This is a genomic window from Synechococcus sp. CCAP 1479/9 (genome assembly GCF_019038535.1).
Classification (GTDB): Bacteria; Cyanobacteriota; Cyanobacteriia; order PCC-6307; family Cyanobiaceae; genus Cyanobium.
This window is the reverse complement of record NZ_JAFKRK010000024.1, coordinates 1-55,071: the sequence shown is the minus strand read 5'-3', so window position 1 is coordinate 55,071 and position 55,071 is coordinate 1. Positions and strand designations below refer to the sequence as shown.

Here is a 55,071-nt window from a genome sequence, read left to right as displayed (position 1 = left end):
CTCCGGCACCGGCGACTCGGCGCCGATCATCTCGGCGAGCTTGGCGGGCTTGCCCCGGGCCACGGGAATCAGCTTGGCCAACCGGTCGGCTTCGCCGTAGGGGATGTCGAGCACCCGGGCCACGTCCTTGAGCACCGCCTTGGAGGTCATCCGGTTGAAGGTGATGATCTGGGCGACCTTGTCCTCGCCGTAGCGCTGCGTCACGTACTCGATCACCTCACCGCGGCGCTCGATGCAGAAGTCGGTGTCGATGTCAGGCATCGACTTGCGTTCCGGGTTGAGGAAGCGCTCGAACAGCAGGCCGTGCTCCACCGGATCGATGTTGGTGATGCCGAGGGAATAGGCCACCAGAGAACCGGCGGCCGAACCCCGGCCCGGCCCCACGGGGATGCCGCTCTCGCGGGCGAAGCGGATGTAGTCCCAGACCACCAGGAAGTAGGTGGGGAAGCCCATCTGCTCCATCACCTGCAGCTCAAACGCCAGCCGCTCCCCGTAGGCCGGGTCGATGGCGGCATCGGCAGCGATCCCCAGCCGGTCCCGCAGGCCCTGGTGGGCCACCTCGCTGAGGTAGCTGACGGCGGTGTGGCCCTCGGGGATCGGGAAGCGGGGCATCTGGTAGCGCCCCAGGATGTCGTAGTCCTCCACCTTCTCGGCCACCCGGGCGGTGGTGGCGATGGCCGCGGCGATCACCTCCGGCTCGAGGTGGTCGCCGAAGAGCCGGGCCATCTCCGCCTCGCTCTTGATGTATTCGGTGCCCGTGTAGCGCAGGCGCTTCTCATCACTGATCAGCTTGCCGGTGAGCACGCACAGCAGGGCGTCGTGGGCCTCGACGTCGTTGCTGGTGAGGTAGTGGGCGTCGTTGGTGGCGATCAGGGGGATGCCCAGCTCGGCGCTGATCCGGGCCATCTCGACGTTGACGATGCGGTCCTCTAAGCCGCCATGGTCCTGGATCTCCAGGTAGAAGTCGTCACCGAACACCTCCCGGTACCAGCTGGCCACCTCGCGGGCCACCTCCGGGCGACCGCGCAGGATCGCCTGGGGAATCTCACCGCCCAGGCAGGCGGTGGCCACCATCAGCCCTTCGCTGTACTGCCGCAGCAGGGCTTTGTCGATGCAGGCCCGCGAGAAGATCCCCCGGCCACGCATGCCCCGCAGGTGGCTGATGCTGGTGAGCTTCACCAGGTTGCGATAGCCGACGGCATTCTTGGCCAGCACCACCAGGTGGTAGCGACGCTCCTTCTTCAGCTGCGGATCCTCGATCGAGCCGTTGATGACGTACATCTCGTTGCCGATGATCGGCTTGATGCCCGCCTTGGTGCAGAGCTTCAGCAGCTCGATGGCGCCGTACATCACCCCGTGGTCGGTGAGGGCCAGGGCCGGCATGCCCAGCTCCACGGCCCGCTGCACCATCGCCGGCAGCTGGGAGGCCCCGTCCAGCAGGCTGTAGTCGCTGTGGTTGTGGAGCGGGACGAAGGCCATGGCGTCGGACGGCAGCGCCACCACATGTTGCGCCCACCCTACTGGTGACACCACCAGTAGGGTGGGCCTGACTATCTGGCCGCCTGGAGACTCGGGCAGGGCGCGGCCCACAGGCTCTGCAGCTTGAGGGCCTGGTCGGTGTCGCCCTTGGCACTGAGCTGGTTCACCGTCAACTGGATTCTTTCGCAGTCGACCTGCTTCTCAAGCCTGGCGCGCTGGGTCCGTAGGTCCTGTAACTCCCGCTCCGCCTGCTGGCGCCTGGCCTGCTGCTGGCCATCGGCCGCCAGGAGCCGGCTTGCCCCGGCGTCCATCTCCCTGAGCTCCAGCTGCAGGGCAGCCTCCCGCTGGGAGGCGGAGTCCAGTTCGTTCTTGAGGGCCAGTTCGCCCTGCATCCGCTCCATGGATTGCCGGTTGGCCTGATCCTGGGCGGCCTGGGCCCGGGCCTCGGCCTCAAGTCGCTGCTGGTGCTGGTTGTTGAGGAAGGCGCCACCGGCGACCACCACCACAACCGCAGAAACGACAGCGAGCCAGGTCCTGTTCTGACGACGGGAGAGGTTGTCCATACCCATCTCTAGACAGGCAGCCAGTCACCGTTGGCCGATCGCTGCGGCGGATCCGTGGCCGATGGGATGCAGCCGCCTGCATGGAGTCGCCTGCATGGAGCCGCAGCCAACCATCCCTGGCCTCGGCTGCCTAGGGAGGTGGCCAGAGGCACGTGCCGGCATCCAGGACATCGGAATCATCCACGAACCTGACGATGCTTCCATCGGCGCGGATGTACTGGAAATCATCGATCAAGGACCCCTCGTTTGTGTACACATAGCGTCCCGCCGATTCAGGGGCTGTCGCTTCGATCCACTGCGTCTCGAACTCCGATGGCCTTCCCCCTTCAACCCGCCTCAGCTCCGTCACTTTCAACAGTTTCAGGGGGATGGGACCACGACTCCCCTGGTATAGGGCGTAGGCGCTGGAATCACTGTTGGATCGAAGGCCGAACTGAAGTCTCTGAAGAGGCTCCACGCCGATCGATCTCAGGCAGCGGACATTGTCCTGACCGGCCCGGACGGGAAGGGAGGTGGCGATCAGGAACAGCAGGACGGCCAGGCAGCGCTTCCTCTGGATCTCGATGGGGGCTCGCACGATCAATCAGCCTCTTTCGATCGGTTTGGAGACGTGCTGGTGGGCAACCTTCCATTGCCCATCACCCTTGCGCAGGCAGAACGTGATGCGGACGGTATCGCTGAACGTCTGTCCGTCCGGGAGTGTTCCCCCGCACTGGACCAGGCCGAAGGCATAACCCACATCAGCTCCCGCCTCGACAGCGAGATCCTGCAGCGCGAACAGCACGGCGCCCCGGGCGTCCGGCTGCCAGGACTCCCAGCTGTCCCGATACTGCGCCGCCGTGGTGTAGCGCAGCGGCGAGAGGACATCGAAGATCACCAGATCCTCCAGATGGTGGGCGAGAACGTCGTCGTGCCGGCCGTCCCGGGTGGCCTCGGCCCATTGATCCAGCACGTTCCGGATCGCCGCCTCTTCCGCATGCATGGCCGGCGCCTCCGGGAGGGTGGGATTCTGGCTCCTGCTCAGGCCACCAGGGCCGCCGCGGGCCGGGCGTCCATCACCCGGGCCGCCTGCTCGTACTGGTGGGCGACACGCAGCAGCTTGGGCTCCTCCAGCACGCCGGTGATCAGCTGCAGGCCGATCGGCAGGCCCTGGGCGTCGAAGCCGCAGGGCACGCTGATGGCCGGCAGGCCCGCCAGGTTGGCGGGGATGGTGAGCAGGTCGGCCAGGTACATGGCCAGGGGATCGCCGGCGTGGGCGCCGCTGGGGAAGGCGGTGGTGGGCGAGGTGGGGGTCAGCAGCACGTCGACGGTCTCGAAGGCGCGGTCGAAATCGCGGCGGATGAGGGTGCGCACCTGCTGGGCCTTGCGGTAGTAGGCATCCACGTAGCCGGCGGAGAGGGCATAGGTGCCGATCAGGATGCGCCGCTGCACCTCCTCGCCGAAGCCCTCGGCCCGGCTGCGGGCCGTCATTGCCGCCAGGCCATCGCTGCCCGGCTCGCCGGGGGCGGCCCGGAAGCCGTACTTGACGCCGTCGTAGCGGGCCAGGTTGGCGGAGGCCTCCGAGGGGGCGATCACGTAGTAGGTGGCGATGCCGTCGTTGAAACGGGGGCAGCTCACGTCCACCAGCTCACAGCCCAGGGCCTCCAGCTGGGCGGCGGCCGCCAGCACCGAGGCCTTCACCGCGGGGTCCAGCCCCTCCTGGTCGAAACACTCGCGGATCAGCCCCACCCGCAGCCCGGCGATGGGGGTCTCCAGCTCGGCGGAGTAATCGGGCACCGGCGCCCGCAGGCAGGTGGCATCGCGGGGGTCCTCCCCGGCGATCACCTGCAGCAGTTCGGCGGCATCGGCCACGCTGCTGCTGAACGGGCCCACCTGGTCGAGGGAGGAGGCGAAGGCCACCAGTCCCCAGCGGCTCACCCGGCCGTAGGTGGGCTTGAGGCCCACCACCCCGCAGAAGCTGGCGGGCTGGCGGATCGAGCCACCGGTGTCGGAGCCCAGCGAACCGATGCATTCACCGGCGGCCACGGCGGCCGCACTGCCGCCGGAGCTGCCGCCGGGCACCCGATCCGGATTCCAGGGGTTGCGGCTGGCGCCGAAGGCCGAGGTCTCGGTGGAGCTGCCCATGGCGAACTCGTCGAGGTTGGTCTTGCCCAGCAGCACCGCGCCGGCCCGCCAGAGCCGCTCGGTCACCGTGGATTCGTAGGGGGGCACGAAGTTCTCCAGCATGCGGCTGGAGCAGGTCGTGCGGATGCCCTTGGTGCAGAGGTTGTCCTTGATGGCCAGGGGAATGCCGGCCAGGGGGGGCAGGGTCTCACCAGCTGCCCGGGCCGCGTCGATGCGATCGGCATCGGCCCGCGCCCGCTCGGCGGTGACCTCCAGAAAGGCATGCACGGTGGGATCCACCGCCGTGATGCGCGCCAGGTGGCGATCCGTGAGCTCCCGGGCCGACACCTCGCCCCGCCGAAGCTGCTCCCGCCATTCGGCGATGCCCATCCAACCGCTAGCCAGCTGCGATGGACGCTATCAGTCGGCCAGAATCAGTCGGCCAGATCGGAAAATTCGGTGAACGGCTCGCTGCGGCCGGTGCGCAGGCACTGGTGCTCCAGGGAGGCCGGTGACTCCGCCCGCAGGTCGTCCAGGAAGGCGGGCAGCGCCTGCTCCAGCGTCCGCCGACGCACGAAGGGCCCGAACCAGTACACCGCGTCGGGGGAGCGGGTTTCCACCCGCGCCCACCAGGCCAGGCCCAACCCATTGGCGATGCCGCGCGTGGGCCAGAGCAGTGGGTTCATGGAGGGGAGGGGGAGGCGAGGTGGCCATTCTGGGGGGCGGTTGGGCCGCCCCCGTCGGGGGCATCAGAGGCGGATGTCCCCGTCGAAGCCGGGCTGGGCCGATGGCAGGTAGGGCAGGGGCTCCAGGGGGTTCGCCTGGGACTCGGCGAGCGGCGCCGCCGTCACCTCCGGCAGCACCGGGAGGTCGTCCGGGTCGGCTTCGGCGGCGGCCGGTTCGGCCGACTCGGTGGTTACGGATTCGGCCAGCTCGGCGGCTACCGGTTCGGCCTGAGCCTCCTGGTGGCTCCAGGCAGGGCCGTTGTCACCATCGAGCTCCTCGTCGAGCTCCACGTCGAGCTCCTCAGCCGCCGCTTCGTCCAGGAACGGGGCATCCAGTTCGGCCATGACCTCCGCGTCCGGGGCGCCTTCCGCTTCCGGCATGGCCTCCGTCTCCGGCAGCACCACAGCTTCGGGCCGGGTCTCCGGCTCGGGGTCGGGGGGCGCCGGCATCGAGGGCCGCACGATCCTGGGGGCGGGGGCGGTGCCCGTCAGGCCCCGCATCCAGCCGCGCCGGGCGACTTCGTAGAGCAGCAGCGCCGTGGCCACGGAGGCGTTCAGGCTCGGCGTGGCACCCCGCAGGGGAATGCGCACCAGCTGGTCGCAGGAGCGGCGGGTGAGCAGTGACAGGCCGTCCCCCTCCGAACCGGTGACCACCACCAGGGGGCCCTCCAGGTCCACCTCCTCCAGGCTGACCGTGCCCTCCTCGGCCAGACCCACCACCCGGTAACCCTCCTGCTTGAGGGTGTCGAGGGAGCGGTTGAGGTTCACCACCCGGGCCACGGGCAGGTGCTCGAGGGCGCCGGCCGCCACCTTCGCCACCGAGCCGGTCAGGCCGGCATTGCGGCGCTGGGGCAGGACCATGCCATGGGCCCCCAGGGCTTCGGCGCTGCGGACGATGGCGCCGAGGTTGTGGGGATCGGTGAGGCCGTCCACCGCGATCAGCAGGGGCGCTTCACCGATGCTGCGGCAGCCCTCGATCAGGCTGGTCAGGTCGAGGGTCTCGGCGGCGGCGGGCTGCAGCACGATGCCCTGGTGCACGGCCCCCCCGGTGAGCTGGCCCAGGCGCGCCCAGGTCACTTCTTCCACGAGCACGCCGGAGGCCTTCGCCTCCCGCAGCAGCTGCAGGAACCGGGGGTTGAAGCGCATCTCAGGCGTGCACCACACCCGGTGGATCGGCCGGCCGCTCTCCAGGGTGGCCTGGGTCGTGTGGCGGCCCCAGATCAGGTCGGTGGGGGCAGAGGCGGCGAAGGCCTCCGCTGCGCCACGGAAATCGACATCAGAACCGTCGGACTCCGGCCGATCGGGGCCGCTACGGCCCTGGAAGGGGCGTGGGGCGCGGTCGGCGTCCCGGAACAGGGCAGGGCCGCGGCGGGCCGGCCCTGTCCGCGACGGGATGGGACGGCCGCTGGTCGGACGTCCGGCGCCGGAGCGGCTGGGGACGGGGCGGCTGGGGACGGGGCGGCCGGGAACTGGGCGGCCGAAGGAGGGGCGGGCGGGGACGAAGCGGTCCCCACCACGCCGCTCGCGGGTCGGCCGGCCGCCGCCGCCGCGGGCGTCGTCGGGGCGATCGGCGCCGGGGCGGCCCTCAAAGGGTCGACGGCCGTAGGGGCTGCCGCCGGCTCGATCGGGGGAACCCGACCGCTCGCCAGCACGCTCGCCACCCCTCTCAACGCCCCGATCCCGATCGAAGGGGGGCCTGTCACGGCCATAGCCCTCTCCAGGGCGGCGGGGGCGGGCTGAGCCGGAACCGCGGCTGATGGGGCGCCCGCCGGCACCGGAGCCGAGACGCCGGGGAGTCCGGTCAGCGCCGGGGTCGGAACGGCGGTCAGGACGACGGTCGGGGCGACGGTCGCCGCGGCGGTCAGGGGAGGGACTCATGGGCTGGCGGATGGGGAACGGGGTTCGGTCTTCTCGAGATGGTCCAGCAGCTCAGCCAGCCGTCTGGGGTCCTGCAGAAAAAGCCATCCCAGCATCGTCTCAAATCCCGTGGCCTGCCCATAGGCCTGGGGCGCACCGCGGCGAGGGCCCCGCCCGGCCTGGTTGCGTCCGCGCAGGACCAGGCGGCGTTCCGCTTCGCTGAGCAGGGGATCCAGTCGCCGCAAGGCCTCGGCCTGGGCTTCGGCCTGCACTTCCCCCACCACCGCCCGGTGCAGATCGGCGGCCCGGGCCGGCTGGCGGCAGTGGCGGAGCCGCTGGTGCAGTTCCCAGACCGCATCCCCCAGCCAGGCCAGCTGGGCCGTGGCGAGGTCCGTGGATGGTGCCTGGGGGGGCACGGAGGCCACCCAGAGGCCGGGCCCCTCAGGCGGGGGCGAGGCTGCCAAGGGCGGACTCCAGATCGGGTTGCAGGTGCAGGAAGGCCTCCAGGCGCACCAGCTTGACCGTCTGGACGACCCGGGCGTTGCCGACGACGATGAACTGGCGGGAGCTGTCGTTGAACAGTTTGGCCAGCTGCACCAGGGCGCCGAGTCCGGAGGAGTCGATGAAATCGATTCGGCTCAGGTCGATGACCACAGGGAGGGTCTCTCCCTTGTGGCGGTCCGTGATGAATTCGGTGAACTGCTTGTCGGAATAGGCGTCCAGCTGCCCCGTGAAACTGAACAGCAGGCACGCATCCCGCCGTTCGCTGCCCCCTCTCAGGGAGACGGTCAGTCGCTGCAGGTCGGTGATGGCCCCAGTCCTCAAGGAGTTGAACGCGCCGAACTGTAGAGACCCCGATCCAGAATGCGGGAACCGCAACGAAACGTGCCGATTCAGCGACGTTCCGCCATCAACGCCACGAACCGGGCGAAGTGGTGGTCGGCGTCGTGGGGACCGGGGCTGGCCTCCGGGTGGTACTGGACACCGAAGACGGGCTGGTGGCGCAGAGCCAGGGCCGCCACGGTGCGGTCGTTGAGGTTGAGGTGGGTGATCCGCACCCGCTCGGCCGGAAGGGAGGCCGCATCAAGGGCGAAGCCGTGGTTCTGGCTGGTGATCTCCACCGAACCGGGCGAGCCGCAGGGGTGGTTGAGGCCGCGGTGGCCATAGCCGAGCTTGAAGCTGCGCCCCCCCAGGGCCAGGCCGAGGATCTGGTGACCCAGGCAGATGCCGAAGAGCGGCAGCTGGGGCTGCTGCAGCAGGTCCCTGGCCAGGGCGATGCCTTCGGCCACGGCGGCCGGGTCACCGGGGCCGTTGGAGAGGAACACCCCCTCCGGCTCCAGGGCCAGCACCTGCTCCAGGGTGGCGTCCGCCGGCAGCACGGTGACCGCGCAGCCATGGGCCACCAGGCGCTCGAGGATGGCGCGCTTGATGCCGAAATCGATCGCCACCACCCGGTAGGGACGGTCGGGAGAGGCCTGGAGCCTGGCGTCGAAGGCGGCCGCGCAACTGCGGTCCCAGGTGTAGGGCTCCCGGGTGCTCACCTGGGCGGCCAGGTTGAGTCCGTCCATCGAGGGGGCGGCCCGCACCCGCTCCAGCAGCGCGGCTGGGTCGGTGCCGTCGCTGGCGATGGCGCCGTTGAGGGCGCCGCCTTCCCGCAGGTGGCGCACCAAGGCGCGGGTGTCGACGCCACGGATGCCCACCACCCCCTGGCGGACCAGCCAGTGGTCGAGGGTCTCCTGGCAGCGCCAGCTGCTGGGCCGGGGGGCGAGCTGGCGCAGGATGCAGCCGCGGGCGTGGGCGTGCTCGGCCTCCAGGTCCTCCCCGTTGACACCGGTGTTGCCGAGTTCCGGATAGGTGAAGGTGATCAGCTGGCCGGCGTAGCTCGGATCGGTGAGCACCTCCTGGTAGCCGGTCATGCCGGTGTTGAAGACCACCTCGCCGCAGACGCTGCCGCGGGCGCCGCAGGCCAACCCCCGCAGCACGGTGCCATCGGCCAGAACGAGCACGGCCGGCGTGTCGCCTTCGGTGCTGGGGGCCTCGGGGGCCACCTGTGGGGTGTCCAGGGGGGCGTCGGCAGGAATCCCGATCATCCTTCAGACCCCGACAGGGCAGCGCGCAGCGCCTCCAGCCTGGCCCAGGCGCTGCCGTCGCCCAGGGCCTGGCGGGCCCGTTCCAGACCCGCGGCGATGGACGGCTCCAGCCCGGCGGCCCAGAGCACCAGGGCGGCGTTCAGGGCCACCACATCGGCCTGGGCCCGGGTGCCGCCGCCCTGCAGGACCGCCTCGAGGATGGCGCGGTTGGCGGCCACATCCCCACCCCGCAGGGCCTCCAGATCCGCCGGGGCCAGCCCCAGCGCAGCAGGATCCAGCCAATCGCGGCGCACCTCGCCGTCCTCCAGCAGGCGGAGCTCGCTGGGACCCGAGAGGGTGGCCTCATCGAGGCCGCCGTGGCCGTGGACGACGACGGCCCGTCGCTGACCGAGGCGGCGCAGGGCGTCGGCCATCGGATCCAGCAGGTCGGGCCGGGCCACCCCGAGCACCTGGGCCTCGGGTGTCAGGGGATTGACCAGCGGTCCGAGCAGGTTGAACACGGTGCGCACGCCGAGGGTGCGGCGCAGGGGGGCCATGCCCACCAGGGCGGGATGCCAGCCCGGGGCGAACAGGAAGGTCACACCGGTGCGCGGCAGGGCCTCCACCACCGTGGCCAGGGGAGCCCCCAGGTCGAGGCCCAGGGCCTCGAGCACGTCGGCCGATCCGACCCGGCCACTGGCGCTGCGGTTGCCGTGCTTGGCCACATGGGCACCACAGGCGGCCGCCGTGAAGGCCACGGCCGTGGAGATGTTGAAGCTGTCGGCACCGGCCCCGCCCGTGCCGCAGGTGTCGATCAGCTCCAGCGGCGGCCGCTCGCCCGGCAGGGGGCAGGCCTGCCGCAGGACGGCGGCCATCGCCGCCAGTTCCTCGCCGCTGGTGCCCTTGGCCCGCAGGGCGGCCAGCAGGCCTCCGGTGAGCACCGGGTCGATGCTCCCGTCCAGCCAACCCCGCATCAGGGCGGCGGCCTGGTCGGCCTGGAGATCCTGGCCGTTGAGGAGCTGCTCCAGCAGCTGGGGCCAGGTGGGGGAGGCGGACATCACCGAACGCTGAAGCATCAGCGGCAACTTACGGGAGTCCGGCCATCGACAGGAACGGGGGACAGGAGCGCAAGAAAAAAGCCCGGGTGCAGAGCACGCCGGGCCGGGTGATGGGGACGCCCCCACTATCGCCCGAAGTGGGCCGTTCTGACGAACCAGGCCCAACCGTCCGGCCGCTAGCCCTCAACCGGCATCGTCGGAGGCGGTGTCGAAGCCCGAGCCCACCGCTTCGGCCACGGGTGCCGCACCGGGCCGGAACCCGGCCGCCCAGATGGCCCGGGTGCGGGCGTGGAGCGCCTCGACGTCCAGACCCCAGAGCCGCAGGATCCGCTCGAGGTCGTCGCGGATGTCGGCGGCACCGGGGAAGCCCGCGTAGCGCATCTGCAGCCTCGCCGCATCAACCAGGTGCCCGTCCTCGGGTCGCTCCACCGCCAGCAGCCGGTCGACCGTCTCCCGGTCGATCGCATGGAGGGGATGGTTCTGGTCGTCCATGGCCCGGGCGGCCCGGGGGCCAAGGGAGTGATGCCTAGGTTAGGGACCCCCTTGCCCCGTCTTCCTGCATGGCTGCCCTGCGGCTGGATCTGATCGGGCGGTACCTCCGGCCCCACAGACGCACGGTGCTCGTGGGGGCCGCCGCCCTGGTGGTGGTGAACCTGCTGGGGGTGGCGATCCCGCTGATGGTGCGGGAGTCGATCAATGAGCTCAAGCCCGGCTTCGTGCTGGCGGACGTGCTGGGCGTGGCCGGCCTGATCATCGTGATGGCCACCGTGATGGGAGCCACCCGCCTCTATTCCCGGATGCTGGTGTTCGGCGTGGGCCGCCAGGTGGAGGCGAGCCTCAAGGAGCGGATCTTCGACCACGTACTGACCCAGGACCCGGGCTGGGTGCAGACCACCGGCAGCGGCGAGGTGATCAGCCGGGCCACCAGTGACGTGGAGAACATCCGGAGGCTGCTGGGCTTCGCCCTGCTCAGCCTCACCAACACGGTGCTGGCCTATGCCCTCACCCTGCCGGCGATGCTGGCGATCGACCCGCTGCTGAGCCTGGCGGCGGTCTCCCTCTACCCCGGCATGCTGATGGTGGTGCGCCTGTTCGGCGGCCGCATGATGAAGCAGCAGCGCCGCCAGCAGGAGGTGCTGGCCAGCCTCAGCGACCTTGTCCAGGAGGACCTCAGCGGCATCGGCGCCATCAAGATCTACGGGCAGGAGGCCACCGAGGAGAAGGCTTTCGCCGACCTCAACAAGGTGTACCTGGACGCCCAACTCTCCCTGGCGCGCACCCGCAGCACCCTGTTTCCGATGCTGGAGGGAATCGCCTCCCTGAGCCTGCTGCTGCTGCTGGCCCTGGGCAGCGGCCAGCTGGAGAGCGGGCGGCTCAGCATCGGCGATCTGGTGGCCCTGATCCTGTTCGTGGAGCGCCTGGTCTTCCCGACGGCCCTGCTGGGATTCACCCTCAACACCTTCCAGACCGGCCAGGTGAGCCTGGAGCGGGTGGAGTCCCTGCTCAGCCATCCCCCCGCCATCGTCTCCCCCGCCGATCCCCTGCCCCCGGCCAGGCCGGCGCTCGGGGCGGTCGTGGCCCGGGGGCTCACGGTCCGTTACCCGGGAGCGGGGCAACCGTCCCTCGAGAACCTCAGCTTCACGATCCACCCGGGGGAGCTGGTGGCGGTGGTGGGTCCGGTGGGCTGCGGCAAGACCACCCTGGCCCGGGCCCTGGGGCGGATGGTGGAGGTGCCGCCCGACCAGCTGTTCCTCGACGGCGTCGACGTGACGCGGCTGCGGCTGAGCGACCTGCGCCGGCAGGTGGCCCTGGTGCCCCAGGAGGGCTACCTCTTCACCGCCAGCCTGGCCGACAATCTGCGCTACGGCGACCCGGAGGCCGGCATGGACCGGGTCGAGGAGGCCGCCCGCCAGGCCCGCCTGGAGGGGGACATCAAGGGCTTCCCCGACGGCTACCGCACCCTGGTGGGGGAGCGGGGCATCACCCTCAGCGGCGGCCAGCGCCAGCGCACCGCCCTGGGGCGGGCCCTGCTGGTGGAGGCCCCCCTGCTGGTGCTCGACGACGCCCTGGCCAGCGTCGACAACACCACCGCCGCGGGCATCCTGCGCTCGGTGCGCGAGGAGCAGCGGCGGACGGTGGTGATGATCAGCCACCAGCTCTCGGCCGCGGCGGCCTGCGACCGCATCCTGGTGCTGGAGGCGGGCCACCTGGTGCAGGAAGGCCACCACAACGAGCTGCTGCAGCAGGAGGGCACCTACCGCCGGCTCTGGGACCGGGAGGAGGCCGTCCGCCAGCTCCAGGCCGCCTGAGTCGCCGCCGGAGTCGTCCAGGCGCCCAGGCCGCCCGGGCCGCCCGGGCCGCCCGGGCGGTTTCTAACAGTTGTTGAGCAGCCCGCATCCAGGGCGCCGGCTGGGCTTATCTGGAAACGCCGTGGTTTCCCCAACGCCTGCCACGCCGTCCCCATGGCCCCCACCCCGTCGTTCCTCAGCCAGCAGCCGTACAACATCCGCTGCACCCTGACCTTCGGTGACATCTACGGTCAGGTTCTGATCTGGATGGCGGTGATCTTCGTGAGCCTGGCGGCGGGTCTGGCCCTGATGGGGGCGAGCCGTCCCCTGTTCGCCCTGGTGGGGGTGGGGCTGATCCTGGTGCTGTCGCTGCCCTTCCTGCTGTTCGCCTTCATCACCACCCTGCTGAACCACATCGCCCTGGTGCCGCAGCAGGACCAGCAGGGCGCTGCCTAGGCTGGTTTCCCTGACACCAAACCCCTTGTTCGGCCTCTTCAGCAGCCCTGCGAGCGACACCAGCCCAGCCGGCAGCAGCAGCCTGCATGCGGTTCTCGGAACCCCCCTGATGGCCCCGCCGGCGGCGGGGCAGGCGGAGGCCCAGTTCGGCTGCGGCTGTTTCTGGGGGGCGGAAAAGGGCTTCTGGCGGCTTCCCGGGGTGATCACCACCGCCGTGGGATACGCGGGCGGCCAGCTCGCCTCCCCCACCTACGAGCAGGTCTGCAGCGGCCGCAGCGGCCACGCCGAGGTGGTGCGGGTGGTCTGGGACACCTCCCGGGTCTCCTTCGCCGACCTGCTGAAGCTGTTCTGGGAGTGCCACGACCCCACCCAGGGCAACCGCCAGGGCAACGATCGGGGCAGCCAGTACCGCTCGGCCATCTACGTCGACGACCCGGCCCTGCTCGCCCTGGCCGAAGCCAGCCGCGGTGCTTACCAGGCCGCCCTCGACGCCGCCGGCGGGGGCACCATCACCACGGAGATCGCCAGCGGCCAGCGGTTCCACTTCGCCGAGCCGTACCACCAGCAGTACCTGGCCAAGCCCGGCAGCCGCCCCTACTGCTCCGCCCAGCCCACCGGCATTCCCCTGGGCGACGTCCCCGGTGCCACCTACCTCCTTCCCGCCCGCGTGTGGGAAAGCTATGACTGGGCCATCCCCCATTGCGTCCTTCGCGGCGACAATGCGCCGATCGCCCTCGCCTGACCGGTTCCGCCATGGCCGCCCCCCCGCTGCTCGCGCTCGGACTCCTGCCGCTGCTGGCGATGCAGTCCCCGTGGTGGGAGAACTACGACATCCGCGAACGGTTCCTCTGCGGTGACCGCTTCTCGGTGGTGCTGGAGCGCAACGCTTCCCAGGCGTCCCTGATCGCCGGCCGCACCCGCGCCACCCTGTTCCGGGAGGCCTCCGATGCGCCGGGCCTGCGCTATCAGAACGAGTCCCTGCGGGTGATCCTGCGGGGCGATGAACTCACCCTCGAGCAGCTGCCCACCAAACGGGTCTGCGTGCGCAGCGAACAGGTATGAAGCCCCTCTCCGATCGGGTCGTGATCGTCGCCCTGATCGCCGCGGTGGGGATCTGTTTCGCCCTGGCCTTCTGGACCGTGCGCCTGAACCCCTCCGGCGAGCCTCCGCTGCAGTGGCGCCAGGGGGGGCCCAGTGCCCTGCTGCCGGGAGCCCCGGCGCCAGCCTTCCTTTCGTGAGAGACCCCGCCGAGGAGCAGGAGCAGCCGAAGCGCCAGTTGCATCCGCTGCCCAGGGGGCTGGTGGAGCTGTACGGCCTGCTGGCGGTGCTGTTCGTCCTTGTGCCCGAGTGGATGGCCGGTGGGGCTCTGAAGGGCTTCCCGGAGGGGCGTGAAGGCTCCGAGCTGCCCCTGCCGTCGATGGCCTGGCAGCGGCTGCCGGAGCTGCAGCTGGCCTCCATGGGGCTGGCGGAACTGCGGCTGCTGGCCCGTCGCGAGCGCCTGCGGGGGTACACCACCATGGGTCGCCAGCGGCTCACGAATCGCCTGATGCGACGGCTCTCCAGGCGGCGCGGCACCCCCAGGACGCTGTGATAGCTTCATTCCGCCGGGGCGTAGCGCAGCTTGGTAGCGCACCACTTTGGGGTAGTGGGGGTCGTGGGTTCAAATCCCGCCGCTCCGATTCAGCCGGTCCGCCGAACGTTCGCCTCCCGCGAACACCGGTGGTTTTCCTTCCCGTCAGCTGATCCTGTCAGCTGATTTTTTTTGCCCATCTCCAGTGTCCCGGGGCCTCGCCGGGCCTCAGCGCAGGCGGGTGAGCACGTTGAAGCGGACCAGCCAGAGGTTGACCCGCCGCCGCAGCCGGGGGGGCACCTCCTGGACCAGCTGGAACAGCTCCTGGGAGGCCAGCCGCCGCAGGGCCCGCACATCGACCCGCCAGAGGGCTTCCGCCTCCCGGATCAGCCGGGCCCAGGTGCGGGCCGTCTGCCAGCGGCGCACACTCTGCTGGGCGGGGTCAGCGCCATCCACGGAGCCGATCGGCGGCCGGGTGACCATGACTCCGACGCCGAAGAACACCCCAAGGGTGGGGAGGCTGGGCTGGAGCGCCCAGGATCCCCGGTTCTGCTTCAAGCATCGAAACAAAAACGGAAGATTCCGGGCCCAACGGCCGCCGGCCTCAGGCGCTGTGGGCCAGCCCCTCGGCGGCGATCGGATCCGCCACCAGCTGGACGGGGAAGGGAAGCGCCTCCGCTTCGCGCCGGCTCAACCGGCGGCTCCAGGCCCGCGGCACCGCCTCGTTCCAGCGGAAACCGGCCTCCCTGGCCCGGTGACGCTCGGCGTAGGGAAGGTCCGCCCGGTAGAGGCTGCGGGGCTCCAGGGCGGCCAGCAGCAGCGCCTCCAGATCGCCGCAGCGCTCGAACACCTGGGCCAGGTAGATGCAGTCGGTGAGGGCCCGGTGGGCGGCCCAGACCGGCACCCCGTAGGCCAGGGCCAGATCGCGGACCGAGGGGGCACTGCGCAGCTGTCGCTCGGCCGGCCAGCGGATGTCCTCCATCGAGCAGATCCAGGGGCGGTCCAGGAGCGGCAGGGGCCCCAGGCCGAACCACTGGCGATCGAAGGCGGCGTTGTGGGCCACCAGGGCGTCACAGGCGGCCACCATGGCCAGGAAACAGGCCAGGGCCTCCTGGCGGGGTTGCTCCAGCCGGGTCACGGCGGCGGGAATGCCGTTGATGGCCTCGGCGGCATTGGCCGGGCAGGGCAGCAGGAACGACACCTGGGAGAGCACGGCCCTGTGGGGCACGTGGAAGAGGATCGCCCCCACTTCGATGCACTGCCCCTGGAGGGTGGAGAGACCGGTGGTCTCCGTGTCCAGGATCAGCAGGGTCTCGGGCCCCCGGGGGAGGGCCCGCTGGGGACGTCCGGCGCAGGCGGGAAGGGAGATGGGCACCGGGCGAGGCGGTTCGATGGGGGTCTGGGGGGCCTGGGGGGCCTGGGAAGCCGATGGGGCCGATGAGTCTGGCGGTGGCGCGGGGGGCGGCGTCGAGGCAGCCGCGGGCGCTGAGGCAGCCGCGGGCGCAGGGGCAGCCGCGGACTCCGGGGCGGCCAGGCCCAGCAGGTCGTTCTGCTGCCAGAGACCGGGTTGCTCCTGCATCGGCGTCATGCGCTCGCTGGTCCATGGTCGCAAGCCGGGCAAGGTCCCATCGCCCCCATCCCCCTGAACTCCGTGCCCGCCACCGGCCCCCGACCCCGTGGCCGTCCTCGCCGGTGCCGGCTTCCTAGGGTTGGCGGATCCTGCCTGCGTCCCCCGCTCCGTGGCCCCAGCCCTCGCCCCCGGCGACACCGCCCCCCTGATCGCCCTCCCCGACCAGGAGGGCATCGAACGCCGCAGCGACCGGCTGGAGGGCAAGGCCCTGGTGCTGTTTTTCTATCCCAAGGACGACACCCCCGGCTGCACCATGGAGGCCTGCGCCTTCCGCGACAGCCACGCCGACCTGCAGGCCCTCGGGGCCGAGGTGTGGGGCGTCAGCGGCGACGATGCCGCCAGCCACCGGCGCTTCGCCAACCGCCACCGGCTGCCCTTCCCGCTGCTGGTGGATGGGGGCAACCGGCTGCGCAAGACCTTCGGTGTGCCCAGCGTGCTCGGGCTGCTGCCCGGCCGGGTCACCTACGTCATCGACGGGACGGGGGTGATCCGCCACGTGTTCAACAACCTGCTGGACGGGCCGGCCCACCGGCGCGAGGCCCTTGACGCCCTGCGCGGCCTCCAGGCCTCCTGACCCCGCTCGCGATCCAGCACGGGGGAAGAGGACGATGACGGCATGGCGACAGCAGGGGGAGCTCTGGACGCTTGAACCCACGGCCAGGCCCCGCGGGCTGCTGGAGTTCATCGGCGGCAGCTACCTGGCCGCCACCCCCCAGCTGAGCTACCGGCGTCTTCTTGAGGCCCTGGCCGCCCGGGGCTGGCGGATCCACGCCTGGAGCTACGTGCCTGGCTTCGACCACCAGGCCCATGCGAACGCCGCCTGGCGGCTGTTCCGCCAGCAGCGGGAACGGGAGCTGGAGCCGCTGGCCCCCGACGGGGCCGCCTCCCCCCTGATCCGGCTGGGCCACAGCCTGGGCTGCAAGCTGCACCTGCTCGCCCCCGACGGCGGCCGCCGCTGTGAGGGTCTGGTGGCGCTCAGTTTCAACAACTTCTCGGCCGAGAAATCGATCCCCTTCCTGGCCGAGCTGGGCCAGCAGTTCCGCTTCCGCAGCGAATTCAGCCCCTCCCCCGAGGACACCCTGCTCCAGATCGGCAGCAGCTACCGCCAGCCCCGCAACCTGGTGGTGCGCTTCAGCCGCGACACGATCGACCAGAGCGGCCGGCTCATCGACGTGCTGCAGGCCAGGGCCGGCGATGCCTCCACCCTGCTGGAACTCCCCGGCGATCACCTCACTCCTGCCAGCGGCGGCCTGCGCAAACAGTTCCTGGGGGACTGGGCCGATGATCCGGCCCGCCAGCGGGGGATGGAGCGGCTGGCCGAGCAGATCAGCGCCTGGTCCGGGGCTGCCTGAGGCCATACGGCCAGGTCACCGCCCTCACACCCTCAGGGCATCGAGCACCGAGCGGTCCTCCAGGGTGGAGGTGTCGCCGCTGACGTCCTCCCCCGCCGCCAGGGAGCGCAGGATGCGCCGCATGATCTTGCCGCTGCGGGTCTTGGGCAGGGCATCGGTGAAGCGGATCACGTCCGGCCGGGCGATCGGACCGATCTCCAGCCCCACGTGGCGGCGCAGCTCGGCCTCCAGGGCCGCATCGCCCTCAACACCCACATCGAGGGTCACGAAGGCGACGATGCCTTCCCCCTTGAGTTCGTCGGGCCGGCCCACCACCGCCGCCTCCGCCACCGAGGGGTGGCTCACCAGGGCCGATTCGATCTCCATCGTGCCCAGCCGGTGGCCGGAGACGTTGATCACGTCATCGACCCGGCCCATCACCCAGAAGTAGCCATCCGCATCGCGGCGGGCGCCGTCGCCCGCGAAGTAGAGCCAGCTGCCGTCGGCGGGGCGGATGTGCTCCCAGTAGCTGCGCCGGAAACGCTCCGGGTCGCCGTGGACGGTGCGCATCATCCCGGGCCAGGGCCGCCGCACCGCCAGGTAGCCCCCCTGCCCCGCCGGCACGCTGTTGCCCTCAAGATCCACCACGTCGGCGGCAATGCCGGGCAGGGGCAGGGTGGCGGAACCGGGCTTGGTGGGGGTGGCCCCGGGCAGGGGGCTGATCATCACCCCACCAGTCTCCGTCTGCCACCAGGTGTCCACCACGGGGCAACGGTCGCCACCGATCACATCCCGGTACCACATCCAGGCCTCGGGATTGATCGGCTCACCGACGGTGCCGAGGATCCGAAGGCTGCCCATGTCGTACTGGTCGGGCACCGCGCGGCCGCTCTTCATGAAGGCCCGGATGGCGGTGGGGGCGGTGTAGAAGATCGTCACCCTGTGTTTCTGGATCACCTCCCAGAAGGCCCCGGGCTTGGAGGGGCGCGGCGCGCCCTCGTACATCAGCGTGGTGGCGCCGTTGGAGAGGGGCCCGTAGACGATGTAGCTGTGGCCCGTGATCCAGCCCACATCGGCGGTGCACCAGTGGATGTCGTCCTCACGGATGTCGAAGATCCACTGGAAGGTGAGGTGGGCCCAGAGGTTGTAGCCGGCGGTGGTATGCACCACCCCCTTGGGCTTGCCGGTGGAACCGGAGGTGTAGAGCACGAACAGCCGGTCCTCGCTGGCCATGGGCTCGGCCGGGCAGTCGGCGCTCTGGCCGTCCACCAGCTCGTGCCACCAGACATCGCGGCCGGCCTCGAAGCCGGTGGCCTCGCCGGTGCGCCGCACCACCAGCACATGCTCGACGCTGGGACACCCCTCCGCCAGGGCCTGGTCCACGGCGGGCTTGAGCGCCACGGCCTTGTCCTTGCGGAAGCCGCCGTCGGCGGTGATCACCAGCTTCACCTGCCCGTCGATCAGGCGATCGCGCAGGGCCTCGGCCGAGAAACCACCGAACACCACCGAGTGGGGGGCACCGATGCGGGCGCAGGCCAGCATGGCGATGGCCGCCTCCGGCACCATCGGCATGTAGAGGGCCACCAGGTCGCCCTTGCCGACGCCGAGGGCCTTGAGGGCGTTGGCGGCGCGGCAGACCTCGGCGTGCAGCTCGCGGTAGGTGAAGGTGCGCACATCACCCGGCTCCCCCTCCCAGATCAGGGCCGTCTTGTCGGCGCGGGGGCCGGCCAGATGGCGATCCAGGCAGTTGTAGGAAAGATTCGTTGTGCCCCCCTCGAACCAGCGGGCGAACGGGGGGTTGCTCCAGTCGAGCACCGTGTCGAAGGGCTCGAACCAGTGCAGCTCCCGGCGGGCCGCCTCGCCCCAGAAGCCGTCCGGATCGGCCTGGGCGTGCGCCGCCAGGGCCTGGTAGGCCGCCATCGAACCGATGCGGGCCTCGGCGGCCAGCGCCGGCGGCGGGGCGAACTGCCGCTCTTCCTGGAGCACCGACTCGATGGTGGGCGAGGAGTCCTGGGTCATGGCGAGGCCTGCCGGGCAGGCTGGGGCATGGTGCATTCAACCGCAGCCGGGCCACGCTGGAGGACTCCGACCCCCCTCCCATGCCCGCCTGGTTGACGATCCTGCTGGTGATGGGCCTGGTGATCGCCGTCCTCACCCCGAGCCGCCAGCAGTTCGCCTGGTTCCTGCGGCTGCGGCGCCCCCGCTGGCTCACCTTCGAGCGCTGGATCCCGGTGATCTGGTCGCTGATCTACGTGTGCTTCTATGCCTCGGCCCTGCTGCGCTGGTGGGCCGGGGGGGCGGCGGCGCCGCTGGCCATGGCCGGCTACCTGGTGCTGCTCGTCCTGGTGCAGGGCTACACGCTGCTGATCTGCCGCACGCGCCGACTGGCCTGGGGAACGGCGGCGGGCCTGGCCGGCTGGATCTGGGGGCTGGCCCTGACCCTGGCGACGCTGGCCGTTTCGCCGACTGCCGCGCTGCTGCTGGTGCCGTTCCTGCTCTGGAGCCCGATCGGCACCTTCGTCACCTGGCGGATGCAGCGTCTGAACCGCTGAAAGCGGCCCGACCCGCAGCGCCCGGCCGGGCGATCAGGGCTGCTCATCCCTGCTTGGCAAGATCGGCCGGCGGCGTTAGCCAGGGAACGACCCCACGGGACTGGAGCGGAAGGCCATGGAGGAGCAGCCGATCACGCCCCATGCCGGCCCGACGCTCGACGCCGACGGCAACCTCACCTACGTGGGGGACGACGGTCGCCGCTACGTGGTGGGGCTGCCGCCGGACATCGATGAGGACAACGTCGAGAAGGTGATGACCCTGCTGCGGGGCGGCACGGCCCTGTTCCAGCAGATCGAGGGGCTCTGCCAGCGCTGGATCAGCGAGGTGAGCGGCAGCGAACTCGATGAGCGGGCCGCCCTGGTGCTGCTGCTCACCACCCTGGAGACCGCCCTGGAGGATCGCTACCCCGAGACCGATCCGTCCTGATGCAGGCTGGTGGGATGCCCCAGCGACCCGCCGCCTGCCTGTTCGATCTCGACGGTCTGCTGCTGGACACCGAGCCCGCCCATGCCCAGGCCTGGCAGGCGGCGGCCAGCCGCTTCGGTCGCCCCCTCGATGACGGCGAACTGCTCAGCCTGCGCGGCCGCCGACGCCGCGACTGCGCCGGCCAGGTGCGCCAGTGGATCACCGCCGCGGGCGGGCCCCGCCTGAGCGAGGAGGAGCTGCTGGCGGTGCGCCAGCCCATCGCCGAGGCCCTGCTGGCCTCCGCCCCGGCCATGCCCGGTGCCGAGGCCCTGGTGCGGCGCTGCCGGGCCCTGGGCATCCCGATGGCGCTGGCCACCAGCAGTGCCCGCCCGGCGGTGGCGATCAAGGTGGCCCCCCACCCCTGGATGGCCCTGATCGATGTCAGGGTCCATGGCGACGATCCGGAGCTGGGGGACGGCAAGCCCGCCCCGGATGCCTTCCTGCTGGCGGCCCGGCGCCTCGGTGTGGCACCGACCGCCTGCTGGGCGTTCGAGGACTCCAGCGCCGGTGTGGCCGCCGCCCTGGGGGCCGGCTGCCGGGTGCACGTGCTGCCGCCGCCGGGAGTGAGCTGCCGGGCCTATCCCGAGGGGGTCATCTGCCTGAACTCCCTGGAGGAGGTCCGGCTGGATCCCTAGAGCCGGATCAGAAGAGGCGGCTGAGGACGAATTCCGGCAGGGCCCGCAAGGCACTGCGGGGCTCGGAGGGGGGCAGCCACTCGATCGCCTCGTGGGCCTCCCGGGCGAAGCCCTCGGCCAGGGCCCGGGAGCGGCCGATGGCCTCGCAGCCGCGCACCATTGCCAGGGCCTGGTCGAGGTCGCCGGCCTCACAGAATTCGCGCTCGATCAGTCCCGCCAGGGCGGGCCGCTCCTCGAGGGCGTAGAGCACCGGAGCGGTGAGGTAGCCGGAGGCCAGGTCGCTGGCGGCGGGCTTGCCGAGCTGCTGGTCGCTGGCGGTGAAATCGAGAATGTCGTCGACCACCTGGAAGGCCAGGCCCAGCTGGCGCCCGAAGCGGTAGAGGGCATCAAGGCGCGGCTCGCTCAGACCGGTGAGCACCCCGGCCGCCCGGGCGCTGTTGGCAATCAGGGAGGCGGTCTTGCAGTAGCTCTTTTCGAGGTAGGTCTCGAAGCTCTGGCCCGTGTCGTAGCGGAACAGGCCCTGGCGCACCTCACCATCGGCGAGGTCCATGATCACGCGCGAGAGCAGCTTGACGACATCGAGGTCGTCGAGGTTGGCGAGGTGCCAGCTGGCCTGGGCGAAGAGAAAATCACCGGCCAGCACCGCCACGCGGTGATTGAAGCGGCTGTGCACCGTGGCCACCCCCCGGCGGGTGGCGGCCCCGTCGACGACGTCGTCGTGGACGAGGGAGGCGGTGTGGATCATCTCGGTGATCTCCGCCAGCCGCCGGTGGCGGGGGCTGAGGCCACCGTCGGGAGCGATGGCCCGCGACAGGAGCAGCACGATGCCCGGCCGCAGCCGCTTGCCGCCGGCCGCGAACAGGTGCTCGGCGGCCGCCTGCAGAATCGGATGGCCGGCGCCGATCAGGCTGCGCAGGTCGGCCAGCAGGGCATCGAGGTCGGACTCCACCGGCTGGAGCAACTCTGCAACCGTCGCCACGTCACCTCCACGATGAAAGGATCCTAGGGGCCGTGCCTCAATAGGCGCGGGTGGGCGACTGGAGGCTGACGCTGCGCACCGCGGGCCGGCTGCCCAGCCAGGCGGCGGCTGCGCTGGCAAAGGCGTCGGCGGGGCCGGTGACACAGAAACGGGTGCGCTGCAGGGGCGGCCGCACCGACTCCCCCGCCTGGTCCACCTCGGGGGAATCCCCCAGGCTGGCCAGCAGCGGTCCGAGGCGCTGGGCGGCCGCCAGGGCCGGGTCCACCAGCTGCACGTCGGGGGGCAGCAGCTCGGCCAGCAGCGCCCGCAGCAGCGGGTAATGGGTGCAGCCCAGCACGATCGTGTCCACGTTCGCCGCCAGCAGCGGGGCCAGGTAGCCGGCGGCGGCCTCCCGCAGCTCCGGAGCCTGCAGGTCGCCCGCCTCGATCAGGGGCACGAAGGCGGGGCAGCCCACCTCCAGCACCCGGGCCGAGGGGCGGCAGGCCTGGATCGAGCGCCGGTAGGCACCGCTGGCGGCGGTGGCCGGGGTGGCCAGCACCCCGACGTGATCGCTGGTCAGCTCGCTGGCCAGGCTGTCGATCAGCCCCACCACCGGCACGCCCGCTTCCGCCACCGCCACGTCGAGGGCCAGGGCGTTGGAGGTGTTGCAGGCCATCACCAGCACCCCCACCCCCTGGAGCCGCAGCCAGTGCACCACCTCCGAGGCGATCGCGCGGATCTCCTCCTTCGAGCGCTGCCCGTAGGGGACCCGGGCCGTGTCGCCCAGGTAGAGGCAGGGGGAGTGGGGGTAGAGGGCATGGACCTGGCGCAGCACCGTGAGGCCCCCCAGGCCACTGTCGAACAGGCCGACGAGGAGGCTCAAGAGGCCCCCTGGAGAAAGTCGAGGATGCCGGCGCTGATCGCCACCGCCAGACGGCGGCGGAAGCCGGGATCGGCCAGGCGCGGGGCGTCGACCTGTCCGGTGACGAAGCCCATCTCGGTGAGCACCGCCGGCATCACCGTGCGGCGGATCACGAAGAAGCGGCCCGGTCGGGCGCCGCGGTCGGGCGTGCCCGGTGAGATCGCCATGATCCGGGACTGGATCGCCTGGGCCAGCCTGAGGGAGCTGCCCGACTGGAAGTAAAACGTTTCCACGCCGTTCACATCCGGGCGGGCCATGCTCAGGGCGTTGGCATGGATGCTGACGAAGACGTCTGCATTGCTGCTGTTGGCCAGGGACACCCGTGGCGGCAGGTCGACGTCCACTTCCGACGTGCGGGTCAGGAGCACCTGCACTCCCCGGGCCTGGAGCAGCTGGGCCACCTGCAGGCTCACATCGAGCACCACATCGGTCTCCCGCAGCCCGCCGATCCCCACGGCCCCCGGATCGGGACCACCGTGGCCGGGGTCGATCACCACCCGGAAGCGACCCCGGGGCACCACCGGCAACCCGTCGGCGGAGATGGGCCGGCCGGAGGTGACCCGGCCGCTGCTGCCGAAGCCGGAGGGGCGGGAGGCGGTCCAGCTGGAGGTGGGCGCCTCCATGTCCCCCTCGCCGACGTTGCGGGTGAAGCCGCTCAGGGGCAGGCCGGTGAGGGAGAGGCGCCAGCGGTCGCGGGATGTGCCCACCAGGCGCAGCTGGCGCGGATCGAGGCGGGTGCCGGGCCTGAATTCCAGCACCAGCCGGGTGGTTCCGGGATCGGGCCGGCCGATGCGCACCTCCCGCACCAGACCGCCGACGGGGACCGAGCGGCTGCGCTGGGGGGCACCCGGCAGATCCACCCACACCCGGGGCCCGGTGACACCGGAGCCCTCCTCGTAAAAGGCCTGCAGCCGCACCCCCGGGGAGGTGCGCAGCTCCAGCACCCCCTCCCGGCTGAGGCGCCAGGCCGACAGGGCACTCGCTGCCCTGGCGGGAAGGGCCCCGAGCACCAGGGGCAGGGTCAGCAACCAGGCGAATCGCGCCGCACGCACTCCCATCACCCCTCAGAACAACGCCGGATGGCGGTGCTGGAGGCTCGGCATCTGGGCACGGACCCTGGCCTCGTGGGCCATGTCGACCGGGGCCATCGCCAGGCCCGGCTCCACGCCGGCATCCGCCATCACCGTGCCCCAGGGGTCGATCACCAGGGCATGGCCGTGGGTCTGGCGGCGGCCGTAGTGGAGGCCCGTCTGGGCGGGGGCGAGCACGTAGGCGGTGTTCTCGATGGCCCGGGCCTGGAGCAGCACCTGCCAGTGGTCCTTGCCGGTGTAGGCGGTGAAGGCCGCCGGGATCATCAGCAGCTGGGCCCCGGAACCGGCCAGCTGGCGGTAGAGCTCCGGGAAGCGCACGTCGTAACAGATCGAGAGGCCGACCCGGCACAGGCCCGGCACGTCGACGACCGGCGGCGGCTCGTGGCCGGGCTGCACCGTGGCCGACTCCCGGTAGGTGATCCCGTCCGGCAGGTCCACATCGAAGAGGTGGATCTTGTCGTAGCGGGCCAGCAGCTGGCCCTCCCGGCCCACCAGCTCGGCGCGGTTGAAGGTCTGGCCCTCGCCGGCCGGCACCGGGAAGCCTCCCCCCAGCAGGGTGACCTGGTAGCGGCGCGCCATCGTGACCAGGAAGCGGCTGCAGCGCTCGGCCAGGATCGGCGCCAGCTCCAGGCGGCGGGCGTCATCGCCCATGAAGGCGAAGTTCTCCGGCAGGCCGACCAGGTCGGCGCCGCGGCGGGCGGCCAGTTCGATCAGCTCCTCGGCCGCCGAGAAATTGACGTCCGGGTCCGGCGTGCTGGTGAGTTGCAGGGCCGCCGCCAGAAAACTGCTCACCGCCGGACCGCTCCAAGACCGGCGAATCGTAAGGGACCCGCCAAGGGGGGCAAGGAGAGGTTCAGCTGGCCCTCAGCACCCCGGGTTCAGCCTGGATCGGCACGATCTCGAGGCTGTCGACGGCGGCGCAGCAGGCGAAGTCGGCGTCGTGGTTGCCCAGCCCGATCAGGCGCTGGCCATGGCTGGCACTGCGCAGGCAGGTCTCGGTGTCATGGCGCCACTGCTGCCAGAGGGCGAGGGCGGCCAGCATCTCGTCGTTGGCGCAGCGGACCCCCATGTGGGGCGCCACCGCCTGCTCGATGGCCGCCGAGGCCACCGCCCCCGCCGCCAGGCTGTCCTCGAGGGAGTAATCCCCTTCCCAGCCGCTGCCCACGATCCAGACCCGCAAAGCCTGGCGCTCGATTAGCCGCCGGGCCACGGCGGTGCGGTTGGGCAGGCAGGCGGTGAGCAGCAGGGGCACGTCCCGGACCCGGTCGAGGGAACGGGTGCCATTGGTGGTGCTGAGGAAGATGCGCTTGCTCTCCACCCGCTCCCGGGTCACCGCCAGGGGGGAGTTGCCCAGGTCGTAGCCCTCCACGCGCTTGCCGCCGCGCTCGCCGGCCCGGAGTCGCCGGGCGGCCGGCCAGCCGGCGGCGGCAGCTTCGAGGCTGTCGAGGTCGGCGAAGGCCTGGATCGCCTCGGCCCCGTTCTCCAGGGCCCAGGCGATCGTGGTGGTGGCCCGCAGCACGTCGATGACCACGGCGGCGTCCGGGCCGTCCTCTTCGGGGGGCAGCAGGGGGGGAACCGCTTCGGAGGTGTGGAAATAGGAGAGCAGCACGGAACGCGATCGTCACGGGGGTGCGTCACAGTAGGCAGCAGCTCGACGGCGCAGGACGACGTGGCGGGGGTGGTGGCAGACGGGATCGGCAAAGCCGTGGGGCGGCAGCGCAATCTGCGTGATTTCATGGGCCTGCTCGAGAGGCGCGGCCAGCTGCGGCGCATCACGGCGCCGGTGGATCCGGACCTGGAACTGGCGGCGATCGCCGACCGGGTGCTGGCCATGGGTGGGCCGGCCCTTCTGTTCGAGAACGTCATCGGTTCCCCCATGCCGGTGGCGGTGAACCTGATGGGCACCGTGGAACGGGTGCTCTGGAGCATGGGCATGGAGCGTCCCGAGGAGCTCGAGGCCCTCGGCGAGAAGCTGGCCCTGCTGCAGCAGCCCCGGCCCCCCAAGGGCCTCAAGGAGGTGATGAAATTCGGCGGGGTGTTCTGGGACCTGGTGCGGGCCCGGCCCGACCTGGACCTCACCCCCCCCTGCCACCAGCAGGTGCTGCGGGACGAGCAGGTGAACCTCGAGCAGTTGCCCCTGCTGCGCCCCTGGCCGGGGGATGCCGGCGGGGTGATCACCCTCGGGCTGGTGATCACCAAGGACCCGGAGACCGGGGTCCCCAACGTCGGCGTCTACCGGCTGCAGCGCCAGTCGATCAACAGCGCCACCGTCCACTGGCTGAGCGTGCGGGGCGGGGCCCGGCACCTGCGCAAGGCGGCGGCCCTGGGCCGCAAGCTCGAGGTGGCGGTGGCCATCGGCGTCCATCCCCTGCTGGTGATGGCGGCGGCGACGCCGATTCCGGTGCAGCTGAGCGAATGGCTGTTCGCCGGCCTCTATGCCGGTGAGGGGGTGCGACTGGCCCGCTGCAAGACCCTCGATCTGGAGGTGCCGTCCCACAGCGAGGTGGTGCTGGAGGGCACGATCACGCCCGGGGAGGTGCTCCCGGACGGCCCCTGCGGCGACCACATGGGCTTCTACGGCGGCGAGGAGGACTCGCCCCTGGTGCGCTTCCACTGCGTCACCCAGCGCCGTGACCCCATCTTCCTGACCACCTTCAGCGGCCGCCCGCCGAAGGAGGAGGCGATGCTGGCGATCGCCCTGAACCGGATCTACACCCCGATCCTGCGCCAGCAGATCCCGGAGATCGTCGATTTCTTCCTGCCGATGGAGGGCCTCAGCTACAAGCTGGCCGTGATCGCCATCGACAAGGCCTATCCGGGCCAGGCCAAGCGGGCGGCCATGGCCTTCTGGAGCGCCCTGCCCCAGTTCACCTACACCAAGTTCGTGGTGGTGGTCGACAAGACGATCGCGATCCGCGACCCGCGCCAGGTGATCTGGGCGATCAGCGCCCAGGTGGATCCCCAGCGGGACCTGTTCGTGCTGGAGGACACCCCGTTCGACTCGCTTGACTTCGCCAGCGAGCGGCTGGGGCTGGGCGGCCGGCTCGCCATCGATGCCACCACAAAGATCGGTCCGGAGAAACGGCACGACTGGGGCCAGGCCCTGGGCAGGGACGCTGCCCTGGAGGCCAGGGTGGATCGCCGCTGGAGCGAGCTGGGCCTCGATGATCTGGGCCAGGGCGAGCCCGATCCCGCCCTGTTCGGCTACACCCTGGAGCACGTGCTGGAGCGCCTCGCGGCCGGCCGCTGATGCTGCGCCGCAGCGGCATCTACGCCCTCAAGGCCCTCCTGGAGCTGGCCCTGGACCCACCGCGCTGGCAGTCGGTGAGCGCCCTGGCCGAGGCCCAGGACCTGCCCGGTCCGATGCTGGAGCAGCTGATGCTCAAACTGCGCCGGGCCGCCCTGGTGGAGGCCCGCCGGGGCCGGCAGGGGGGCTATCGGCTGCGGCGTCCGCCCGCGGAGGTGCCCCTGGCGGCGATCCTGGCGGCGGTGGAGGCCCCGGCCGGCAGCCTGATCGCCCTGGGAGATGGCGAGGAGGACCCCCGCCCCAGCGACCGGGTGACGCGGGTGCTCAACCGCCGCCTGCTGCAGGCCCTGGAGCGGGAACTGGACCAGCTCACCCTGGAGGACCTGCTGTTCGACCTGCGCAGTGCCCGGGCCGCCTTCAGTGAATCGGGGGGCCTGCTGCTGGGCTGAGGTCGGCCACACCGATGAACATCACGGCCAGATCCCGGTCGAAGCCCACCTGGAAACCGCCGGTGCGGCGGTAGTGGATCAACCGGCCGAGGGTGCGCAGCGGACCCCGGCCGAACAGGTCCATGCCCCGGATCGTGATGGCGCTGAAGCCGCTGGCCTCCAGCCAGCGCCGCAGCTCCGACGGGGGCACGAACCGCCGCCAGTCGTGGACGCCGGCAGGAATCAGCCGCAGCAGCGTCTCCAGCAGCCAGATCATGATCAGCCGCGAGCGGAACGTGCGGTTGATGGTGTCGAAGCAGACCGTTCCTCCAGGGGTGAGCACCCTGGCGATCTCGGCGATCACGGCCTCGGGCCGATCCACATGCTCCAGCACATCGACGCAGACCACCACATCAAAGCTGCCGGCGGCGAAGGGGAGCTCCTCGGCGATACCCACCTGATAGGCGATCTCCAGACCCGAGGTGGCCGCATGGTGGCGGGCCGCCGCGATGCAGGGGGCGGAGCGGTCGATGCCCGTGACAAGGGCGCCCCGACGGGCCAGGAATTCGCAGGTGTAGCCGCCGCCGCAACCCACATCCAGAACCCGCAGATTCCCCCAGTGGGAAACGAACTGATCGAAGAAGAGAAAGCGAAGCGGATTGAGTTGGCTGAGGGGAAAGATCGTCGCCGACGCCTCCCACCAGCAGGCCGCCTGCTGATCGTAGAATGCAAGATTGTTGCGCAGCAAGGTGACGGCAAGGTCGGTATCGATCATTATCCCGACCCTCAACGAAGCCAGCCATCTTGGGCGCACCCTGCAGCAGCTGGAGATCCTCGATCCGGCGGCCGCCGAAGTGATCGTGGTGGATGGCGGCAGCACCGACGCCACCCTGGCCAGGGCCCACGTGCACGGCTGCCGCGTGATCCGTTCGCCACGGCCGGGACGGGCGGCGCAGATGAACCGGGGGGCCGCGGCGGCCAGCGGCGAGATTCTCTGCTTTCTCCATGCCGACACCCTGGTCCCCTCGGATCTGGTGCAGCTGGTAGGCGCCACCCTGGCCGACCCGACCATCAGCGGCGGCGGCTTCCTGGCCCTGATGCGGGGTGCCGACCGCACCCGCTGGGGCGTGAGCCTGCACAACGCCCTCAAGACCCACTACGCGGCCCTGCTGTTCCGGCCCCACCGCTATCTGCTGAACGGCTTCCGGGTCCTGTTCGGCGACCAGGCGATGTTCTGCCGCCGCAGCGACTTCGTGCGCTGCGGCGGCTTCGACGAGCGCCTGCCGATCATGGAGGACGCCGATCTCTGCACCCGGCTGGGCCGGCTGGGCCGCATCCGGCAGCTCAACCGGGTGGTGGAGACCTCCGATCGACGGGTGGCGCGCTGGGGCTCCTGGAAGGCCACCGGCATCTACCTGGCGATCGGCCTGCTCTGGGGCCTGGGGGTGCCGGCAGCGCGGCTGAAGCGCTTGTACGGCGAGATCCGGGATTGAGGCTCAGCGTCTGACGGCCGCTGACTGGCGCTCAGCCGTTGAGGGCCCAGTCGTAGGGGAGCCAGGCGATGCGGGCGTCAGCCGGCAGATCCAGGTCCGGCCGGTGGCGGCCCACGTAGGCGGCGAGCGAAGGGGCCACCTCCAGGAAGTCCCGGCGATACCACTGGAAGATCCGGCTGCAGTGCAGGGTGCGGCGGGCGGGATCGAAGCGCAGCTTCAGGGGGTTCCGCAGGAACCGGCCGGCGTCCTCTACCAGCTGCTCTTCGATCCGCTCGGGGCGGTAGGCCTCCGGCCGCAGCAGGGGGCAGCCCCTGGCGGCGCAGACCAGGGCGAAATGGAGGCGGGGGTCACCGAAGCGGGGCCGCAGCAGGCCGTGCTCGATCCGATCAAGGCTCAGGGACTGCCCCTGCAGGCTGATCACCGGCCGGGAGAAGAAGGCCAGGAACGCCGGCCAGTTGGGTACCCCGGCGACGCTCGGGCGGATCGAGGCCAGCGGCAAGCGGGCCAGCACCTGGCGGATCACCAGGGCGTTGTAGAGGTTGATCCAGAGGGCGAACGCCTCGGGCCCGGTGCCGGGATCCGGATCGAAAGGACATTGCGCTGCCAGCCAGCCCTCCAGTTCGTCCGCGCCCTGCCGTTGCCAGGCGGCGTAGTCCACCCGGCCCTCCCCATCCACATGGCGGCGCAGCAGGCCATCCCAGACGGCGACGTCGATCATGGGGCGACCCGTGCGGGCCCCATCGTTCCATGCCCTTCCCCCGGACGACCGCCGGCCGCCGGGCCATCACCAGGGGCCTGCGCCGGCTGGCCTGGCCCCTGCTGATCCTGGGGATCCGCCGGCGCTTCCCGGACGTGGCCGTGATCAGTTGTGAGGATCTGGCCGAGCAGCTGGCCGGCAAGGGTCCCACGCCGCTGCTGATCGATGCTCGCGGGCTGGAGGAATTCGGCCTCAGCCACCTGCCAGGCGCCCGCTGGCTTCCGGGGCCGGACGCCTCGGGTGCGGCGGGACTGGCGCGGCAGACGGCGATCGTCGTCTACTGCTCGGTGGGGTACCGCTCCGCCCGGCTGGCCCGATCCCTGCGGCGGGCGGGCTTCACCGATGTGCGCAACCTGGAGGGGTCCCTGTTCCGCTGGGCCAACCTGGGGCTGCCGCTGGCGGGCGCCGTCGACGCCCGGCCCCGGGTCCATCCCTTCCATCCCTGCTGGTCCCTGCTTCTGGAGCCCGATCCGCCGCTGGGGCCAGGCCCGGCGCTTGGGCCCCCGGAGGCTGGTGATCCGCACCCGAACGGCCAGGGAGAGGATTCCTAGGCTGGATCGATGGCTCCCGCCCCCTCCCTCCCCGATCCCACCGGCCCCCTGCTGGAGGAGATCCTGGTGCCGCTGCTGCAGGACTACGCCGAGTCCTTCGATCGCGGCCTGCTGCTGCTCGACCACTGCCCGGAGACGCTGCTGTCCCTGGCCGACCAGCACCAGCTGCGGGTACGGCTCGACGAAGCGCGCCGGTCCCTGGCGGCGGCGCGGGCCCTGCGGGCCGCCGCCCCCATCCCCATGGGCCTGGCCATGGAGACGATCACCCCCTGGCACCGGCTGGTGGTGGAGGTCTGGAGCCTGTCGGCCAGGCTGCGGGCCGTCGGCATCCGCCCCTGACGGCTGGCGCTGGCCGTGGGCCCTGAACCGGCCGATCCATAGGATCGCCCCAGTTGGCGCCAGAGCCGTTGTCCTCCCCTGCGAGCGTCGATGCGAGCGCAGCCGCGTTGCCGGCGCCCCTGCTGCTGAGCGCCGGCGGCAGCCTGCGGGGCCGCGTGACGGTGCCGGGCGACAAGTCGATCTCCCACCGTTCGCTCCTGTTCGGGGCCATCGCCGAGGGCACCACCCGCATCGAGGGCCTGCTGCCCGCCGAAGACCCCCTGAGCACCGCCGCCTGCCTGCGGGCCATGGGCGTCACGGTCTCGCCGATCGCCGCCGGCCAGGTGGTGACCGTCGAGGGGGTGGGCCTGGACGGACTGCGGGAGCCCGCCGACGTGCTCGACTGCGGCAACTCGGGGACCACCATGCGGCTGATGCTGGGGTTGCTGGCCGGCCGGGCGGGGCGCCACTTCGTGCTCACCGGTGATGCCTCCCTGCGCTCGAGGCCGATGCGCCGGGTGGGAGCCCCCCTGGCCCAGATGGGCGCCCGGATCCAGGGGCGCGAGGACGGCAACCTGGCCCCCCTGGCGGTGCTGGGGCAGACCCTGCACGGCAGCGTCATCGGCACGCCGGTGGCCTCGGCCCAGGTCAAGAGCGCCCTGCTGCTGGCCGCCCTGACCGCGAACGGGCCCACCACCGTGATCGAACCGGCCCCCACCCGCGACCACAGCGAGCGGATGCTGCGGGCCTTCGGCGCCGACCTGGAGGTGGATGGCGACGAGGGACGGTTCATCACCGTGCGGCCCGGACCCACCCTCCGGGGCCAGACCGTGGTGGTGCCCGGCGACATCAGCTCCGCCGCGTTCTGGCTGGTGGCGGCGGCGATCACTCCCGGGGCCGAGCTCACGGTCGAGAACGTGGGGCTCAACACCAGCCGCACCGGCATTCTCGATGTGCTCGCCGAAATGGGCGCCCGGATCACCGTGCTCAACAGCCGTGACGTGGCCGGTGAGCCGGTGGGGGATCTGCACGTTCAGCACGGACCGCTGCGGGCCTTCCGCATCGAGGAGCCGATGATCCCCCGCCTGGTGGATGAGATCCCCGTGCTGGCGGTGGCGGCCTGCTGCGCCGAAGGGGTGAGCCGCATCAGCGGCGCGGCGGAACTGCGGGTGAAGGAGACCGACCGCCTGGCGGTGATGGCCCGCCAGCTGACGGCGATGGGGGCCCGGCTCGAGGAGCACGCCGATGGCCTCAGCATCGAAGGCCCCACCCCGCTGCACGGGGCGGAGGTGGACAGCGAGACGGATCACCGGGTGGCGATGAGCCTGGCGGTGGCCTCCCTGGTGGCCCGGGGCGACACCCGCCTGGGGCGGGCGGAGGCGGCCGCCGTCTCCTACCCCGGCTTCTGGGATGACCTGGCCCGCCTGCGGCACTGAGACGGCAGAGCCGGACCCGGGGCCCGAGCTGCTGCCCCGGCGGGGGCGCGACGGCAGCTTCAGTCTCTACAGCCGCGGCTGCGACGAGGGCTTCCACAGTGCCGCCGGCGCCCTGCGCGAGGCCAACGAGAAGTTCGTGGTCCCGGCGGCGCTGGAGCGCTTCGCCCCGGGCCGGGAGCTGGTGGTGGCGGAGGTGGCCGTCGGCACCGGCACCAACACCGCCGCCCTGCTCGCCGCCGCCACCGCCACCGGCCTGGAACTGGACTGGTGGGGCCTGGACCTGGACCACCGGCCCCTGGCCCTCGCCCTGGCGGACGCCGGCTTCCGGGGCCAGTGGCCCGCCGCGGTGATCGGCCGGCTGGAGGAGCTCAGCGGCGGCGATCGGCTGCGGCTTGGTGATGCCCGCCGCCGGCTGCCGGAGCTGCTGGACACGCTGGCGGGTCGCTGCGACCTGGTGCTGCTGGATGCCTTCTCCCCGTCGCGGTGCCCCCAGCTCTGGAGCCTGGAGTTCCTGGAGCGGCTGGTGCGGCTGCTGCGGCCCGATGGCCGGCTGCTCACCTACAGCTCCGCAGCTGCGGTGCGCCGCACTCTGCAGGATCTGGGAATGCAGCTGCGGGCGATCCGGCCGCCCGCCGACGAACCGGAACGCTGGAGCGCCGGGACGGCGGCCAGCTTCACGGCCGTGCCCGCCCATCCCGCCCTGCGCCCTCTGGAGCCGTTCGAATGGGAGCACCTGGCCAGCCGCGCCGGCGTGCCCTACCGGGACCCCACCGGCACCGACACCGCCGCCGCGATCCTGGCCCGGCGCCGCCGGGAGCAGGAGCGGAGCGACGCCCCGCCGGCCCGGCTGCCGCGGCGCCCGGGCCTCAGTGGACTGGGCCACGCCGAAGGGCACCGGTAGATTCCGGCGCAGTCACCCCGCCGCCGCCGATGCTCGCCGTTGCCGTTCTGGCCGCCGGGAAAGGGACCCGCATGAAGAGTGCCCTGCCGAAGGTGCTCCAGCCCCTGGCCGGCGCCACCCTGGTGGAGCGGGTGCTGGGCAGCTGCCACCGGCTCGCCCCCGACCGCCAGCTGCTGGTGGTGGGGCACCAGGCCGATCGGGTGGAGCGCACCCTCGCCGGCGTCGAGGGCCTGGAGTTCGTGCTGCAGCAGCCCCAGAACGGCACCGGCCATGCGGTGCAGCAACTGCTCGGGCCGCTGGAGGGCTTCGAGGGCGAGCTGCTGGTGCTCAACGGCGACGTGCCCCTGCTGCGGCCGGAGACCCTGGAATCCCTGCTCTCCACCCATCGCACCAGCGGCGCCGCCGTGACCCTGCTCACCGCCCGGCTGGCGGACCCGAGCGGCTACGGCCGGGTCTTCGCCGACGCGGCGGGCCAGGTGAGCGGCATCGTGGAGCACCGTGACTGCACGGCCGAGCAGCTCGCCAACACCCTCACCAATGCGGGGATCTACTGCTTCGACTGGGCCCGGCTGGCCACCGTGCTGCCCAGCCTGAGCACCGACAACGACCAGGGGGAGCTCTATCTCACCGACACCGTGGCCCTGCTGCGGCCCGCCATGCACATGGAGGTGGGCGACCCGGACGAGGTGGCCGGCATCAACGACCGCCAGCAGCTGTCCCACTGCGAGGCGGTGCTGCAGGACCGGCTGCGCCGCCACTGGATGGCGGAGGGGGTGAGCTTCACCGATCCCGCCAGTTGCACCCTGTCCGAGCACACCCGCTTCGGCCGCGACGTGCTGGTGGAGCCCCAGTGCCACTTCCGTGGAGCCAGCAGCATCGGCGATGGCTGCCGCATCGGCCCCGGCTGCCTGATCGAAAACAGCCAGCTGGGCTCCGGGGTGGAGGTGATCCATTCGGTGCTGCGCGACAGCCACGTGGAACCCGGCTGCGCGATCGGGCCCTTCGCCCAGCTGCGGGCCGGCAGCCACCTGGCCGCCGGCTGCCGCATCGGCAACTTCGTGGAGGTGAAGAACAGCCGGCTGGGGGAGGGCTGCAAGGCCAACCACCTCAGCTATCTCGGCGATGCCGACCTCGGCGCCGATGTGAACGTGGGGGCGGGCACGATCACCGCCAACTTTGATGGGGTGCGCAAGCACCGCACCGTGATCGGCAGCGGCAGCAAGACCGGGGCCAATTCGGTGCTGGTGGCGCCGATCACCCTCGGGGCGGGGGTGACGGTGGGAGCGGGCTCCACCCTCACCAGGGACGTGCCCGCCGGGGCCCTGGCCCTGGGCCGGGCCCGCCAGCTGGTGAAGGAGAACTGGACCCCGCTGGCGCCGCGCCAGCAGCAGGGGGTGGCGGGCTGAATCCAGATTTTCAGGCCTAATCTTGGCCCAAAATCACCTCGCAGCCATGGCCGTCAACCCCGTCATCTGGTTCGAGCTCTACGTCGACGACATGGCCCGGGCCCGGGCCTTCTACGAGGCCGTGTTCCAGCTGACGCTGGAGCCCCTGCCCGATGCGGGCATGGAGTATTTCGCCTTCCCGATGCAGAACGATCAGGTGGGGGCTGGTGGCGCCCTGGCCAAGATGGAGGGCATGGCCCCGGGCGGTGGTGGTGGCACCTTGATCTATTTCCACTGCGACGACTGCGCCGTGGAAGAGAGCCGGGTGGCGGGCGCCGGCGGCACGGTGATCAAGCCGAAGATGTCACTCGGCGCCTACGGCTTCATGAGCCTGGTGCTCGACACCGAGGGCAACACCATCGGGCTCCACTCCCAGGCGTGAGCGCCACGGCCCCGGCACCGCGCTTCCGCTGGTGGCATGGTGCCGTGATCCTGGTGGCCGCCAATGCCGTCAGCTTCTGGCCGGCGGGCGTGCTGGGTGACGCCGCCTTCTACACCAGCTTCCGCCTGCCCCCCTACGCCCCGCCCGACTGGCTGTTCGCGCCCCTGTGGCTGGTGCTGAACATCACCTCCCTGGTGGCCCTGGCGCGGGTGGCCAACCTGGATGTGGAAAATCCTGCCGGACAGCTCGATGTGGATGCGGCAGGCCGGCGCCGGGAGCTGGTGCTGATCTCAGAAGGGGTGGGCTGGCTGCTGTTCGCCGTGTTCACCACGTTGTTCTTCTGGCTGCACAGCCCGGTGCTGGCGGCCGCGGACACGGTGGCGGGCCTGCTGGTGGCGGTGGTGAGCGTGGCGGCGGCGGCCAGCCTGGATCGCCCCGCCGCCGGCCTGATCGGCCTGCGGCTGCTGTGGCTGCTGCTGGCCAGTGCCGTGGCGGTGAGCGTGGCCCTGCACAACCCCGACCCGTTCCTGTCAGCCGCCCCGGCGCCAGGTGTGGAAGCGCTCCAGTAGGGCCAGGGTGCGCTGGGGGGCATGGGCCTTCTTCCAGCTTCCGGCGACGTACTTGTTGGCTTCGGCCAGGGTGGGATAGGCGTGCATCGTGCCCAGAACCTTGCCCAGGCCCAGGTTCCAGCGCATCGCCAGCACGAATTCGGCCAGCAGCTCCCCGGCCTGCTCGGCCACGATCGTCACCCCCAGGATCCGGTCCCGGCCGGGCACCGTGAGCACTTTCACGAAGCCGGTCTCGGCCGATTCGACGATGGCCCGATCCAGCTCGGCCAGGGGGAATCGGGTGACCTCGAAGGCCACGCCCCGGGCGGTGGCCTCGTCTTCGCTCAGCCCCACCCGGGCCACCTCCGGGTCGGTGAAGGTGGTGCGCGGGATGACGCGGCCGTCGACGGCGAAGCGCACCGGATCGAACAGCCCGTTCACCGCCGCGTACCAGGCCTGATGGGCCGCCGTGTGGGTGAACTGCCAGGGGCCGGCGGCGTCGCCGGCGGCATGGATGTTGGGGTAGAGGGTCTGGAGATAGGCGTCGGTGTCGATGGTGCGGCCGGTGGGGATGCCCAGGGCCTCAAGGCCGTGGCCCTCCAGCCGGGCCTGGCGCCCCACGGCGCAGAGCAGCTCGTCCGCCTCGAGCAGCAGGGAGGCGTCGCCCACCGCCAGCTGCACCTGCACGCCACCGGAGGCGGCGGGCCCCACCCGCTCCACCCGGCAACCGGTGTGGACCCGCACGCCGTCGCGCTCGAGCACCTCGCGCAGCAGCGCCCCCACCTCGGGATCCTCCCGGGGCAGCAGGCGGTCGTTGCGCTGCAGCAGGGTCACCGGCAGGCCCAGCTGGGCCAGGGCCTGGGCCAGTTCGCAGCCCACCGGGCCGCCGCCCAGCACCACCAGGCTCGGCCTCGGGGAGGGATGCTCGGCCAGGGCATCCCAGAGGGTCTCGCTCGTGAGCACCCGCACCGTGTCGATGCCGGGCAGAGCAGGGATCACCGGCGCGGCGCCGGTGGCCAGCACGATGGCGCGGGCCGTGAGCACGGTCTCGCTGCCATCGGCGGCGGTGATCGCCACCGCCCAGGGGCTGATCAGGCGAGCCTGGCCGAGGTGCACGTCCACCCCGAGGGCGGTGTAACGCTCGACGCTGTCGTGGGGGGCGACGGCCGCCACCTTCTGGCGCACCCGCTCCAGCACCCGGTGCAGCTCCACCCGGGGCTCCTGGGGGGTCAGGCCGTAGCGGTCGGCGTGGCGCAGGCGGGCGGCGAGGCGGGCCGTGCTGATGAGGGCCTTGCTGGGCACGCAGCCGGTGTTGAGGCAGTCCCCGCCCATGCGGTCCCGCTCCACCAGGGTCACCTTGGCCCGCACGGTGGCGGCGATGTAGGCGGTGACCAGGCCCGCCGCCCCGGCACCGATCACGATCAGGTTGCGGTCGAAGTGGCGGGGGCGGGGCCAGGGGCGGTACAGGCGCCAGAGACGCCAGCGGCCCAGCAGCAGCTTCACGACCCAGGGCAGCAGTCCCAGCAGGGCGAAGGAGGCCAGCAGGGCCGGCGAGAGGAGGCCGCCCAGGCTGGTGAGCTGGCCCAGCTGGGTGCCCGCATTCACGTACACGAGGGTGGCCGGCAGCATGCCCAGCTGGGAGACGAGCGCAAAGGGCAGCAGGGGCATGGGGGTGAGGCCCATCAGCAGATTCACGAGCACAAAGGGAACCACCGGCACCAGCCGCAGGCTGAGCAGGTAGGCGGTGCCGTCGCGGCGGACGCCCTCCTCGATCGGCCCCAGGCGCTGGCCGAACCGGCGCCGCACCGGCTCCCGCAGCAGGGTGCGGGCCAGCAGGCAGGCCGCCGTGGCCCCCAGGGTGGAGCCGATCGACACCAGCACCGTGCCCTGGAGCAGGCCGAAGATGGCCCCCCCCGCCAGGGTGAGCACGGTGGCGCCGGGCAGGGACAGCCCCGTCACCAGCACGTAGACGGCCACGAAGGCGGCTGCGCTGGCCAGCGGAGCCGCCTGCCGCCAGGCCAGCAGCTGCTCGCGGGAGGCCTGCAGCGCGGCGAGATCCAGCCGGTGCTGCCAGCCCTGGCCGAAGAACAGGCCCACCCCGGCCAGGAGCAGGGCGAGGACGAGGAGGCGGCGCAGGGGGACCCCGGCCGGGGCCCCACGGGACGGGTTGGTCATGGCAGGGGCCGCGAGGGTTGGAGCGGTGGCGCCGCCTGGACCACCGGCGCCGCGGCGGCCAGGATCGCGGCACGGTCGCCGTTGACGGGGGGAATGATCCGCTCCCCATTGATGAGCCGCTTGGTGCGCTTGGCGCTCTCCCCGGTGGCGACGACCCGGCGCTCCCAGCCTTCGGTGTAGAGGGCCCCCCAGGGGCCCAGATCGAGGATGGTGGTGTACCAGTCGATCCGCAGCGGCAGCAGCGGCAGGCCCAGCAGATCGCAGACCGCGTTGTGGCCGGCGAACCGGCCCATGGGACGGCTGTGCTGGCAGGACATGACCGTGGTGTGGCCGTCCTCCAGGGCGAGGCGGGCACTGTCGCCGGCGGCGAACACACCGTCCAGCCCCTCGACCCGCAGGCCGGCATCGACCGGCAGGCGGCCAAGGGCATCGGTGGGCACCCCGCAGCCGGCGGCCAGCGGACTGGCGCGCATGCCGGCACACCAGACCACCGTCTGGGTGGCGATGACCTCGCCGGAATCGAAGCGGATCCCCCTGCCGTCCAGGGAAACCACCCGCACACCGAGGCGGCACTCCACCCCCAGGGCCACCAGGGCCTCCTCGATCACGGGCCGCGCCCCATCCCCCATGTCCGAGCCCACCCGGGGGTTGTGGTCCACCAGCACCACCCGCACCGGTCCGGCCAGAGCTGCACGCTCCTGGGCCGCCCGCAGCCGGGCCGGCAGCTCGCAGGCGGTCTCGATCCCCGTCAGACCCGCCCCCACCACCACGGCCGTGAAGCGTCCGGGGCCGTCGGAGTGCTCCGCCAGGGCCTCCAGGTGCCCCGCCAGCCGGAAGGCACCGCCATAGGTGTCGACATCGAAGCCATGGGTGGCCAGGCCGGGGACCTGGGGCCGCCGCAGCTCGCTGCCGAGGGCGAAGACCAGCCGGTCGTAGGCCAGCGCCTGCGGGCCGGCCGGAGTGTGCACGGTCACCGTCCGGCCCGCCGGATCGATGACGCCGACCTCGCCCACCAGCCAGCGGACGCCAGCGGGCGCGAGCACCGTCTGCAGGGGCACCCTCAGGGGCGCCAGATCGGGCTCGTAGTTGCGCACGCGGATGGCGTGGAAGGCGTCGCGGTTGACGAGCAGCACTTCAACGGCGTCGGGGCCAAGGCCGAGCTGATCGAGCTGGCGGGCGGCGGCCAGGGCACTCCAGAGCCCGGCAAAGCCACCGCCGAGCACCAGGATCCTCTGGGCTCCCATCAGGTCGTTCCGGCAAGGGGCGCAGGCGTCACCGGGAGCGGATCAACCGGAGCTCAGGCTATCGAGGGCCCGGGCCTGAAGGCGGGAGCGGCAAGGGACGTCTCCCGGGCGACCTGCCCCTGCCTCTGGCTCTGGCTGTGGCCCTGGCCCTGGCAGGAGGGCTGCCGCCCGGGGCAGGAACGGTCGGGGGCGGCCGCTCCATGGAGGCGGGGAAAGGAGGGACTGGAAAGGGATGGAAAAGAGTCAAGAAATAATGGAAGAAAAAGGTAACGGTTATGCGGGAGATGTCAGGGGATGATTTCCGCATTCTTCGGATCATTTCAGGGACTTAGGTTGAAGAGGTTCAAACGAGAAGGACAGGACATTGAAGACATACTTTATCGTCACGGTGCAGAGTTTACGTCGGCATCTGCATCGCTTTTTCAGTATCGGAACGGCATGGATCGTGGCTGCCGGGCTTCTATTTCTCGCCCCCGTCTTCAACCCAGCCTCCGCCCTTGCCGATGACACGGGCAACTGGTATCTGGATGACGGCTCGGGGCACCAGCTGGGGGCCGTCCTGTTCGAGCGCTCCGACATCAACGCACCCTCCGGTCTGCGGCTGCGGCTGAACGCGGAAACGGCCGGGCTGAAGCTGGATCACGTCCGTCCCATGGTGATGAGCGACGGCGGCCAGCGGGCCTGGAGCCTCGATAACCGCAGCAAGGAGCTTCTGGGCGCCGCCAACGGGGCCATCCCGGTGGGCTCCTCCCAGTACGACGCCGGCTGCCTCGATCCGATCCCCGCCGACGGCATGGCGATGCGGATCACCGTGCCCAGCTCCGCCGGTGACCTGACCTTCGCCCTGGCCCCCGGCCAGGTCCAGACCATCCACTCCCTGTCGCAAGCCTGCGCCAACTAGGACCCCGGCCGTCCACGGCTCTCTGCCTCGGTTCCCCTGCAAGGGGGGGCCGGGGTACGGCCTGTTCAGGACTTGAGGGCGGCGCGGCAGATGCGGTGCGCCGCTTCCCGCCCCCCGAACAGGTTGCGGGCCGCGGGTCCCAGCTGCAGCGCGGAGAGTCCCCCCATGACGTGCACCCGGGTACCGGGCCAGCGCAGGTCGCCGCTGAGCACGGGCCAGTCCTCGACCAGCGCCAGGGGACGCTGTTGTTGCAGCTGGCGCAGCAACGGGTGGTGGCTCACCCCCAGGCTGTGGCCGGTGGCCAGCCAGAGGCGGTCGGCCCGGTGCTGGCTGCCATCGCGGCAGTGCAGTTGCCACTGGCCCTGACGCCAGCGGGCCGAGGCGATCTGGCAGCCCTCGTTCAGCTGCAGCGCTCCGGCGGCCTGCGCCTGCTGCAACCGGCAGGCCAGCTCGGGGGTGATCGAGCCGCCGTCGCGGGCCGCCAGAACCTGCTGACGGCGGCGGTGCCAGCAGGGTTCCGCCCGGAAGTCCTTGAGATAGCGGGGACCCAGCCAGCCCGGGTCGGCATCGAAGGGCCTGCGGCGCAGCGTCCGCCGGCAGAACAGGCTGACCCGGGCGCCCCGCCGGATGGCCCCCAGGGCCAGATGGGCGCTGGTCAGGCCGCCGCCGACAATCACCAGATGCTGCCCCGCCAGACCCCGGCAGGCGCCGAGGTCGAGGCTCTGGCTGTGCTGCAGGGACTCCGCCGGGTAGGGGCCCTCGATGGCCCGGACCCAGTCCGGCAGCAGCGGCGCCTCGGCCCCTGTGGCGATGACCAGCCGCCGGGGGGCCAGAACCGAACCGTCGCTCAGATCCAGCTCCAGGGCGTCGCTCCCGGCAGGAGCGAGCCGGATCCGCTCGACCGCCACGGCCTGCACCCGCTCGGCCAGCTGGAAGTCGGCCACGACGCTGCGGCAGAAATCGGCGAACAGCTCCGTGTGGGGAAGGCCGTAGGGACCCTCAAGCTCGGCCCCGCGCTGGCGCTCCTGGGCGAAACGGCGCAGGGCGTGGGGATTGGGATGGGGATGGTGGGGGGAAGGGGAGCGCAGCCAGGGAATCTCGTAGCGGCGCATCTGGGTGTTCCAACGCTCCAGCCAGGTGCCACTGGGGTCGAGCACCCGCAGCCGCCGGCGCCACTGGGGCCGCTTCTGCAGCAGCAGGCAGCAGAGGGTGAGGGCCTGGGGACCGGACCCGGCGACCACCAGCTCAGCCATGGCGGTCGCGGGCGAACCGCGTCAGCGCAGACAGGAGCCCGAGCGGGTAAGGCAGGCCGTGACGGGGGATGGCGGGAGAACGCAGAATGACAACCATTTTCACATGATTCGTCCCTGATGCCCGGCCCAGCGCCCCAGCCGGGCCTAGAGAGATCCGTGGGTGATCTTCAACCAGGGCTGCCGCGCCTCTGTGGCAGGGATCCGGCCAACGGCTGCTACACGTTCCCCTGGGACGAGGCGATCAGCCCCCTGCCGCCACCAGCCCCGAGTGCCGGATCAGGGCCTCCGGGCTGGGGGGCCTACCCCGGAAGGTCTCGAACACCTCGCCGGGGTGGCGGCTGCCGCCGAGGCTGAGCACCGTCTCGCGGAAGCGGCGACCGGTGGCCTGGATCGCCGCCTCGTTCTCCAGGCCCACCTCCTCGAAGGCGCTGAAGGCATCGGCGCTGAGCACCTCGGCCCACTTGTAGGAGTAGTAGCCGGCGGAATAGCCGCCGGCGAAGATGTGGCCAAAGGAGCAGAGGAAGGCGTCCTCCTCGATCGGCTCCAGCACCGTGGTGGTGACGGCAATCTCCCGGCGCAGCTGCTCCGGGGTCCGGCCGCACTCCGGCGTCCACTGGCTGTGGAGCCGCAGGTCGGTGAGGGCGAAGTGCACCTGGCGCAGGGTGGCGGCCCCGCCCATGAAGGTGCGGGCGGCCTGGAGCTTGGCGAACTCCGCCTCCGGCAGCGGTTCGCCGCTCTGCCAGTGGCGGGCCATCCCCATCAGGGTGGCGTGGTCGTAGCACCAGTTCTCCATGAACTGGCTGGGCAGTTCCACCGCATCCCACTCGACATTGTTGATGCCGGCCGCCTGGGGACGCTCCACCGTGGTGAGCATGTGCTGGAGGCCATGGCCGAACTCGTGGAAGAGGGTCTCCACCTCCTCGAAGGTCATCAGGCTGGGGGTGTCCCCCACCGGCGGGCTCTGGTTGCAGACCAGATAGGCCACGGGCAGCACGGGCTGCCCCGAGGCATCCAGCGAGCGCACCAGGCATTCATCCATCCAGGCGCCGCCGCGCTTGCTGCCCGGCCGGCTGTAGGGATCCAGGTAGAAGGCCGCCAGGGGCTCGCCGCTGCCGGCGTCATCGACGCGGAAGAAGCGCACGTCCGGATGCCAGACGGGCGCCTCGCCATCGGCGGGGTGGATGCGGATGCCGAACAGGCGGTCACAGAGGCCGAACAGCCCATCGAGCACCCGGGGCAGGGGGAACCAGGGGCGCAGGGCCTCGCTGTCGAGATCGAAGGCCTCCTGGCGCCGCACCTCTGCCCAGAAACTGACATCCCAGGGCTTGAGGTCCTCCGCTTCGGCTGCCCCCTCGCGGGCCGCACAGGCGCGCAACGCCTCCAGTTCCTGGAGGGCCACCGGATAGGCGGCGGTGCGCAGGTCCTCCAGCAGGGCCTCCACCTCCGCCACCGAACCGGCCATCTTCGCGGCCAGGCTCACCTCGGCCCAGGAGCCGTAGCCCAGGCGCTGGGCCTGCTCCCGCCGCAGGGTGAGGATCCGCTCGATCGCCGGCCAGTTGCCGTCGGTCTTCCCTGAAGCCCGGCTCACGTGGGCCTTGTAGGCGATCTCCCGCAGGTCGCGGCGACGGCTGTACTTCAGGAACGGGCCGAAGCGGGGCATGTCGAGCCCCAGCAGCCAGGGTCCCTCGCTAGCTGTGGCCTCGCCGTCACCGGCGTCACGGGCGGCCTGGGCCAGCTGCTCCTTGAGGCTCTCGGGCAACCCCTCCACCTCGGCCGGATCGCTGAGCCGCAGGGTCCAGGCGTTGGTGGCATCCAGCACCCGGTTGCCGAACGCGGTGGCCAGCTCCGCCAGCTCCTGACTGGCGGCGTTGAAGGCCTCCTGGGCCTCGCCCTCCAGGCCCACGCCCCGCAGCTCCATGTCGCGGATCTCCGCCGTCAGGATCCGCTCCTGGGTGGGATCGAGTCCGCCCTGGGCCTGGAGGCTGCGCAGCGCCTCGAACAGCACCCGGCTCTGGCCGGCCCGGTTGCCGAAGGCCACCACCGCGGCCTGCTGGCTGGCATGGGCCTCCCGCAGTTCCGGGCTGTTGCAGACACCGTTTAGGTGGCTGACCACCCCCCAGCTCCAGCGCAGCCGCTCCCCCAGCCGGTGCAGGGGATCCATCACCTCGGCCCAGGCCAGGGTGCGGCCCGCCCCCGCCGCCGCCGCCAGATCCGCCTCCAGCCGATCGAGCTCCGCCTGGAGCGTGCCCAGCAGCGCCGGGATGTGGGCCACCACCTGGTCGGGGGTGATGGCCTCGAAGCGGGGCAGACCCTCGCCGGCCAGCAGGGCGGGGGGGCTCTGGAGGGTGGTGGTCATCGCCGGGCTGCCGCTTCGGTGGGAGACCCCATTTCAGCCCACCCGGGCGCCGGACGGCGGGTCAGCCCAGGGCGGCCATCCGTCCCATGGCCACCGCCCCGGTGCTGGCCAGTTCGGCGGCCAGACCGTTGGTGCTGGCCTCGTAGAGGTCGATCGCCACCCGCGGCCAGAAGCCGATCACCAGGGTGGGCACCAGCAGGGTGAGGCCGATCAGCAGCTCCCGGGGCTTCATGTCACCCACCACCGCCAGGGCCGGGATCCTTGGACCGAAGAACACCCGGCGGCAGAGGGAGAGCAGATAGACCGGGGTGAGCACCAGGCCGATGGCGGCCAGCACGATCGTGATCACCCGGAAGCCGACCGTGAAGCCGTCGTAGGAAGTGACACCGAGGAACACGGTGATCTCGCTGATGAAGCCGCTCATCCCAGGCAGGGCCAGGGAGGCCATCGAGCTGGCCAGGAAGAAGGCGAAGGTGATCGGCAGCACCTTGGCCAGACCGCCCATGTTGGGGATCGAGAGGGTCTCGGTGCGCTCGTAGAAGACGCCGGTGACGAAGAACATCGCCGCGGCGATCAGCCCGTGGCTGATCATCTGCAGCATGGCACCGCTCATCCCCAGGGCATCGACGGCGCCGATGCCCAGCAGCACGAAGCCCATGTGGCTGACGGAACTGCAGGCGATGCGGCGCTTGACGTTGTCCTGGGCGAAGGCGTTGAGGGCCCCGTAGATGATGTTGATGATCCCCAGAACGATCAGGGCCGGGGCGAGCCGCAGGTGCACCTCCGGCAGCATCTGGACGTTGAAACGCAGCAGGGCGTAGCCCCCCATCTTGAGCAGCACCCCCGCCAGCAGCATCGACACCGGCGCATTGGCCTCCCCATGGGCATCGGGGAGCCAGGTGTGCAGCGGGAACATCGGCAGCTTGACCCCGAAACCGACCAGGAAGCCCAGGTAACAGAGCAGGCCGAAGGTGCCGCCGGGGGAGCGGGCCGCCAGTTCGCTGAGGTTGAGGGTGAAGGTGTCGCCGGAGAGGGCGAGGGCCAGACCGCTGATCAGGATCAGCAGGGAGGCGGTGGCAGTGTAGAGGATGAACTTGGTGGCGGCATACTGGCGCTGCTTGCCGCCCCAGATGGCGATCAGCAGGTAGACGGGCACCAGCTCCAGTTCCCAGGCCAGGAAGAACAGCAGGAAGTCCTGGGAGAGGAACACCAGGCTCTGGGCCGTGGCCTGCACCAGCAGCAGGGCGAAGTAGAGGCGGGTCTTGAGGCGGATGTTCCAGCTGGCCGCCACTGAGAGCAGGGTGACCAGGCCGCTGAGCACCACCAGGGGGGCGGAGAGACCATCGGCGGCGAGGGACCATTCCAGGCCGAGGGCCGGCACCCAGGCCACGCGCTCCACCAGCTGCAGGCCGCCGAGGCTGGCGTCGTAATGGCGGGCGAAGACCCAGAGAATCAGGGCCAGATCCACGCCGAGCACCCCCAGGGCCAGGGTGCGGGGAAGGCGGGGATCGCTGCCGTCACCGGGCAGCAGGGGCATCACCAGGGCGGCGGTGGCGGGCAGCAGCACGATCAGACTGAGCCAGGGAAAACCCGCCTCGGTGAGTCCGGAAGGTAAGGAAGAGGACGCGAGCGAAAGGGGCAGGCTGGCGTCCATCACTGTGGGGTGCTCCAGGCAGGAAGTATGACGGCAGACGCTGCCGCGTCGGGACGATGTCCCCGGGCGGCAGAGCCTATCAACTGGGTAGTTCTACTCACCGAGAACGGCTTGTGGGTGGCTCCCCTCCGGCAGGGTGGCCCAGGTGCTGCCGCCCTCCTGGAGTCCAAGCACGGCGCTGTGGCTGCTCACCCCTTCCCCCAGCCAGGCGTGGGTCATGGCCTCCCCCACCGCCGCCGCCCGCTCCTCGGGGGCCAGGGCCAGCAGACTTGGCCCGGCGCCGCTGATCACGCAGCCCCAGGCCCCGGCCTCCATGGCCGCCTCCCGCACCGCCCTTCCCCCCTGGATCAGTCCCCAGCGGTAGGGCTCGTGGATGCGGTCGTGCATGCCATCGGCGATCAGATCGCCGTTGCCCGTGCGCAGCCCCTGGAGCAGCAGGGTGAGGGCCCCCAGGTTCATCACGGCATCGCTGATCGGGATGCTGCGCGGCATGGCGCGGCGCGCCTCGCTCGTGCTCAGCCGGATGGTGGGGATGGCCACCACGGCCTTCACGGCCGGGTTCCACTCGCAGCGCACCACCCGCCAGCGGTGGGAGGCGGCCCGCGCCGTCAGGCACAGCCCGCCGAGCAGGGAGGGAACCACGTTGTCGGGATGGCCCTCGATGTCGATGGCCAGCTCCAGCAGCTTCTCGCGGCTGAGGGGCTCCCCCACCAGGGCATTGGCGCCGATCAGGCCCGCCACGATGGCGGTGGCGCTGCTGCCCAGACCCCGGGCGGGGGGCACCGCCAGCTGCACCCGCGCCTCCAGGGCCACCGCCTCCACCCCCACCTCGCGCCAGACCCGCTGGGCCGAGCGGTAGACGAGGTTGTCGGGACCACCGCGCAGGTGGGCCCCCTCGGGACCCTCAATGATCAGCTCGAACCGCTCACCGCCCCCCTCGATCACCCGCAGCTCGAAGCGGTTGCCGAGATCCAGGGCGGCGCCGAGGCAATCGAAACCCGGGCCGATGTTGGCAGTGGTGGCGGGTACCGCCACCACCACCCCCTGGCCGATCTGGGGCCGGACCATAAATGACCTGTCGTTGGGCTCAGTGTTGCAGCCGACTCAGCCCAGCAGCATCCGGGCCCGGCAGGCGGCGCTGAAGGTGCCGACCCCGGGATCCACCACGGCGGTGATGGGCATCGGCTCCAGGGTGGAGCGCAACCGGCCCTTGTTCAGAAACGGGCCCAGGAAGGCTTCCGAGCGCAAGCCGTCCAGCAGCTTGGCGGCCGTGCCCCCCGCCAGCCAGAGTCCGCCGCGGCTCAGGCAGGCCAGGGCCAGATCCCCGCAGACGCTGCCATAGGCACCCAGCCAGAGCTCCAGGGCCCCAGCCGCCAGGGGATCCCCGGCGGCGGCGGCGAGGGCCACCGCCGCCGGCAGGTCGGCCCGGTCCGGGCCATCGCCGGCCTCGCTCCAGAGCCGGGCAGGGCCGCTGAGGGGGTGGTCGCCGCCGGGGTGGTGCCGGTCGAGCAGCCAGCGGGCCACGTGCCCCAGACCGGTGCCGCTCACCACCCGCTCGATCGAGATCCGCTCCAGGGCCAGATCGGCCCTGAGCCACTGCTTGAGGTCCCATTCCGCCGCAGAACGGGGGGCGAACTCCCCGTGGGCCGCTTCGCTGGGGATGGCCCGCAGGCCCGCGGCGGTGGGCAGGCCCATGGCCACCCCCAGACCGGTGCCGGCCCCCAGCACCAGCAACGGCGCCTGCGGATCCCGCTGGCCCTGCCGCACCGGAGCCGTCTGGGCCGCATCGAGATGGGGCAGGCCGTAGATCAGCACGGCGAAATCGTTGACCAGCTCCACCAGCGGCAGGCCGCAGCTGCGGGCCAGGCCGGCGGTGTCGAGCACCCAGGGAAGATTGGTGAGCTGGGCCCGGCCCCCCTCCACCGGACCGGCCACCGCGAAGCAGGCGGCGGCCGGAACACCGCCGGCCACCGGCCCGGCGACGGCCAGGAAGTGGCGCACCATCGGGGCCAGGTCCTGCCAGTCCGCCGAGGCGAACCGCTCCTCCAGCACCAGCTCGGGCCGCTCCCCACCTGGCCGCCAGAGGCTGAGCAGGGTCTTGGTGCCGCCGATGTCGCCCGCCAGCAGGAGGCTCATGCCAGGGCCAGGGTGGCCAGCCGGCCAGCGTTGGCCGTGGCGGCGGCGGCCACCAGGGCGTCGGCGGCCACGCTGCCCAGATCCCCCTGGCGGCGGCTGCGCAGGCTCACCGTGCGGGTTTCGGCCTCCCGGGCACCGATCACCCCCAGCACCGGGATCTTCATCTGCTCGCCGTTGCGGATCAGCTTGCCGAGCCGATCCCCGCTGTGGTCGATGCCGGCGCGGATGCCCGCGGCAGCCAGCAGGCCCCGGAGCTCCTCGGCCCAGGGGAGGGCCTCATCGGTGACGGGCAGCAGCCGCACCTGCTCGGGGGCGAGCCAGAAGGGGAAATCGCCGGCGTAGTTCTCCACCATCACGCCGAAGAAGCGCTCCAGGGAGCCGAAGATGGCGCGGTGGATCATGATCGGCCGGCAGCGGCTGCCGTCGGCGGCCACGTAGTTCAGATCGAAGCGTTCCGGCAGGTTGAAATCGAGCTGGATCGTGGAGCACTGCCACAGCCGGCCGATCGCATCCTCGATCTTGAGGTCGATTTTCGGCCCGTAGAAGGCGCCGCCCCCCTCGTCCACCTTGTAGGCCCAGCCCTTGCGGTCCAGGGCCTCCACCAGGCCGGCGGTGGCCAGCTCCCACACCGCGTCCTCGCCGATCGACTTCTCGGGGCGGGTGGAGAGATGGATCTCGTAACTGCGGAAATCGAAGGTGGAGAGGATGCGCTCGGTGAGGTTGAGCACCCGCAGGATCTCATCGGAGATCTGCTCCGGCAGGCAGAACACGTGGGCGTCGTCCTGGGTGAAGCCGCGCACCCGCATCAGCCCGTGCATCACCCCGGGCCGCTCGTAGCGATACACGGTGCCCAGTTCGGCCCAGCGGATCGGCAGCTCCCGGTAGGAGCGCAGCCGGCTGGCGAAGGTGAGCACGTGGAACGGGCAGTTCATCGGCTTGAGCTGGTACTGCCGCTCGTCCACCGCCATCGGCCCGAACATGCTCTCGCTGTAGAAGTCGAGGTGGCCCGAGGTCTTCCAGAGGCTCAGGTCGGCCACGTGGGGGGTGTAGAGGAGCTCGTAGCCGTCCTCGAAGTGGGCCGCGCGCCAGAAGTCCTCGATCAGCAGCCGCATGCGGGCACCGCGGGGGTGCCAGAACACCAGGCCGGCGCCGGCCTCCTCCTCGATCGAGAACAGGTCCAGGTCGGTGCCCAGCCGGCGGTGGTCACGGCGCAGGGCCTCCTCCTTGCGCCGCTTGTGCTCCGCCAGCTGCTCGGGCGTTTCCCAGGCGGTGCCGTAGATGCGCTGCAGCTGGGCGCGCTTCTCATCACCCCGCCAGTAGGCCCCGGCCACGCTTTCGAGGGCGAAGGCCTTGGGGTTGAGCTCGCTGGTGTTGGTCACATGGGGACCGGCGCAGAGGTCCCACCACTGGTCGCCCAGGGTGTAGAGGGTGATCGGCTCGCGGAGCCCCTCCAGGATCTCCAGCTTGTAGGGCTCGTTCTGGGCCCGGATCCGCCGCTCCGCCTCCTCGCGGCTCACTTCGATGCGCTCCAGGGGCAACTTGCGGGCAATGATCTTGCCCATCTCCTTCTGGATCGCCTTGAGATCGGCCTCGGTGAAGGGGTCCGGGTTGTCGAAGTCGTAGTAGAAGCCGCTCTCGGTCCAGGGACCGATGGTGACCTGGGCCCCTGGGAAAAGCTTCTGCACCGCCATGGCGAGCACGTGGCTCATCGAATGGCGGATGCGCAGCAGCTGGGGGCTTTCGCTCGTCTTCGGCAGCACGATGGCGGCAGCGTCGGTGGCGACACCACTGGAGGCGGCGGGGCTGGAGGCCGGTGGCACCGGTGAAGGGGGCGCGGACGTCATGGAGGCAACCTGTTGAAGGCATGGTATCCAGGCCCACCGATGGCCCCCCGGCCATGGCCGGTACCGGGGGTCGGTACCGGGGGCCGGTGCGACCGTCGATCGGCCCTAAGTTGGAGGGGCTGAGCACTGTGATGGCCGCCCGACCCACGCCAGGACCCGTCCAGAGCGCAGTGCAGCGGCCAGCTCCCGTTGTCCCGGAGGGATCGGGGCTGAACCGGGCGGCCGAACGGCGCAGCGTCGCCCTCAGTTACCTGCTGTGGTGCACCTGCCTGGTGGGGCTGTGTGGCCTGCCGCGCTTCTACAACCGCAAACCCCTGAGCGGCACCCTCTGGCTGCTCACCTTCGGGCTCTGCGGCATCGGCCAGCTGCTGGATCTGGTGCTGCTGCCCGACATGGTGCGCCAGGCCAACCAGTCGCTGTTGCTGGAGGAGGCCCTGGCGGGCCGCGAGACGGCGTCCTACCCGCCGATCGAACGCCAGCTGCTCCAGCTCGCCCGCCGCACCGGCAAGGGCGGCTTCACCCTCAACGACGCCCTGCTGGAGCTCCAGCTGCCCCCCCAGGCCAACAGCAGTGTGGTCAGCGCCGAGATCGAGCGGCTGCTGCTCAGCCACCTGCTGGACGTGGGCAACGACGAACGGGGCCGGGTGGTCTACCGGGAACCGTGAGGCCGATCAGGCGCTGGTGAGGCTCCGCTGCCGCTCCAGTTCCCGGTCGTAGAAGCGTTGCAGCTCGGTGCGGCACTTCACCGGCTGGCCGTAGTGGCTGTCGCCCGCCAGATTCGGCAGGGAGGCCCATTCCGGTGCCAGCCGTGCCAGCACCTCGGGCGTCAGGCCCTGGCGGTCGAAGCTCCGCAGGGCGCCGCGCTGCTGGATCAGATGCAGGGCGGCCTGGTCCTGGCTGGCGGGGCCGAAGTCCCGGAGTCCAAGGCGTTCAGCCGCCCGATCCCAGGTGGTGGGCAGGAACTGGTAGGCACCGGCGGCGGCACTGGCATAGCCGCGTCGCACGACGATGTCGGGGTGACGGCTGAGGTCGCCGAAGCGGTCGCCGCCGAAGAGCACCCGGTAGCCGTCGTCGCTGCCGCCCAGCCAGGTGCCCTCGGCGTAGCGGATCGTGTTGAGCAGGGCCCGCCGCTCGGGGGTGATCCCGTAGGGGCCCGGGGCGCTCGCCACCACCGGCCGGACGGCGGGCTGGGGGGCGGGACGGACCACCTGTGGGGGGACGGGGGCGGCCGGGCGTTGCACCATCGGCAGCATCAGGAGCAGCACCAGGGTGAGGGGGCCACGCTGGAGCGGCTTCGGCGGCGACGGGAGGGGGCGACGCAAGGGCAAGCGGTCGTCAGGGATCCATGACCCTGCTCAGGCCCGGGCCCTGGACGCGACACCCCGTCGCCCGTACTGGACAGACCGGGGCCCGATGTGCTTGCGGACCCCGCCCGAAGGGCGAACTTTCAGGAAAAATTCAGTCGGCAGCCGGGAGGCGCGGCAAACAGCCGGCCGCTGACCGTCTCCACCGGGCCACCGACTGACTCCAGTACACCCACAGCGAACGATCAGCTGTCGTGATCAATACATAACGATTGATTCACGCTTTTCCCGGCCCCCTTGCAACCAGAACGGCGCCCCGGTTCAATCCTGGGCCAGGAAACCGAGGGCGCTGCGGACCCGCTGCAGGGTGGCAGCGGCCACGCCCGAAGCCCGCTCCCGCCCGTCCCTGAGCACCGACTCGAGGTGGCCAGGGTCGCTGCGCAGCTCCGCATAGCGCTGCTGCAGGGGCCGCAGGGCCTCCACCGCGGCATCCGCCAGCAGGGGCTTGAAGGCCCCCCAGCCCATGGCGGCGCAGTCCGCCGCCGCCCGCTCGCGGCCCACGCCGGAGAGCAGGGCGTAGAGGCTGAGCAGGTTGTCGGCCTCCGGCCGCTCCGGGTTGCCGAACTCCAGGCCCATGACCGGGTCGGTCTTGGCCCGCTTGATCTTGCGGGTGATGAGCTCGGGCGGGTCCAGCAGGGTGATGCGGGAGCCCTCGTTGGGGTCGCTCTTGCTCATCTTGCTGCTGCCGTCGGTGAGGCTCATCACCCGGGCCCCCTCCTTCAGGATCAGGGGCTCGGGCACCTTGAGGACGGGGTGCTCAGGATCCGGGGCGTAGCGGGCGTTGATGCGCTGCTGGGCGATGTCGCGGGCCAGCTCCAGGTGCTGCTTCTGGTCTTCCCCCACCGGCACCCGATCGGCGTCATAGAGAAGGATGTCCGCGGCCATCAGGACCGGGTAATCGAGCAGGCCGGTGGAGACGTTGTCGCCCTGCTTGAGCGCCTTCTCCTTGAACTGGATCATCCGCTCCAGCCAGTTGAGCGGCGTGACGCAGTTGAGCAGCCAGCAGAGCTCGCTGTGCTCGCTGACGTGGCTCTGCACGAACACCGTCGAGCGCTGCGGGTCGATGCCACAGGCCAGGTAGAGGGCCGCCGTGGTGAGGGTGTCCTCCGCCAGGCGCTTTGGATCGTGGGGCACCGTGATCGCGTGCAGATCGACCACGCAGAAGAAGGTCTCGTGGCTGTCCTGCAGGGCCACCCAGTTGCGGATCGCCCCCAGCCAGTTGCCCAGGTGCAGGGCCCCGGTGGGCTGCACGCCGGACAGCACCCGGGGCCGCGCCGCCCTGGCGCTGGTGTCGCTCACGCTTCCGGAGTGGCGTCGCCCTCGGTGTCGGCGGAGGCCGTCGCCCCCTCGGCCGGATCAGGGGCGGCCTCCGCGGTCTCGGCGGAATCAACGGGCTCCTGGGCTTCAGCCTCGGCCTCCGGCGCTTCAGCCGGGGCTTCGGCTTCGATCACCGCAACCGGGGCCGCGGGCCGGCTGGGCCGGGCGAAGGGGTCGATCCGGGCACCGCCGTGGCCGCCACGGCCCACCTGGCGGGGCTGGCCATCGCCACCGCCCCGGCGGGGCTCACCCCCCCGGGGAGCGGGGGCGCGGGAGCCCGCCTGGGCCCGGTGCTCGGCCACCAGGGCCTCGAGCTGCCCCTTCTCCAGCTGGTCGGCGAGGGTGCGAAGGGCAAAACCCAGCACCGCGACGGTGGAGCGCAGGCCGAAGGCCTCCTGCAGGGCGCGGGCGGCCTGCATCTCGTTGTCGCTGAGGCGGATGCGGAAGCCGCCGGGCTCCCGGTTCGGCCCCGAACGGCCGCCCCGCTCGGGGGCATCCCCGCGGCCGGAGCCCACGGGAAGAGGGGTGTTGGTGTCGTCCGCCATGGCCGCAGCCCGCAATCAGGGGCAAGTGTCGCGCATCGACGTCCGGCCGGCGGCGACGTCAGGACCCAGCCACAGCAGCCGGTGCCTGCCCCGGCGTGCGCTGCCGTCCCGCCGGGCCAGCACCAGCAGCGGCACGGGCCGGGGCCCGGCGGCGGCGAAGCGCAGCCGGTACTGCTGGAGCAGGTCCAGGTAGGTCTCGAGGGTCCAGCCCTGGGTGCCCCGCTCCTGGGCAGCCCAGAACTTCCGCAGCGCCTCCCGGCAGGCCTCCGCCCCGAAGTCCTCCCAGCAGAGTCGCTCGGCTTCCCAGGCCGGGCGACCGGCGGCCACCAGCTCCCGGTAGCGCCGCAGCTCGGGGGCCTCCTGGCTGCAGTCCGGCGGCAGGCGGCTGGCCAGGTGTTCCACCGGGACCCGGCTCAGGCGCAGCCAGCAGCGCTCCAGCAGCAGCACCGGCAGGCCGCCGTGCCAGTGGTCGCTGCCCTCCAGTTCCTCCAGGGCGCGGCGCAGCTCCTCGAGGTGGGGGTCCAGCAGGAACAGGCCCTCCAGCGTCGCAGCCGGGCCGGACGTCACAGCCTTGCCGTAACGGGCATCGGAAGACGGCACGGAGGGGACCCGGACGACAGTCTGAATCATGCTGGGTCAAGGAGGGATCTGCAGGGACGGTGTCTTAAGGGAGGTGGACGCGGGGGTGTGAGCCCCGTCACTTCTGAGCTAGAGAGGCATCGCCGCCGGTACCCGCCCGTGACGCCCCCGGACCCCCTGCGCCCCGCCGCCCTGGCCTCCCTGCTGCCCGCCGGCTGGCGCAGGCAGGCCCTGCTGCTGGCCGGGGGGGTGATCGGGGGCGAACTGCTGCTGCGGGCGTTGCCGGGCGAAGGACTGGGTCTGGTGGGGATCGCCGGGGTGGCGGCGGGCTGGTGGTGGCTGGGCCGGCGGCCCGCCAGCCTGGCGCCGCCCCGTTTGCCCGCCAGCTTCGATGCCTGGGTCCAGCGCTGCGAGGCGCTGCTGCTCCAGTTCGAGCATCTGGAGGGGGAGCCGGCCGAGGGCGCGCCGGGCGAAGGCCAGATCCGGCGCCGCGCCGGCCTTGCCGCCCTGCGGGAGGAGGGGGCCCGGAGCGGTCTCCAGCTCGCCCTGGTGGGCTCCGTCGCTCCCGACGCCTCCTGGGCTCCCCAGCTGCAGCAGGCCCTGCGCGGCCGGCTGGCCCTGAGCCTGCGGTGGGGTGAGCCCCTGCCGGCCGTGAGCCGGGAGCGCCAGTGGCCGGAGGGGTTCGCCGCCGCCGATGTGGTGCTGTTCCACCTGGTGACCCCCCTGCGGGCCGCCGATCTGCGCTGGCTGGAAGCGGTGCCTCCGGGCCAGCCCCTGTGGCTGCTGGTGCAACCGGAGGCCCCCTGCGATCCGGCCGACCTGACGGCCGAACTGGCCTCCCAGTGGCCCGGCGCCGCCGCCGACCGGCTGCTGCCGTGGGACGGCTGCCCCGAAGCCCTGACCGCCAGCCTGCAGCCCCTGGCCCGCTGGCTGGTGGCCGAGGGAGCGTCCCTGCGCCGGGCCACGCCCCTGCGGCGCATCGAGGCCCTGCACCGGCTCTGGCAGGCCGATCTGGAACGGCTGCGACGGCAACGGCTGGTCCAGCTGCAGCAGCGCACCCAGTGGATCGTGGCGGCCGGCGTGTTCGCCGCGCCCCTGCCCTCCCTCGATCTGCTGGTGCTGGCGGCGGCCAACGGCCTGATGCTGCAGGAGATGGCCCGTCTCTGGGGCTGCCCCTGGAGCACCGAACAGCTCAAGGCCGCCGCGGTGGAACTGGGCAAGGCCTCCCTGCTGCTGGGGGTGGTGGAGTGGAGCAGCCAGGCCCTGATCGCCGCCGCCCGTCTCCACGGCGCCACCTGGCTCGTGGGCGGGGCGGTCCAGGCCCTTAGCGCGGCCTACCTGACCCGGGTGGTGAGCCATGCCATGGCCGATGTGCTGGCCCTTTCCGTCGGCGTCGAGGCTCCGGATCTCGAGCGGATCAAGCGGGAAGCCCCCCTGCTGGTGGCGCGGGCGGCCGAGGCGGAGAAGCTCGACTGGTCCAGCTTCCTGCAGCAGGCTCGGACCTGGATCGGCCAGCAGCTGACCGCACCATCCCCGTCATCACTGGCCGCACCCTCACTGCCGCCCGCGGTGTGACGTTGTATTCATGAAGTGTTTTCATGAAGTCCCTTCATGAATATTCATTGCGTATAGACCCGATTGCCTGAAGGATCGTTGCGCTCAGGTTCGGGATCCCGGGAGATTTCTTAGTGTGAAGGCACCTCCCTTGTGGAGGTATCACTGCGTCTTCCTACCGTCTTACTTCCATGACCACTGCCATTCGCAGCGGCCGCTCGGAAAGCTGGGAAAGCTTCTGCGCCTGGGTCACCTCCACCAACAACCGCATCTACGTCGGTTGGTTCGGTGTGCTGATGATCCCGTGCCTGCTGGCCGCCACCATCTGCTACGTCGTCGCCTTCATCGCGGCCCCCGCCGTCGACATCGACGGCATCCGTGAGCCGGTCGCCGGCTCCCTGATGTACGGCAACAACATCATCTCCGGCGCCGTTGTTCCCTCCAGCAACGCCATCGGTCTGCACTTCTACCCGATCTGGGAAGCCGCCAGCCTCGACGAGTGGCTGTACAACGGCGGCCCCTACCAGCTGGTGGTCTTCCACTTTCTGATCGGCATCTCCGCCTACATGGGCCGCCAGTGGGAGCTCTCCTACCGGCTCGGCATGCGCCCCTGGATCTGCGTCGCCTACTCGGCCCCCCTCTCGGCGGCCTTCGCGGTGTTCCTGATCTATCCCCTGGGCCAGGGCTCCTTCTCCGACGGCATGCCCCTCGGCATCAGCGGCACCTTCAACTTCATGCTGGTGTTCCAGGCCGAGCACAACATCCTGATGCACCCCTTCCACATGCTGGGTGTGGCGGGTGTCTTCGGTGGCTCCCTGTTCTCCGCCATGCACGGCTCCCTGGTGACCTCCTCCCTGGTGCGTGAAACCACCGAGAGCGAGTCCCAGAAC

At 71.4% G+C, this 55,071-nt stretch carries 59 protein-coding genes and 1 tRNA gene (1 of these 60 only partly in view); 26 read left to right on the top strand and 34 right to left on the bottom strand.

Annotated elements, in window-relative coordinates; translation table 11 throughout:
- From KUG38_RS09890 to KUG38_RS09835, 12 genes are all read right to left on the bottom strand, one after another.
- A protein-coding gene (locus tag KUG38_RS09890) for a DNA polymerase III subunit alpha (protein ID WP_216920995.1) crosses the window boundary here: on the bottom strand, positions 1–1,479 show its beginning. It extends 2,052 nt beyond the left edge of the window; only the first 1,479 of its 3,531 coding nucleotides appear in the window; the start codon lies at positions 1,477–1,479; the stop codon falls past the left edge of the window.
- 71 nt (positions 1,480–1,550) lie between these two features.
- Complete coding sequence (locus tag KUG38_RS09885; protein WP_216920993.1) at positions 1,551–2,042, bottom strand: hypothetical protein; 492 nt, start codon at positions 2,040–2,042, stop codon at positions 1,551–1,553.
- Between the two features lie 130 nt (positions 2,043–2,172).
- Positions 2,173–2,625, bottom strand: coding sequence for a hypothetical protein (locus KUG38_RS09880; protein WP_216920991.1), 453 nt, complete (start codon positions 2,623–2,625; stop codon positions 2,173–2,175).
- Positions 2,626–3,024: a YybH family protein gene (locus KUG38_RS09875; protein WP_216920989.1), complete on the bottom strand. Its 399-nt coding sequence runs from the start codon at positions 3,022–3,024 to the stop codon at positions 2,626–2,628.
- 38 nt (positions 3,025–3,062) lie between these two features.
- Positions 3,063–4,535 carry an Asp-tRNA(Asn)/Glu-tRNA(Gln) amidotransferase subunit GatA gene (gene gatA / locus KUG38_RS09870; RefSeq protein WP_216920987.1) on the bottom strand — a complete coding sequence of 491 codons (1,473 nt, stop codon included), beginning with the start codon at positions 4,533–4,535 and terminating at the stop codon, positions 3,063–3,065.
- 44 nt (positions 4,536–4,579) lie between these two features.
- Positions 4,580–4,831: a DUF1816 domain-containing protein gene (locus tag KUG38_RS09865; RefSeq protein ID WP_216920985.1), complete on the bottom strand. Its 252-nt coding sequence runs from the start codon at positions 4,829–4,831 to the stop codon at positions 4,580–4,582.
- Between the two features lie 63 nt (positions 4,832–4,894).
- On the bottom strand, positions 4,895–6,748 hold the full coding sequence (gene rlmB / locus KUG38_RS16940) for a 23S rRNA (guanosine(2251)-2'-O)-methyltransferase RlmB (protein WP_286195867.1): 1,854 nt from the start codon (positions 6,746–6,748) through the stop codon (positions 4,895–4,897).
- Positions 6,745–7,152 (bottom strand): Mini-ribonuclease 3, encoded by a 408-nt coding sequence (locus KUG38_RS09855; protein ID WP_216920983.1) that lies wholly within the window; start codon positions 7,150–7,152, stop codon positions 6,745–6,747. The genes rlmB and KUG38_RS09855 overlap by 4 nt, the downstream gene beginning before the upstream one ends.
- A gap of 16 nt (positions 7,153–7,168) precedes the next feature.
- The gene (locus KUG38_RS09850; protein WP_094585891.1) at positions 7,169–7,552 is read right to left on the bottom strand and encodes an STAS domain-containing protein; all 384 of its coding nucleotides are present in this window, start codon (positions 7,550–7,552) and stop codon (positions 7,169–7,171) included.
- A 68-nt stretch (positions 7,553–7,620) separates the two neighbouring features.
- Complete coding sequence (carA, locus tag KUG38_RS09845; RefSeq protein ID WP_286195866.1) at positions 7,621–8,817, bottom strand: glutamine-hydrolyzing carbamoyl-phosphate synthase small subunit; 1,197 nt, start codon at positions 8,815–8,817, stop codon at positions 7,621–7,623.
- Entirely contained in the window at positions 8,814–9,854 is a 1,041-nt protein-coding gene (gene trpD, locus KUG38_RS09840) for an anthranilate phosphoribosyltransferase (RefSeq protein ID WP_216920981.1), read from the bottom strand. Before trpD ends, carA begins: the two co-directional genes overlap by 4 nt.
- 183 nt (positions 9,855–10,037) lie before the next feature.
- Positions 10,038–10,346 carry a DUF3288 family protein gene (locus KUG38_RS09835; protein ID WP_216920979.1) on the bottom strand — a complete coding sequence of 103 codons (309 nt, stop codon included), beginning with the start codon at positions 10,344–10,346 and terminating at the stop codon, positions 10,038–10,040.
- 68 nt (positions 10,347–10,414) lie between these two features.
- On the opposite strand from KUG38_RS09835, the gene KUG38_RS09830 reads away from it, so the two are divergent.
- From KUG38_RS09830 to KUG38_RS09800, 7 genes are all read left to right on the top strand, one after another.
- On the top strand, positions 10,415–12,163 hold the full coding sequence (locus KUG38_RS09830; protein WP_216920977.1) for an ABC transporter ATP-binding protein: 1,749 nt from the start codon (positions 10,415–10,417) through the stop codon (positions 12,161–12,163).
- 153 nt (positions 12,164–12,316) lie between these two features.
- Positions 12,317–12,598: a hypothetical protein gene (locus tag KUG38_RS09825; protein WP_216920976.1), complete on the top strand. Its 282-nt coding sequence runs from the start codon at positions 12,317–12,319 to the stop codon at positions 12,596–12,598.
- Positions 12,599–12,623: 25 nt separating this feature from the next.
- Positions 12,624–13,340, top strand: coding sequence for a peptide-methionine (S)-S-oxide reductase MsrA (msrA, locus tag KUG38_RS09820; RefSeq protein ID WP_216920974.1), 717 nt, complete (start codon positions 12,624–12,626; stop codon positions 13,338–13,340).
- 11 nt (positions 13,341–13,351) lie between these two features.
- Positions 13,352–13,660 (top strand): hypothetical protein, encoded by a 309-nt coding sequence (locus tag KUG38_RS09815; RefSeq protein ID WP_094585896.1) that lies wholly within the window; start codon positions 13,352–13,354, stop codon positions 13,658–13,660.
- Positions 13,657–13,836 (top strand): hypothetical protein, encoded by a 180-nt coding sequence (locus KUG38_RS09810; protein WP_094585897.1) that lies wholly within the window; start codon positions 13,657–13,659, stop codon positions 13,834–13,836. The genes KUG38_RS09815 and KUG38_RS09810 overlap by 4 nt, the downstream gene beginning before the upstream one ends.
- Positions 13,833–14,189, top strand: a complete 357-nt coding sequence (locus KUG38_RS09805) for a hypothetical protein (RefSeq protein ID WP_094585898.1) — start codon at positions 13,833–13,835, stop codon at positions 14,187–14,189. The genes KUG38_RS09810 and KUG38_RS09805 overlap by 4 nt, the downstream gene beginning before the upstream one ends.
- A gap of 14 nt (positions 14,190–14,203) precedes the next feature.
- Positions 14,204–14,277, top strand: a tRNA-Pro gene (locus tag KUG38_RS09800).
- Between the two features lie 119 nt (positions 14,278–14,396).
- Here the strand turns inward: KUG38_RS09800 and KUG38_RS09795 are convergent.
- Positions 14,397–14,651, bottom strand: coding sequence for a hypothetical protein (locus KUG38_RS09795; RefSeq protein WP_216920972.1), 255 nt, complete (start codon positions 14,649–14,651; stop codon positions 14,397–14,399).
- Positions 14,652–14,772: 121 nt separating this feature from the next.
- The gene (locus KUG38_RS09790; RefSeq protein ID WP_502988696.1) at positions 14,773–15,543 is read right to left on the bottom strand and encodes a 3'-5' exonuclease; all 771 of its coding nucleotides are present in this window, start codon (positions 15,541–15,543) and stop codon (positions 14,773–14,775) included.
- Between the two features lie 364 nt (positions 15,544–15,907).
- Here KUG38_RS09790 and KUG38_RS09785 point away from each other — a divergent pair, with 364 nt between their 5' ends.
- On the top strand, positions 15,908–16,372 hold the full coding sequence (locus KUG38_RS09785; RefSeq protein WP_216920968.1) for a peroxiredoxin: 465 nt from the start codon (positions 15,908–15,910) through the stop codon (positions 16,370–16,372).
- 34 nt (positions 16,373–16,406) lie between these two features.
- Entirely contained in the window at positions 16,407–17,150 is a 744-nt protein-coding gene (locus tag KUG38_RS09780) for a DUF1350 family protein (RefSeq protein WP_216920966.1), read from the top strand.
- A 24-nt stretch (positions 17,151–17,174) separates the two neighbouring features.
- Here KUG38_RS09780 and acs read toward each other — a convergent pair whose 3' ends face one another.
- The gene (gene acs, locus KUG38_RS09775; RefSeq protein WP_216920964.1) at positions 17,175–19,148 is read right to left on the bottom strand and encodes an acetate--CoA ligase; all 1,974 of its coding nucleotides are present in this window, start codon (positions 19,146–19,148) and stop codon (positions 17,175–17,177) included.
- Between the two features lie 80 nt (positions 19,149–19,228).
- Here acs and KUG38_RS09770 point away from each other — a divergent pair, with 80 nt between their 5' ends.
- The 3 genes from KUG38_RS09770 (at position 19,229) to KUG38_RS09760 (ending at position 20,782) form a co-directional block, all read left to right on the top strand.
- Positions 19,229–19,681, top strand: a complete 453-nt coding sequence (locus KUG38_RS09770; protein ID WP_216920962.1) for a TspO/MBR family protein — start codon at positions 19,229–19,231, stop codon at positions 19,679–19,681.
- A gap of 115 nt (positions 19,682–19,796) precedes the next feature.
- Positions 19,797–20,108 carry a hypothetical protein gene (locus KUG38_RS09765; RefSeq protein WP_094585905.1) on the top strand — a complete coding sequence of 104 codons (312 nt, stop codon included), beginning with the start codon at positions 19,797–19,799 and terminating at the stop codon, positions 20,106–20,108.
- Between the two features lie 14 nt (positions 20,109–20,122).
- Positions 20,123–20,782, top strand: a complete 660-nt coding sequence (locus KUG38_RS09760) for an HAD family hydrolase (protein WP_216920960.1) — start codon at positions 20,123–20,125, stop codon at positions 20,780–20,782.
- A gap of 7 nt (positions 20,783–20,789) precedes the next feature.
- Here KUG38_RS09760 and sds read toward each other — a convergent pair whose 3' ends face one another.
- The 5 genes from sds to KUG38_RS09735 all read right to left on the bottom strand — a co-directional run bounded on the left by sds (position 20,790) and on the right by KUG38_RS09735 (position 25,362).
- Positions 20,790–21,761, bottom strand: coding sequence for a solanesyl diphosphate synthase (gene sds, locus KUG38_RS09755; RefSeq protein WP_216920958.1), 972 nt, complete (start codon positions 21,759–21,761; stop codon positions 20,790–20,792).
- Positions 21,762–21,798: 37 nt separating this feature from the next.
- Positions 21,799–22,623 (bottom strand): glutamate racemase, encoded by an 825-nt coding sequence (gene murI, locus KUG38_RS09750; protein ID WP_216920956.1) that lies wholly within the window; start codon positions 22,621–22,623, stop codon positions 21,799–21,801.
- Positions 22,620–23,720, bottom strand: coding sequence for an N-acetylmuramoyl-L-alanine amidase (locus KUG38_RS09745; protein ID WP_216920954.1), 1,101 nt, complete (start codon positions 23,718–23,720; stop codon positions 22,620–22,622). Before KUG38_RS09745 ends, murI begins: the two co-directional genes overlap by 4 nt.
- Positions 23,721–23,726: 6 nt before the next feature.
- Positions 23,727–24,545, bottom strand: a complete 819-nt coding sequence (locus tag KUG38_RS09740; protein WP_190609302.1) for a carbon-nitrogen hydrolase family protein — start codon at positions 24,543–24,545, stop codon at positions 23,727–23,729.
- A 61-nt stretch (positions 24,546–24,606) separates the two neighbouring features.
- Entirely contained in the window at positions 24,607–25,362 is a 756-nt protein-coding gene (locus KUG38_RS09735) for a 2-phosphosulfolactate phosphatase family protein (protein ID WP_159817223.1), read from the bottom strand.
- A gap of 126 nt (positions 25,363–25,488) precedes the next feature.
- Here KUG38_RS09735 and KUG38_RS09730 point away from each other — a divergent pair, with 126 nt between their 5' ends.
- Together KUG38_RS09730 and KUG38_RS09725 are read left to right on the top strand one after the other, a co-directional pair.
- Positions 25,489–27,003, top strand: coding sequence for a UbiD family decarboxylase (locus KUG38_RS09730; protein WP_216921705.1), 1,515 nt, complete (start codon positions 25,489–25,491; stop codon positions 27,001–27,003).
- Positions 27,003–27,449, top strand: coding sequence for an RrF2 family transcriptional regulator (locus KUG38_RS09725; protein ID WP_216920953.1), 447 nt, complete (start codon positions 27,003–27,005; stop codon positions 27,447–27,449). The genes KUG38_RS09730 and KUG38_RS09725 overlap by 1 nt, the downstream gene beginning before the upstream one ends.
- Here the strand turns inward: KUG38_RS09725 and ubiG are convergent.
- Positions 27,418–28,203, bottom strand: a complete 786-nt coding sequence (gene ubiG / locus KUG38_RS09720; RefSeq protein WP_286195865.1) for a bifunctional 2-polyprenyl-6-hydroxyphenol methylase/3-demethylubiquinol 3-O-methyltransferase UbiG — start codon at positions 28,201–28,203, stop codon at positions 27,418–27,420. The genes KUG38_RS09725 and ubiG overlap by 32 nt on opposite strands.
- Here ubiG and KUG38_RS09715 point away from each other — a divergent pair.
- Entirely contained in the window at positions 28,178–28,921 is a 744-nt protein-coding gene (locus tag KUG38_RS09715) for a TIGR04283 family arsenosugar biosynthesis glycosyltransferase (RefSeq protein WP_216920951.1), read from the top strand. The two genes, ubiG and KUG38_RS09715, sit on opposite strands and share 26 nt — an antisense overlap.
- Positions 28,922–28,952: 31 nt before the next feature.
- On the opposite strand, the gene KUG38_RS09710 is transcribed toward KUG38_RS09715, so the two are convergent.
- Positions 28,953–29,639, bottom strand: a complete 687-nt coding sequence (locus KUG38_RS09710) for a DUF547 domain-containing protein (protein WP_216920950.1) — start codon at positions 29,637–29,639, stop codon at positions 28,953–28,955.
- A 29-nt stretch (positions 29,640–29,668) separates the two neighbouring features.
- Between KUG38_RS09710 and KUG38_RS09705 the strand changes: the two genes are divergently transcribed.
- The 7 genes from KUG38_RS09705 (at position 29,669) to KUG38_RS09675 (ending at position 35,280) form a co-directional block, all read left to right on the top strand.
- Positions 29,669–30,229: a rhodanese-like domain-containing protein gene (locus tag KUG38_RS09705; RefSeq protein WP_216920949.1), complete on the top strand. Its 561-nt coding sequence runs from the start codon at positions 29,669–29,671 to the stop codon at positions 30,227–30,229.
- Between the two features lie 9 nt (positions 30,230–30,238).
- Positions 30,239–30,568, top strand: coding sequence for a DUF2605 family protein (locus KUG38_RS09700; RefSeq protein ID WP_216920948.1), 330 nt, complete (start codon positions 30,239–30,241; stop codon positions 30,566–30,568).
- A 68-nt stretch (positions 30,569–30,636) separates the two neighbouring features.
- A complete protein-coding gene (gene aroA / locus KUG38_RS09695) occupies positions 30,637–31,983 on the top strand; it encodes a 3-phosphoshikimate 1-carboxyvinyltransferase (RefSeq protein ID WP_502988695.1) in 1,347 nt (448 codons plus the stop codon).
- Complete coding sequence (locus KUG38_RS09690; RefSeq protein WP_216920947.1) at positions 31,958–32,884, top strand: MnmC family methyltransferase; 927 nt, start codon at positions 31,958–31,960, stop codon at positions 32,882–32,884. Before aroA ends, KUG38_RS09690 begins: the two co-directional genes overlap by 26 nt.
- A 29-nt stretch (positions 32,885–32,913) precedes the next feature.
- Entirely contained in the window at positions 32,914–34,290 is a 1,377-nt protein-coding gene (gene glmU, locus KUG38_RS09685; RefSeq protein WP_216920946.1) for a bifunctional UDP-N-acetylglucosamine diphosphorylase/glucosamine-1-phosphate N-acetyltransferase GlmU, read from the top strand.
- A gap of 46 nt (positions 34,291–34,336) precedes the next feature.
- A complete protein-coding gene (locus KUG38_RS09680; protein ID WP_216920945.1) occupies positions 34,337–34,711 on the top strand; it encodes a VOC family protein in 375 nt (124 codons plus the stop codon).
- Positions 34,708–35,280, top strand: coding sequence for a tryptophan-rich sensory protein (locus KUG38_RS09675; RefSeq protein WP_216920944.1), 573 nt, complete (start codon positions 34,708–34,710; stop codon positions 35,278–35,280). The genes KUG38_RS09680 and KUG38_RS09675 overlap by 4 nt, the downstream gene beginning before the upstream one ends.
- On the opposite strand, the gene KUG38_RS09670 is transcribed toward KUG38_RS09675, so the two are convergent.
- Complete coding sequence (locus KUG38_RS09670) at positions 35,242–37,434, bottom strand: dihydrolipoyl dehydrogenase family protein (protein ID WP_216920943.1); 2,193 nt, start codon at positions 37,432–37,434, stop codon at positions 35,242–35,244. The genes KUG38_RS09675 and KUG38_RS09670 overlap by 39 nt on opposite strands.
- Positions 37,431–38,678, bottom strand: a complete 1,248-nt coding sequence (locus KUG38_RS09665; protein WP_216920941.1) for an NAD(P)/FAD-dependent oxidoreductase — start codon at positions 38,676–38,678, stop codon at positions 37,431–37,433. Before KUG38_RS09665 ends, KUG38_RS09670 begins: the two co-directional genes overlap by 4 nt.
- A gap of 445 nt (positions 38,679–39,123) precedes the next feature.
- Here KUG38_RS09665 and KUG38_RS09660 point away from each other — a divergent pair, with 445 nt between their 5' ends.
- Complete coding sequence (locus KUG38_RS09660) at positions 39,124–39,579, top strand: DUF3122 domain-containing protein (RefSeq protein ID WP_216920939.1); 456 nt, start codon at positions 39,124–39,126, stop codon at positions 39,577–39,579.
- 65 nt (positions 39,580–39,644) lie between these two features.
- Here the strand turns inward: KUG38_RS09660 and KUG38_RS09655 are convergent, their stop codons facing one another.
- The 6 genes from KUG38_RS09655 to thrS form a co-directional block, all read right to left on the bottom strand.
- Positions 39,645–40,832 carry an FAD/NAD(P)-binding protein gene (locus KUG38_RS09655; protein WP_216920937.1) on the bottom strand — a complete coding sequence of 396 codons (1,188 nt, stop codon included), beginning with the start codon at positions 40,830–40,832 and terminating at the stop codon, positions 39,645–39,647.
- A 241-nt stretch (positions 40,833–41,073) separates the two neighbouring features.
- The gene (locus KUG38_RS09650; RefSeq protein WP_216920935.1) at positions 41,074–43,188 is read right to left on the bottom strand and encodes a M3 family metallopeptidase; all 2,115 of its coding nucleotides are present in this window, start codon (positions 43,186–43,188) and stop codon (positions 41,074–41,076) included.
- 61 nt (positions 43,189–43,249) lie between these two features.
- A complete protein-coding gene (locus KUG38_RS09645) occupies positions 43,250–44,842 on the bottom strand; it encodes an NAD(P)H-quinone oxidoreductase subunit 4 (protein ID WP_216914449.1) in 1,593 nt (530 codons plus the stop codon).
- Between the two features lie 93 nt (positions 44,843–44,935).
- A complete protein-coding gene (thrB, locus tag KUG38_RS09640) occupies positions 44,936–45,910 on the bottom strand; it encodes a homoserine kinase (RefSeq protein WP_216920933.1) in 975 nt (324 codons plus the stop codon).
- A gap of 36 nt (positions 45,911–45,946) precedes the next feature.
- Positions 45,947–46,978 (bottom strand): glucokinase, encoded by a 1,032-nt coding sequence (locus KUG38_RS09635; protein WP_216920932.1) that lies wholly within the window; start codon positions 46,976–46,978, stop codon positions 45,947–45,949.
- Entirely contained in the window at positions 46,975–48,822 is a 1,848-nt protein-coding gene (gene thrS / locus KUG38_RS09630; RefSeq protein WP_286195864.1) for a threonine--tRNA ligase, read from the bottom strand. The genes KUG38_RS09635 and thrS overlap by 4 nt, the downstream gene beginning before the upstream one ends.
- A gap of 131 nt (positions 48,823–48,953) precedes the next feature.
- Between thrS and KUG38_RS09625 the strand changes: the two genes are divergently transcribed.
- The gene (locus KUG38_RS09625; RefSeq protein ID WP_286195863.1) at positions 48,954–49,487 is read left to right on the top strand and encodes a TM2 domain-containing protein; all 534 of its coding nucleotides are present in this window, start codon (positions 48,954–48,956) and stop codon (positions 49,485–49,487) included.
- A gap of 6 nt (positions 49,488–49,493) precedes the next feature.
- Here KUG38_RS09625 and KUG38_RS09620 read toward each other — a convergent pair whose 3' ends face one another.
- The 4 genes from KUG38_RS09620 to KUG38_RS09605 all read right to left on the bottom strand — a co-directional run bounded on the left by KUG38_RS09620 (position 49,494) and on the right by KUG38_RS09605 (position 52,648).
- Positions 49,494–50,144 carry a glycoside hydrolase family 24 protein gene (locus KUG38_RS09620; RefSeq protein WP_216920930.1) on the bottom strand — a complete coding sequence of 217 codons (651 nt, stop codon included), beginning with the start codon at positions 50,142–50,144 and terminating at the stop codon, positions 49,494–49,496.
- Positions 50,145–50,447: 303 nt separating this feature from the next.
- Entirely contained in the window at positions 50,448–51,485 is a 1,038-nt protein-coding gene (gene trpS, locus KUG38_RS09615; RefSeq protein ID WP_216920928.1) for a tryptophan--tRNA ligase, read from the bottom strand.
- On the bottom strand, positions 51,482–52,048 hold the full coding sequence (locus tag KUG38_RS09610) for a DUF8668 family protein (protein ID WP_216920926.1): 567 nt from the start codon (positions 52,046–52,048) through the stop codon (positions 51,482–51,484). Before KUG38_RS09610 ends, trpS begins: the two co-directional genes overlap by 4 nt.
- 15 nt (positions 52,049–52,063) lie before the next feature.
- Complete coding sequence (locus KUG38_RS09605; RefSeq protein WP_353617767.1) at positions 52,064–52,648, bottom strand: hypothetical protein; 585 nt, start codon at positions 52,646–52,648, stop codon at positions 52,064–52,066.
- A 138-nt stretch (positions 52,649–52,786) separates the two neighbouring features.
- Between KUG38_RS09605 and KUG38_RS09600 the strand changes: the two genes are divergently transcribed.
- The gene (locus KUG38_RS09600) at positions 52,787–54,202 is read left to right on the top strand and encodes a DUF697 domain-containing protein (RefSeq protein WP_353617766.1); all 1,416 of its coding nucleotides are present in this window, start codon (positions 52,787–52,789) and stop codon (positions 54,200–54,202) included.
- 170 nt (positions 54,203–54,372) lie between these two features.
- Positions 54,373–55,071: photosynthetic reaction center family protein (locus tag KUG38_RS09595; RefSeq protein WP_216920922.1), on the top strand; the 699-nt coding region annotated here is incomplete at its 3' end.

Bases quoted from the DNA above. Each gene is read 5' to 3' on its own strand.
- KUG38_RS09680 (WP_216920945.1), top strand. From the start codon at position 34,337: ATGGCCGTCAACCCCGTCATCTGGTTCGAGCTCTACGTCGACGACATG.
- KUG38_RS09770 (WP_216920962.1), top strand. From the start codon at position 19,229: ATGCCCGCCTGGTTGACGATCCTGCTGGTGATGGGCCTGGTGATCGCC.
- KUG38_RS09670 (WP_216920943.1), bottom strand. From the start codon at position 37,434: ATGACCAACCCGTCCCGTGGGGCCCCGGCCGGGGTCCCCCTGCGCCGC.
- KUG38_RS09810 (WP_094585897.1), top strand. From the start codon at position 13,657: ATGAAGCCCCTCTCCGATCGGGTCGTGATCGTCGCCCTGATCGCCGCG.
- KUG38_RS09830 (WP_216920977.1), top strand. From the start codon at position 10,415: ATGGCTGCCCTGCGGCTGGATCTGATCGGGCGGTACCTCCGGCCCCAC.
- KUG38_RS09875 (WP_216920989.1), bottom strand. From the start codon at position 3,024: ATGCATGCGGAAGAGGCGGCGATCCGGAACGTGCTGGATCAATGGGCC.
- KUG38_RS09745 (WP_216920954.1), bottom strand. From the start codon at position 23,720: ATGGGAGTGCGTGCGGCGCGATTCGCCTGGTTGCTGACCCTGCCCCTG.
- KUG38_RS09765 (WP_094585905.1), top strand. From the start codon at position 19,797: ATGGAGGAGCAGCCGATCACGCCCCATGCCGGCCCGACGCTCGACGCC.
- gatA (WP_216920987.1), bottom strand. From the start codon at position 4,535: ATGGGCATCGCCGAATGGCGGGAGCAGCTTCGGCGGGGCGAGGTGTCG.
- KUG38_RS09760 (WP_216920960.1), top strand. From the start codon at position 20,123: ATGCCCCAGCGACCCGCCGCCTGCCTGTTCGATCTCGACGGTCTGCTG.
- KUG38_RS09665 (WP_216920941.1), bottom strand. From the start codon at position 38,678: ATGGGAGCCCAGAGGATCCTGGTGCTCGGCGGTGGCTTTGCCGGGCTC.
- KUG38_RS09610 (WP_216920926.1), bottom strand. From the start codon at position 52,048: ATGGCGGACGACACCAACACCCCTCTTCCCGTGGGCTCCGGCCGCGGG.
- glmU (WP_216920946.1), top strand. From the start codon at position 32,914: ATGCTCGCCGTTGCCGTTCTGGCCGCCGGGAAAGGGACCCGCATGAAG.
- thrB (WP_216920933.1), bottom strand. From the start codon at position 45,910: ATGGTCCGGCCCCAGATCGGCCAGGGGGTGGTGGTGGCGGTACCCGCC.
- rlmB (WP_286195867.1), bottom strand. From the start codon at position 6,748: ATGAGTCCCTCCCCTGACCGCCGCGGCGACCGTCGCCCCGACCGTCGT.
- KUG38_RS09825 (WP_216920976.1), top strand. From the start codon at position 12,317: ATGGCCCCCACCCCGTCGTTCCTCAGCCAGCAGCCGTACAACATCCGC.
- ubiG (WP_286195865.1), bottom strand. From the start codon at position 28,203: ATGATCGATACCGACCTTGCCGTCACCTTGCTGCGCAACAATCTTGCA.
- KUG38_RS09690 (WP_216920947.1), top strand. From the start codon at position 31,958: ATGACCTGGCCCGCCTGCGGCACTGAGACGGCAGAGCCGGACCCGGGG.
- KUG38_RS09815 (WP_094585896.1), top strand. From the start codon at position 13,352: ATGGCCGCCCCCCCGCTGCTCGCGCTCGGACTCCTGCCGCTGCTGGCG.
- KUG38_RS09635 (WP_216920932.1), bottom strand. From the start codon at position 46,978: ATGAGCCTCCTGCTGGCGGGCGACATCGGCGGCACCAAGACCCTGCTC.
- acs (WP_216920964.1), bottom strand. From the start codon at position 19,148: ATGACCCAGGACTCCTCGCCCACCATCGAGTCGGTGCTCCAGGAAGAG.
- KUG38_RS09710 (WP_216920950.1), bottom strand. From the start codon at position 29,639: ATGATCGACGTCGCCGTCTGGGATGGCCTGCTGCGCCGCCATGTGGAT.
- thrS (WP_286195864.1), bottom strand. From the start codon at position 48,822: ATGACGTCCGCGCCCCCTTCACCGGTGCCACCGGCCTCCAGCCCCGCC.
- carA (WP_286195866.1), bottom strand. From the start codon at position 8,817: ATGATCGGGATTCCTGCCGACGCCCCCCTGGACACCCCACAGGTGGCC.
- KUG38_RS09725 (WP_216920953.1), top strand. From the start codon at position 27,003: ATGCTGCGCCGCAGCGGCATCTACGCCCTCAAGGCCCTCCTGGAGCTG.
- KUG38_RS09650 (WP_216920935.1), bottom strand. From the start codon at position 43,188: ATGACCACCACCCTCCAGAGCCCCCCCGCCCTGCTGGCCGGCGAGGGT.
- KUG38_RS09865 (WP_216920985.1), bottom strand. From the start codon at position 4,831: ATGAACCCACTGCTCTGGCCCACGCGCGGCATCGCCAATGGGTTGGGC.
- KUG38_RS09705 (WP_216920949.1), top strand. From the start codon at position 29,669: ATGCCCTTCCCCCGGACGACCGCCGGCCGCCGGGCCATCACCAGGGGC.
- KUG38_RS09780 (WP_216920966.1), top strand. From the start codon at position 16,407: ATGACGGCATGGCGACAGCAGGGGGAGCTCTGGACGCTTGAACCCACG.
- KUG38_RS09700 (WP_216920948.1), top strand. From the start codon at position 30,239: ATGGCTCCCGCCCCCTCCCTCCCCGATCCCACCGGCCCCCTGCTGGAG.
- trpD (WP_216920981.1), bottom strand. From the start codon at position 9,854: ATGTCCGCCTCCCCCACCTGGCCCCAGCTGCTGGAGCAGCTCCTCAAC.
- KUG38_RS09885 (WP_216920993.1), bottom strand. From the start codon at position 2,042: ATGGACAACCTCTCCCGTCGTCAGAACAGGACCTGGCTCGCTGTCGTT.
- KUG38_RS09730 (WP_216921705.1), top strand. From the start codon at position 25,489: ATGGGCCTGCTCGAGAGGCGCGGCCAGCTGCGGCGCATCACGGCGCCG.
- KUG38_RS09655 (WP_216920937.1), bottom strand. From the start codon at position 40,832: ATGGCTGAGCTGGTGGTCGCCGGGTCCGGTCCCCAGGCCCTCACCCTC.
- KUG38_RS09835 (WP_216920979.1), bottom strand. From the start codon at position 10,346: ATGGACGACCAGAACCATCCCCTCCATGCGATCGACCGGGAGACGGTC.
- KUG38_RS09645 (WP_216914449.1), bottom strand. From the start codon at position 44,842: ATGGACGCCAGCCTGCCCCTTTCGCTCGCGTCCTCTTCCTTACCTTCC.
- KUG38_RS09625 (WP_286195863.1), top strand. From the start codon at position 48,954: ATGGCCGCCCGACCCACGCCAGGACCCGTCCAGAGCGCAGTGCAGCGG.
- KUG38_RS09795 (WP_216920972.1), bottom strand. From the start codon at position 14,651: ATGGTCACCCGGCCGCCGATCGGCTCCGTGGATGGCGCTGACCCCGCC.